Source organism: Lysobacter terrae, assembly GCF_054782215.1.
In genome coordinates this window covers 1-43,665 of sequence record NZ_BAAGSX010000013.1, presented here as the reverse complement: position 1 = coordinate 43,665, position 43,665 = coordinate 1, and the positions used below count along the sequence as shown (strand labels likewise).

Annotated in this window: 29 protein-coding genes and 1 pseudogene; 19 read left to right on the top strand and 11 right to left on the bottom strand. The window is 67.0% G+C overall.

Annotation, left to right across the window (positions count from 1 at the left end; translation table 11 throughout):
* Window positions 1-2,248: TonB-dependent receptor domain-containing protein (locus ACYVJ8_RS17685; RefSeq protein WP_460714899.1), on the top strand; the 2,248-nt coding region annotated here is incomplete at its 5' end.
* 287 nt (window positions 2,249-2,535) lie between these two features.
* Here ACYVJ8_RS17685 and ACYVJ8_RS17680 read toward each other — a convergent pair.
* Together ACYVJ8_RS17680 and ACYVJ8_RS17675 are read right to left on the bottom strand one after the other, a co-directional pair.
* Window positions 2,536-3,450, bottom strand: a complete 915-nt coding sequence (locus ACYVJ8_RS17680; RefSeq protein ID WP_460714897.1) for an SDR family NAD(P)-dependent oxidoreductase — start codon at window positions 3,448-3,450, stop codon at window positions 2,536-2,538.
* Between the two features lie 58 nt (window positions 3,451-3,508).
* Window positions 3,509-4,246, bottom strand: a complete 738-nt coding sequence (locus tag ACYVJ8_RS17675) for an SDR family oxidoreductase (RefSeq protein WP_460714895.1) — start codon at window positions 4,244-4,246, stop codon at window positions 3,509-3,511.
* Window positions 4,247-4,381: 135 nt separating this feature from the next.
* Between ACYVJ8_RS17675 and ACYVJ8_RS17670 the strand changes: the two genes are divergently transcribed.
* From ACYVJ8_RS17670 to ACYVJ8_RS17660, 3 genes are all read left to right on the top strand, one after another.
* Window positions 4,382-5,329: a LysR family transcriptional regulator gene (locus ACYVJ8_RS17670; protein WP_460714893.1), complete on the top strand. Its 948-nt coding sequence runs from the start codon at window positions 4,382-4,384 to the stop codon at window positions 5,327-5,329.
* A 94-nt stretch (window positions 5,330-5,423) separates the two neighbouring features.
* Window positions 5,424-5,939 (top strand): hypothetical protein, encoded by a 516-nt coding sequence (locus ACYVJ8_RS17665; protein WP_460714891.1) that lies wholly within the window; start codon window positions 5,424-5,426, stop codon window positions 5,937-5,939.
* 135 nt (window positions 5,940-6,074) lie between these two features.
* The gene (locus ACYVJ8_RS17660) at window positions 6,075-7,526 is read left to right on the top strand and encodes a hypothetical protein (protein WP_460714889.1); all 1,452 of its coding nucleotides are present in this window, start codon (window positions 6,075-6,077) and stop codon (window positions 7,524-7,526) included.
* 178 nt (window positions 7,527-7,704) lie between these two features.
* Here ACYVJ8_RS17660 and recQ read toward each other — a convergent pair whose 3' ends face one another.
* Together recQ and ACYVJ8_RS17650 are read right to left on the bottom strand one after the other, a co-directional pair.
* Complete coding sequence (gene recQ / locus ACYVJ8_RS17655; protein ID WP_460714887.1) at window positions 7,705-9,507, bottom strand: DNA helicase RecQ; 1,803 nt, start codon at window positions 9,505-9,507, stop codon at window positions 7,705-7,707.
* 328 nt (window positions 9,508-9,835) lie between these two features.
* On the bottom strand, window positions 9,836-10,369 hold the full coding sequence (locus ACYVJ8_RS17650) for a Dps family protein (protein ID WP_460714885.1): 534 nt from the start codon (window positions 10,367-10,369) through the stop codon (window positions 9,836-9,838).
* Between the two features lie 87 nt (window positions 10,370-10,456).
* Here ACYVJ8_RS17650 and hrpA point away from each other — a divergent pair, with 87 nt between their 5' ends.
* Entirely contained in the window at window positions 10,457-14,524 is a 4,068-nt protein-coding gene (gene hrpA / locus ACYVJ8_RS17645; RefSeq protein WP_460714883.1) for an ATP-dependent RNA helicase HrpA, read from the top strand.
* An 18-nt stretch (window positions 14,525-14,542) separates the two neighbouring features.
* Here the strand turns inward: hrpA and ACYVJ8_RS17640 are convergent, their stop codons facing one another.
* The 3 genes from ACYVJ8_RS17640 to ACYVJ8_RS17630 all read right to left on the bottom strand — a co-directional run bounded on the left by ACYVJ8_RS17640 (window position 14,543) and on the right by ACYVJ8_RS17630 (window position 16,034).
* Window positions 14,543-15,016 carry a hypothetical protein gene (locus ACYVJ8_RS17640; protein ID WP_460714881.1) on the bottom strand — a complete coding sequence of 158 codons (474 nt, stop codon included), beginning with the start codon at window positions 15,014-15,016 and terminating at the stop codon, window positions 14,543-14,545.
* 86 nt (window positions 15,017-15,102) lie between these two features.
* Window positions 15,103-15,543 carry a hypothetical protein gene (locus ACYVJ8_RS17635; protein WP_460714879.1) on the bottom strand — a complete coding sequence of 147 codons (441 nt, stop codon included), beginning with the start codon at window positions 15,541-15,543 and terminating at the stop codon, window positions 15,103-15,105.
* 26 nt (window positions 15,544-15,569) lie between these two features.
* Window positions 15,570-16,034 carry a hypothetical protein gene (locus ACYVJ8_RS17630; RefSeq protein ID WP_460714878.1) on the bottom strand — a complete coding sequence of 155 codons (465 nt, stop codon included), beginning with the start codon at window positions 16,032-16,034 and terminating at the stop codon, window positions 15,570-15,572.
* Window positions 16,035-16,132: 98 nt separating this feature from the next.
* Here ACYVJ8_RS17630 and ACYVJ8_RS17625 point away from each other — a divergent pair, with 98 nt between their 5' ends.
* From ACYVJ8_RS17625 to ACYVJ8_RS17610, 4 genes are all read left to right on the top strand, one after another.
* Window positions 16,133-18,283 carry a RelA/SpoT family protein gene (locus ACYVJ8_RS17625; RefSeq protein ID WP_460714876.1) on the top strand — a complete coding sequence of 717 codons (2,151 nt, stop codon included), beginning with the start codon at window positions 16,133-16,135 and terminating at the stop codon, window positions 18,281-18,283.
* 90 nt (window positions 18,284-18,373) lie between these two features.
* Entirely contained in the window at window positions 18,374-20,041 is a 1,668-nt protein-coding gene (locus tag ACYVJ8_RS17620; protein WP_460714874.1) for a hypothetical protein, read from the top strand.
* Window positions 20,042-20,302: 261 nt separating this feature from the next.
* Window positions 20,303-24,730 (top strand): RHS repeat-associated core domain-containing protein, encoded by a 4,428-nt coding sequence (locus ACYVJ8_RS17615; RefSeq protein WP_460714872.1) that lies wholly within the window; start codon window positions 20,303-20,305, stop codon window positions 24,728-24,730.
* Window positions 24,727-25,125 carry a hypothetical protein gene (locus tag ACYVJ8_RS17610; RefSeq protein WP_460714870.1) on the top strand — a complete coding sequence of 133 codons (399 nt, stop codon included), beginning with the start codon at window positions 24,727-24,729 and terminating at the stop codon, window positions 25,123-25,125. The genes ACYVJ8_RS17615 and ACYVJ8_RS17610 overlap by 4 nt, the downstream gene beginning before the upstream one ends.
* Window positions 25,126-25,565: 440 nt before the next feature.
* On the opposite strand, the gene ACYVJ8_RS17605 is transcribed toward ACYVJ8_RS17610, so the two are convergent.
* The gene (locus ACYVJ8_RS17605; RefSeq protein WP_460714868.1) at window positions 25,566-27,677 is read right to left on the bottom strand and encodes a glycosyltransferase; all 2,112 of its coding nucleotides are present in this window, start codon (window positions 27,675-27,677) and stop codon (window positions 25,566-25,568) included.
* Between the two features lie 170 nt (window positions 27,678-27,847).
* Here ACYVJ8_RS17605 and mrcB point away from each other — a divergent pair, with 170 nt between their 5' ends.
* Genes mrcB through ACYVJ8_RS17580 form a run of 5 tightly spaced genes read left to right on the top strand, consistent with a single transcriptional unit; the run spans window position 27,848 to window position 34,710 of the window.
* Window positions 27,848-30,235: a penicillin-binding protein 1B gene (gene mrcB / locus ACYVJ8_RS17600; protein ID WP_460714866.1), complete on the top strand. Its 2,388-nt coding sequence runs from the start codon at window positions 27,848-27,850 to the stop codon at window positions 30,233-30,235.
* Window positions 30,232-30,810: a hypothetical protein gene (locus tag ACYVJ8_RS17595; protein WP_460714864.1), complete on the top strand. Its 579-nt coding sequence runs from the start codon at window positions 30,232-30,234 to the stop codon at window positions 30,808-30,810. The genes mrcB and ACYVJ8_RS17595 overlap by 4 nt, the downstream gene beginning before the upstream one ends.
* A 13-nt stretch (window positions 30,811-30,823) precedes the next feature.
* On the top strand, window positions 30,824-32,839 hold the full coding sequence (locus ACYVJ8_RS17590; RefSeq protein WP_460714862.1) for an ATP-dependent DNA helicase: 2,016 nt from the start codon (window positions 30,824-30,826) through the stop codon (window positions 32,837-32,839).
* 46 nt (window positions 32,840-32,885) lie between these two features.
* Complete coding sequence (tsaB, locus tag ACYVJ8_RS17585) at window positions 32,886-33,581, top strand: tRNA (adenosine(37)-N6)-threonylcarbamoyltransferase complex dimerization subunit type 1 TsaB (protein ID WP_460714860.1); 696 nt, start codon at window positions 32,886-32,888, stop codon at window positions 33,579-33,581.
* 4 nt (window positions 33,582-33,585) lie between these two features.
* A complete protein-coding gene (locus tag ACYVJ8_RS17580) occupies window positions 33,586-34,710 on the top strand; it encodes a hypothetical protein (protein ID WP_460714858.1) in 1,125 nt (374 codons plus the stop codon).
* Window positions 34,711-34,734: 24 nt separating this feature from the next.
* Here the strand turns inward: ACYVJ8_RS17580 and ACYVJ8_RS17575 are convergent, their stop codons facing one another.
* The gene (locus ACYVJ8_RS17575) at window positions 34,735-35,628 is read right to left on the bottom strand and encodes an energy transducer TonB (RefSeq protein WP_460714856.1); all 894 of its coding nucleotides are present in this window, start codon (window positions 35,626-35,628) and stop codon (window positions 34,735-34,737) included.
* A gap of 10 nt (window positions 35,629-35,638) precedes the next feature.
* Window positions 35,639-36,601 (bottom strand): glutathione synthase, encoded by a 963-nt coding sequence (gshB, locus tag ACYVJ8_RS17570; protein ID WP_460714854.1) that lies wholly within the window; start codon window positions 36,599-36,601, stop codon window positions 35,639-35,641.
* A gap of 250 nt (window positions 36,602-36,851) precedes the next feature.
* Here gshB and pilG point away from each other — a divergent pair, with 250 nt between their 5' ends.
* The 5 genes and pseudogenes from pilG to ACYVJ8_RS17545 all read left to right on the top strand — a co-directional run.
* Window positions 36,852-37,247: a twitching motility response regulator PilG gene (gene pilG / locus ACYVJ8_RS17565; RefSeq protein WP_460714852.1), complete on the top strand. Its 396-nt coding sequence runs from the start codon at window positions 36,852-36,854 to the stop codon at window positions 37,245-37,247.
* Between the two features lie 18 nt (window positions 37,248-37,265).
* Window positions 37,266-37,631 (top strand): response regulator transcription factor, encoded by a 366-nt coding sequence (locus tag ACYVJ8_RS17560; protein ID WP_460714850.1) that lies wholly within the window; start codon window positions 37,266-37,268, stop codon window positions 37,629-37,631.
* Window positions 37,632-37,643: 12 nt separating this feature from the next.
* Window positions 37,644-38,207, top strand: a complete 564-nt coding sequence (locus ACYVJ8_RS17555; protein ID WP_460714848.1) for a chemotaxis protein CheW — start codon at window positions 37,644-37,646, stop codon at window positions 38,205-38,207.
* Between the two features lie 51 nt (window positions 38,208-38,258).
* Window positions 38,259-40,271: a methyl-accepting chemotaxis protein gene (locus tag ACYVJ8_RS17550; protein WP_460714846.1), complete on the top strand. Its 2,013-nt coding sequence runs from the start codon at window positions 38,259-38,261 to the stop codon at window positions 40,269-40,271.
* Window positions 40,272-40,383: 112 nt separating this feature from the next.
* Window positions 40,384-43,074: pseudogene (locus ACYVJ8_RS17545) on the top strand (Hpt domain-containing protein); the annotation flags it as partial.
* Between the two features lie 289 nt (window positions 43,075-43,363).
* On the opposite strand, the gene ACYVJ8_RS17540 reads toward ACYVJ8_RS17545, so the two are convergent.
* The coding region (locus tag ACYVJ8_RS17540) for a pentapeptide repeat-containing protein (RefSeq protein WP_460714901.1) at window positions 43,364-43,665 on the bottom strand (302 nt) is incomplete at its 5' end.

Sequence of the window (43,665 nt, the reverse complement as noted above, 5' to 3'; positions counted from 1 at the left end):
CCTCACCGTGTCCTTCGAATACGCGAAGGAAGAGCCGGTGTTCGCGAAGGATCGTCCGTTCTCCGCCTACGGCAACGTCGGCTCCGACAATGCGGCCGCTTATCCCTTCTCCGGCTGGAGTCCCATCAGTCTCAATGGCTCGGCCCAGCTGCCGTGCGGTCCCGGTGGCGCCAAGACCTGGTGCACTCTGACTCCAGGCGCGGATCCTCGCAAAATCGCGAGCTACACGCCGATCACGCCTGCGGGCTACGCCAACCCGAACCAAGAGATGTACGTGCAGACCGGCATCGAGCGCCAGTCGGTATTCGTGAACGGCTCGTTTGACATCACCGACGCCATCCGCTTCAAGGCCGACCTGCAGTACAACAAACGCACCACCGACCAGCAGATCGCCGGTTATCCGTACCAGTCGGCCTCGTTCGGCACGCCACTGTCGGGAAGCAGCTATTTCACTCCGACTCCGGGCAGCACGCTGTCGTTCCGTCGTCGTCTGTGGGAAATGCCGCGTCGTACCGAAAGCAAGCTGGAGACGTTCCGCGTCGCCGCCGGCTTCGAAGGCAGCTTCCAGATCGGCGATAACTACTGGGACTGGGATGTCGGTGCCAACATCAATCGCAACGAGAACATCAAGAACGGCCGCGGCGACGCCAGTCTGTTGGCCGCCCAGCAGGCGTTGGGTCCGTCGTGGTTCAACCCCACCACCAAGCGCGTGGAGTGCGGCAGTGCAGCCAAGCCGATCGTCTATGGCACTAATCTCGGTAGTGGCGAATGCGTGCCGTGGAATCCGCTGGCGCCATACGGCGACACGCAGGCCGGCTCGTTGTCGGGCAACCCGGATCTGATCGCGTACCTGTTCCCGCAGTACACCGACACCGGCACCACCCACTCGAAGACCTACAGCGCCAACCTGTCGGGCACGTTGTTCGCGCTGCCGGCCGGTGACCTCGGCCTGGCGGTCGGTTACGAGCACCGCTCGGAAGACGGCGTTTTTGTGCCGGATGCCTTCCGGCAGGCCGCTAAGAGCACCGGCCTGCCGGCGACCACCACGCAGGGTGCGTATTCGCTGGACGAGTTCTACGCGGAACTTGAGATCCCCGTCCTGGCCGATAAGCCCTTCGCCAAGGAGCTGAGCTTCAACATCGCTAGCCGTTACTCGGACTACTCGAACTTCGGCGACACCACCAACAGCAAGTTCTCGCTGCGCTGGCGTCCGATGGACGGCCTGCTGGTCCGCGGCACCTACGCCGAGGGCTTCCGCGCGCCGTCGATCAATGACCTGTACGGCGGCATCGGCGGCAGCTTCGAGTTCTACACCGACCCGTGCGGTACTGGCGCTCGTAACAGCGTCAACGGCAAAGCAGCGTGCAACGCGGCTGGCGTGCCGGTCGGTTACAAGCAGCTCGGCCAGGGCCTGGTGCCCTGCACCGGCTATCCGTGCCAGACACCGGACCAGTTCCTGAGCGGTTCGAACCCGAACCTAACTCCGGAAACGGCGAAGACCAAGACCGCCGGCATCGTATGGAGCCCGGAGTGGGTTGAAGGCCTGGATATCGAACTCGACTGGTACAACTACGAGCTCACCAACGCCATCGTTAAGGATTCGGTCGACAGCATCCTGGGCGACTGCTACGTACGTGGCGACGCCAGCCGCTGCGCCGGCATCACCCGCGCCGCCGACGGCCACATCACCAACATGTTCTTCGGCCTGGCCAACCTGGGCGCGCTGGAAACGGAAGGCTGGGACTTCAATGTCGACTACAAGCTGCCCGAGACCTCGTTCGGCAAGTTCGCCATCAGCTGGGACAACTCGTACACCAGCAAGTACGACACCCTGGCGCATGACGATGACGGCAACGCTCTCATGATCGGGCAGGTCGGCACCGGTGGCGTGTTCCGTCTGCGCTCGAACTTCGGCGTGAACTGGAGCCGTGACATCTGGAGCGCGAACTGGACTGCCCGCTACTACTCGGGCATCTACGAGAGCTGCGTGCCGAACCGTCCGTGCAGCGATCCGGACCGCATCGCCAACGACGTGCCGGACGCGATCAACCGCCTGGGCTCCAACACGTTCCACGACGTGCAGGTCGCCGCCAAGCTGCCGTGGGACGCTACGGTCGCCGTGGGTGCGAACAATGTGTTCGGCCACCTCGGCTCGACGATGTTCACCCAGCCGAGCAGCAACTTCCCGTACTACGGCGGTTTCGACATCGGCCGCACGATTTACCTGAAGTACCAGCAGCGCTTCTGATCCTCGCGGATCCGCTGAGCAACACCACTACGGCCCCGCAAGGGGCCGTAGTGCTTTGGGAATGCGGGTGCATGGCGCGGCTGCGGATGCCCACAAATAGAAAAGCCCGCGACCGACGCAGGCTTTTACTTCGATGTGATCGAGAGAGGTGATCAACCGAAGGTGAAATGATCTTCGCTTGGATGGCTCAGCTGATCTATTGGAACATTCCGAAATTTCGGGTACCAGCTTTCGTCGCAAATGCCTTGAAGTAGAGAGCGCGTCGCCGGCGTCCGGCTTCGCTGGCTTCATTCGCCCTGCTTTGCGACGAGCAGATCCGACAGCCCCACGCGTTGCAGCATCTCGGCGCGCAGGCGATCGGTAACGGCGAAGCCGACATCCGCGCCGTCCTGCGCGGGGTCGATGTGCACGCGGAACGGACGCTTGCCGGACGGTGCACCAACCACGTCGACGATCGCGTCGGCCACGAGGGCCGCATCGGCATCCGGCGGAACGATCTCGGCGAAGGCCTGCTGCACCTGCGCGCCGAAGTTCGCGTACGGCCCCGCGTCGTATTCCGCCGCGCGCGCCGCGTCGGCCGGCGTGCCGCTGTGGGCGAAGTGGTTGGTGCCGCTGGTGAACGCGCCCGGGACGATGATCGATGTCTCGATGCCCCAGCGCGACAGCTCACGCGCGTATTGCACCGCGATGGCATCCATCGCCGCCTTCGCACCGAAGTACGGCGCGAGGTAGGGCGGCGTGCCGCCGGCCACGCTGCTGCTGGACACCCACACGACCAGTCCGCGGCGCCGATCGCGCAGGTGCGGCAGCACGGCGCGGTTCACGCGTTGCGTGCTCAGCACGTTGACGTCGTAGAGCTGCGCGTATTGCTCGGGCGTGAAGGCTTCGGCGGGGCCGAACACCATGTGCCCGGCGTTATGGATGACGGTGTCGATGCGGCCGGCGTCGGCGATGACCTGCGCGACGGCACGGTCGACGGACTCCTGAGACTGCACGTCCATGTCGACCGTGCGCAGATCGACGCCGTGCTGCTGCGAGAAGGCCTGCATCTGTGCGACCACGGCAGCGTTGCGGCCGGTGGTGTTGCGCATCGAGGCGTAGACGGTGTGGCCGGCTTTCGCGAGGGCTTCGGCGGTTAGGCGGCCGAAGCCGCTGGAGGCGCCGGTGATGAGGATGACGTGGTTGTGGGTGGTGGTGTTCATGGCAATGTCCTGAGTCGATAGTCCTGCGCGCAACGTGCGCGCACGGTGGGTTCGTGGTTCAAATGATTCCGCCGTTGGCGCGCAGCACTTGGCCGTTGATCCAGGCCCCGTCGTTGCCGGCGAGGAAGCTCACGGTGGCGGCGATGTCTTCGGGCTGGCCGAGGCGTTCGAGCGGCGCCTGCTTGGCCAGGCGCTCGATCACGTCCTGCGGCTTGCCGTCGAGGAACAGGCGCGTCGCGGTCGGCCCCGGCGCCACGGCATTCACGGTGATGTTGCGACCGCGCAATTCCTTGGTGAGCACGTGGGTCATCGCTTCCACCGCGGCCTTCGTCGCTGCGTACACGCCGTAGGTGGCGGGCGTAAGGCCGACGACGCTCGACGACAGGTTGACGATGCGGCCGCCGTCGCGCAGGCGGCGCGACGCTTCGCGCAGCGTGTTGAAGCTGCCCTTGAGGTTGATCGCGACCTGGCTGTCGAACAGCGCGTCGTCGCTTTCGGCCAGCGTGGCCAGACGCATGATCCCGGCGTTGTTGACCAGCACGTCGACGCCGCCGAACGCGGCTTGCGCGCCGTCGAACAGCCGCGCCACGGCGGCGGGATCGGCGACATCGGCCTGGGCGGCGACGGCGCGGCCACCGGCCTGTTCGATTTCGCTCACCAGCGCTTCGGCTTCGGCCGAGGCGCCGGCGTAGTTGATGACGACGGTGAATCCATCGGTGGCCAGGCGGCGGGCGATGGCGGCGCCAATGCCGCGCGAGGCGCCGGTCACGAGGGCGACTTTGCTTTCAGTGTTCATGAGTTTGTCTCCAGAGTCGGCGCCGGGGATCGGCGGCGTGGAGACAGTCTGGCGAGGCGAAGTCCGTAGATAATCCAGCTAGGATTGGCTTTACTGTTTCCAATGGGCGAACAATCGCCCGCCCCAGGAGGCGCCATGGATCGGTTCGACGTGATGCGCCTGTTCATCCGGGTCGTGGAGCGCCGCAGCTTCACCCAGGCCGCCCACGACATGGAGGTGCCGCGCTCGACCTGCACCAAGGTCATCCGCGATCTGGAAACGCGGCTCGGCACGCGCCTGCTGCAGCGGACCACGCGCGTGGTGACGCCCACGCTCGACGGCGAGGCGTATTACCGGCGCTGCCTGGGCATCCTCGACGACATCGAAGATGCCGACGGCGCCTTCCGCGGCGCCGCGCCCAAGGGGCTGTTGCGGGTGGAAGTGCAGGGCACGCTGGCGCGGCACTTCCTGATGCCGTCGCTGCCGGAGTTCTTCGCGCGCTATCCCGACATCGAGCTGGCGATGAGCGAGAGCGATCGCTGGGTCGATCTGGTCGAGGAAGGCGTGGACTGCGCGCTGCGCTGGGGGCGCTTGCGCGACAGCGAACTGGTGGCGCGACAGGTGGCGGTGCTCGATCGCCTGACCGTGGCTACGCCCGAATACCTGGAGAAATTCGGCACGCCCGCGAGCATCGATGATCTGCCGGGACATCGCGCCGTCGGTTTGCGCTCGATCACTACGGGCCTGGTCACGCCGCTGGAATTCGGCGGCGGCGCGGACGCACGTACGGTGTCGCTTCCCTGCACCCTTTCGGTGACCGGCACGGAGAGCTATCTGGCCGGCATCCGCCTGGGACTGGGGCTCGCGCAGGTACCGCGCTTCCACGTCGAAACGGACCTGCGCCACGGCACGCTGGTGGAAGTGCTGTCGCGGACGCCGCCGCCTTCGGCGCCCGTGTCGCTGCTCTATTCGCGCACGCGCCAACTGTCTCCCCGCGTGCGGGTGTTCCTGGACTGGGCCGCGCGCGTGTTCGCCGCGCACACGGCTCAAGGGGCGAATGACGGCAAAGGCCATGCCAATTTCTCTGGCAGCGAGCGGCCGTAAACACCTCGCATGGCTTACGGGTAGCGCCCGCCGAACGGTGTGTACGCAACGTGAAACCGGCGCATGATCGGCACGGTAGAGATAGGACGCGGACGTGAACTGCATCGTCTACTGGGGAAGCGAAGGATTCGTGCTGGTGCCCGACTGCATGGTCGCTTCGCTCGAAGCGGAGCGACGCTACGGACCCTTGCTGCGTTGCGGGTCGCTCGAGACCGAAGGACTGGAACCCGACCTGGCGCAGCTCATCGACAAGGAAGTCGATTTGCATTCCTTCGCGCCGCTCAGTGCCGGACAGGCGATGCGCCTGGGCTACGCGCCCGGCCGCAGCTTGCCGCTGCCAGACGGATTCAGCTGGGAAAATCCCGACGAGTGGGATCACGGGGGCGCACTCACTCTGCTCTACGGCCAGGATCCGCCGGTGCCGGTGGCGATAGTCGAGCCGGCCTCGAAACGTGGCGGGTGGAAAGCGATCACCAATTGCCACAAAGGCTGGGAGTTTCGCGGCGCTCGGGTGGGCGCGTCGCGCGCGGCGGCGCTGCAGTTCGTGACCATCTGGGCGAACAGCCATGCGCAGTCCGTGCGTCGCGACATCGCCGCGACGCTGCATTGATCCGCTGCCTTCGATCCGCTCGTCTGTCGCGCGGGCGGACAAGTGTGATCGCGTCTTCATTGTCGGCAATCCCCGATTGACCGGGCGAAGGGCCGTCGGGACCATCGCGGCGACGCCAATTTTCCGGGGACGCTCATGGTCGGGGCCGCACGTTGGCTGTGGAGCGTCGCCTGTTGCCTGGCTTTCGCGCCGGTGGCGATGGCGCAATGCCCGGCATCGCTGCCGGCGCAGGGCGCACCCGTGGCCGCGCCGCTGTTCTCGTCGAGCAACTGGTGGAATACCGACATCAGCGCGGCGCCGGTAGACCCTGCATCGAACAACTACATCGCCTTCATCAACAACGGCGGTACGCGGCGGCTGCATCCCGACTTCGGCGGCGAGGAATCGCCGGGCAGCACCGCGGTCTACGGCTTCCCTTATGCGATCGTCGGCACGGCACAGGCCAAGCAAGCGGTCACGTTCGACTATTGGGACGAAAGCGACGGCGTCGACTACGCGACCGGCCAGGGCGTTGCGTTCTATCCGATCCCGTCGCAGACGATCACGCAGGCGCATTGGGTCGAAGGCGGCTCGCCGGGCAACATCGACCAACGTTCCGATTCGGACCGGCACCTGCTGATCATCGACTGCAACAACCGTTACCTGTACGAGCTCTACAACGTCTGGTACTCGTCGACGCAGGGGCGTTGGTACGCCGGATCGGGCGCGTTCTTCGACCTGGCGCGCAGCGATCGCCGGCCCGAAGGCTGGACCTCAGCCGACGCGGCGGGGCTGGCGATCTTCCCCGGCCTGGTGCGCTACGACGAAGCGGCCGATCCCAGCGTGACCGAGATCCGCCATGCCTTCCGCGTCACTGTGCGCAGCAGCAACGGTCACGTCTATCCGGCTTCGCACACCGCTGGCAGCACGTCCGGCGCATTGCCGATGGGCGCACGCCTGCGCCTGAAGACCAGCGTCAACGGCGCCGACCCGGCGCTGCGTACGAGCGATCCGGTCGCACGCAAGATTTTCCGCGCGATGCAGAAGTACGGCCTGATCGTCGCCGACAACGGCTCGGACATGTACATCTCCGGCACCTTCGACGTGCGCTGGGACAACGGCGTGCTCAATCCGGCCTTCAGCACCTTGTCGGCCGGCGACTTCGAAGTCGTCCAGTTGGGGTGGAAGCCGGCCGCGATGACTTTGAATGCGGTGAGTGCGAATCCGTCGTCGGTGAGCGGCGGGCGCACGTCCACCGGTACGGTCACGCTCAGCGCGGCGGCGCCCGCGGGTGGCGTGACGGTGGCACTGGCCAGTGCGAGCAGCGCGTTCTCCGTGCCCGCGAACGTGCTGGTGCCGCAGGGGGCGAGCACGACGAGTTTCACGATCACGACGGACAAGACGCTCGTCACCGCGTCGGGAACCTTGTCGGCCAGCTATGCGGGAGTGACGCGGACGACGGTATTCACCGTGAGCCCGCGCGTGATCAGCGCGGTGGTGTGCAGGACCGAGGAACCGTTCGGTGGAGCGGCTGCTGCGCAGGCGTCGCAGCCGTCGCGAACGACGCGTCAGATCGTGCGGCCGGTGCGGCGCAATCACGCGAAGTAGGGCGCTGTTCCTCTCCCCGCTTGCGGGGAGAGGGTGCCCGAAGGGCGGGTGAGGGGAGGCGAGCGCAGCGAGCTGCTCTTGCTATTGCTTGCCCGAAGGCAAAGGCAACTCGCTCCGCTCGCTCCCCCTCATCTGCCCTTCGGGCATCTTCTCCCCGCACGCGGGGAGAAGAAGGAGTTCAAGCCGCGTCGAACAGCTGCTGCAGCACATCCTCGCCATAGCGGTCGAGCTTGCTCGCGCCGATGCCGGGAATGCGGGCCAGTTCGTCCAGGTCTTCGGGCGCATGGGTCGCAATCGCGCGCAGCGTGCTGTCGTGGAAGATCACATAGGCCGGCACGTTCTGCTCGCGCGCGGTATTGGCGCGCCAGACGCGCAACGCGTTGAAACGGATCAGGGCGTCCGGCGAAAGATCGGAGTCCTGATCGGCGCTCGCGCGAACGCGATCGCGCCGCCGTGGCGCCTTCGGTTGCTCGACGCGGAAATGCAGGCTGCGTTCGCCGCGCAGCACCGGGCCCGCGGCATCGGTCAGGTGCAAGCCGCCGTGGGCATCGGCTTCGAGCAGGCTCTGCGCCACGAGCTGGCGGAACACGCTGCGCCATTGGCGCTCGTCCAGATCGCTGCCGATGGACCAGGTGCTGAGCTGGTCGTGGCCGAACTGCAGAATGCGTTCGGTGCTCACGCCGCGCAGCACGTCGATCACGTGCGCGGCGCCGAAGCGCTGCCCGCTGCGATACACGCACGACAACGCCTTGCGCGCGGCGATGGTGCCGTCCCAGCTTTGCGGCGGTTCCAGGCAGTTGTCGCAATTGCCACAGGCGCCTGGATGCGCCTCGCCGAACCAGCCCAGCAACGACTGCCGCCGGCAGGTGGTGGATTCGCAATACCCCAGCAGCGCATCGAGCTTGCGCAGTTCCAGGTGCTTGCGTTCCTCGCCGGCTTCCGACTGCAGGATCAACTGGCGCAGGTTGATGGTGTCGCCCAGGCCGTAGCAGAGCCAGGCTTCCGCCGCTTCGCCGTCGCGTCCGGCGCGGCCGGTTTCCTGGTAGTAGCCTTCCACCGACTTGGGCAGGTCGACGTGGGCGACGAAGCGCACATCCGGCTTGTCGATGCCCATGCCGAACGCGATCGTCGCCACCATCACGATGCCGTCTTCCTGCAGGAAGCGACGCTGGTGATGGGCACGGGTCTGCGCGTCCATGCCGGCGTGGTAGGGCAGCGCGGCGAAGCCGAGTTCGCTCAACTGCGCCGCGACGCTGTCCACGCGTTTGCGCGAGAAGGCGTAGACGATGCCGCTCTGGCCGCGATGCGCCTGGAGGAAGTCGCGTAGCTGCCGCACCGCATTGTCCTTCTGCACGACGCGGTAGCGGATGTTGGGCCGGTCGAAGGAACTGACGAAGCGGCGCGCGTCCTCCAGAGCCAGGCGTTCGGCGATTTCCAGCCGGGTCGGCTCGTCCGCGGTGGCGGTGAGGGCGATGCGCGGGATCTGCGGCCAGCGCTCGTGCAGCACGGTGAGCTGGCGGTATTCGGGGCGGAAGTCGTGGCCCCACTGCGACACGCAGTGCGCTTCGTCGATCGCGAACAGGGCGATGCGGGCACGGTCGAGCAGCGAGAGGAAACGCGGGGTCAGCAAGCGTTCGGGCGCGACGTAGAGCAGATCCAGATCGCCCGCGAGCAGCTGGCGTTCCACGTCGGCCGCTTCGACCGCACCGAGCGAAGAGTTCAGAAAGGCCGCGCGCACGCCGAGCTGGCGCAAAGCCTCGACCTGGTCCTGCATCAGCGCGATCAGCGGCGACACGACGATGCCGCAGCCTTCGCGCAACAGCGCCGGCAGCTGATAGCACAACGACTTGCCGCCGCCGGTGGGCATGAGCACCAGTGCGTCGCCGCCGCTCGCGACCTGCTGGATGATCTGCGCCTGTTCGCCGCGGAAACCGGTGTGGCCGAAGATCCGGCGGAGTAGGGCGAGGGCCTCGTCGTGCATGTGGCTATTCTAGAGGCGGGGCGGCGATCGCCCTAGCGGAGATTCCTGCTTCGCGGGGTAGGAATTCTTCTTGCTTTTAGCTTTTTTCCGACGAACCCGCGATGTGTGAGGGGCAGGCGGTGCCGGTGGGCAGGCGTGACTGTCAGCGGCATGGATGCCGCTGACAAGCCTCCATGGATGGATTCACGGCGTGTCACGCCTGCCCACCGGCGCCGACTGCCCGCCCGTGATCCGCCACCCGCGGGCAGCACGTCCCCTCACCCTGCGTCGCTATGCGACGCTTTCCCTCTCCCCGCAAGCGGGGCGAGGGAGGCCGGGAGCGCCTCGCTTATTGCAACAACGCCCGCAACATCCAAGCATTCTTCTCATGCACCTGCAGCCGCTGCGTCATCAGGTCCACGGTCGGGTCGTCGCCGCCCTCGTCGGCGGTCTTCAGGACCTTGCGCGCGGTACGCGCGACCGCTTCGTTGCCGACCACCAGCTGGCGCACCATTTCGTGCCAGTCGGCGGTATGAGTCAGGCCCGGCTCTTCCGGGATCGACGACAGCCGGATGAATTCGGCATAGGAGCCCGGCGCATTGAAGCCCAAGGCACGGATCCGCTCGGCCGTTTCGTCCAAGGCCGTCCACTGCTCGTTGTACTGAGCCTCGAACATCACATGCAGCGCGTTGAACATCGGCCCGGTGACATTCCAGTGGAAGTTGTGCGTCTTCAGGTACAACGTGAAACTGTCGGAAAGGAAGCGTGACAGCCCCTCGGCGATCTTCTTGCGATCGGAACCGGAGATCCCGATATCGATGGCAGGCGCATTGCCTGCCGGCGCGGCGGACTGCGGGTTGGACTTCGACTTGCTCTTGGCCATGCGACTCTCCCTATGCGTGGACGCCAGCGGCGACAATAGGCTCGCCCGCCGACCCTGTGAAGTAAATCGTTCTTACCTGTTGGATAGATGAACCCTATCGATGCAAATGCTAAGGCCGCGTCAGGACGCGGCGGCCGGGACCGCGCCCGTGACGGCGCGCGCGACGACGCACGCACGGACGCGACCGGAGCGCCGGACGCCGCGTTGCGGCAGGCGCGCCGCGCCATCGACGAGGCACTGAGCCGCGATCGCGGCCGCCTGCACGGCCTGTGGTCGCGCTGGAATGCGAAACCGAGCGACACGAAGGCCCAGGCCGCCTTCGCCGATGCGCTGTCCGTGTCCCTGGCCCAGCGCGAGGCCCGCATTGCCTCGCTGCCGCAGGCGCCGGTCGATCCCTCGCTGCCGATCGCGGCCGAGGCCGAACACATCGTCGAACTGATACGCCGGCACCCGGTCGTGGTCATCGCGGGCGAAACCGGCTCCGGCAAGACCACCCAGTTGCCCAAACTGTGCCTGGCCGCCGGCCGCGGCGCCGCCGGCATGATCGGCTGCACGCAGCCGCGCCGCATCGCCGCGCGCGCGGTCGCCCGGCGTGTCGCGGAGGAATTGAACACGCAACTGGGCGGCGCGGTCGGTTACCAGGTCCGCTTCACCGAAAACGTGGGCGATCAGACCGCGGTGAAGTTCATGACCGACGGCATCCTGCTGGCCGAGATCCAGTCCGACCGCTGGCTGTCGCAGTACGACACCATCCTCATCGACGAGGCGCACGAGCGCAGTCTCAACATCGACTTCCTGCTCGGCTACCTCAAGCAGCTGCTGCAGAAGCGCCGCGACCTCAAGGTCATCGTCACCTCCGCGACGATCGATACCGAGCGCTTCGCCAAACACTTCGGCGATGCGCCGGTGGTGAACGTCGAGGGCCGCAGTTATCCCGTTACCGTTCGATACCGACCCTTGGAGGGTGAAGGCGAGGACGACGGCGACCGCACCATCAACGACGGCATCCTCGGTGCTTGCGACGAAATCACCCGCGAGGATCAGCGCGGCGACGTGCTGATCTTCCTGCCCGGCGAGCGCGAGATCCGCGACGCGCACCAGGCGCTGGAACGCCGCAAGTACCGCGAGACCGAAGTGCTGCCGCTGTACGCACGCCTGTCGGTGCGCGACCAGGACCGCGTATTCAATCCCGGCCCGAAGCGCCGCATCGTGCTGGCGACCAATGTCGCCGAGACTTCGCTGACGGTGCCGCGCATCCGCTACGTGGTCGATCCCGGCCTCGCCCGCGTGAAGCGCTACAGCCCGCGCGGCAAGCTCGACCGACTGCACATCGAAGACATCTCGCAGGCCAGCGCCGACCAGCGCAAGGGCCGTTGCGGCCGCATCGCCGAGGGCACCTGCTACCGGCTGTATGCGGAAGCCGACTTCGAAGCGCGCCCGCGCTACACCGATCCGGAAATCCGCCGCGCCGCGCTGGCCGGCGTGATCCTGCGCATGCTGTCGCTGGGCCTGGGACGGATCGAGGACTTCCCGTTCCTGGAACCGCCCGATCCGCGCGCGATTGCGGATGGCTGGCAGCAACTGGCCGAACTCGGCGCCGTCGACATCGACGCCGCGGGCGGAGGACGCCGGATGACGCCCATCGGCAAGCTGATGGCGCGCCTGCCGGTGGACGTGAAGCTGGCGCGCATGCTCGTCGCCGCGAACACGCATGGCTGCCTGCGCGAGATGCTGGCGATCGCCTCATTCCTGGGCATCCAGGACCCGCGAGAACGTCCCGCCGACCAGCGTGCCGCGGCCGACAACGCGCATGCGCAGTTCGCCGATCCGCGATCGGAGTTCATCGGCATCCTCAAGCTGTGGGATGCGTACCAGGCGGCGCACGAGGAGCTCACCCAATCCAAGCTGCGCGCGTGGTGCGACAAGCACTTCCTCGGCTTCCTGCGCATGCGCGAATGGCGCGAGTTGCATCGGCAGTTGAAGGTGCTGTGCGACGAAATCGGTTGGAGTAGCGCCGATCCGGGGACGAAAGCTAAGCCGTCGACGGACTCCCGCTCGCGCGGAGGCGACGAACACCACGCCTACGCCACCTTGCATCGTGCATTGTTGGCGGGCCTGCCTACGCAGATCGGCCAGCGCGGCGACAAGGGCCTCTACGACGGTCCGCGCGGACGCAAATTCCAGTTGTTCCCAGGCTCGCCGTTGGCGAAGAAGCCACCGCCGTGGCTGCTCGCCGCGACCCTGCTCGACACCGAACGCGTGTGGTCGCTGACCAACGCCGCGATCGAACCGGACTGGGCGATCAGCGAACTGCCGCACCTGTTGTCGCGGCGCCACCACGATCCGCACTGGGCGCGTTCGCAGGGACGGGTGGTGGGCAGCGAACAGATCAGCCTGTTCGGCCTGGTGCTCGCGCCCAAGCGGCCGGTGCACTACGGCGCGCTGTTTCCCGAGGAAAGCCGCGTCATCTTCGCGCGCGATGCGCTGGTGACCGGCGAGATCAACACCCGCTGCGCATTCCTGCCGCGCAATCTGGCGACGCTGGCTAGGGCGAAAGAGGAAGAAGCCAAGCAACGCCGCGCCGGCCTGGTCGTGGATGAGGAGTGGATGGCGCAGTGGTATCTGGACCGATTGCCGCCGCACGTGCACAACGCGCAGGCGCTGGACGCCTGGTACAACAAGCTGCCGCCGGCGGAGAAGGCGAAACTCGAGTGGTCGTTCGACGATCTGATGATTGGCGGCGAGACCGAGGCCGCGCGCTTCCCGCCTTACCTCACGCTCGGCAACGCGAAGCTGGCGGTGAAGTACCGCTTCGAGCCGGGCGCGCCCGACGACGGCATGACCCTCGCGGTGCCGCTGCACCTGCTCAACGCACTCGATCCGGCGCGACTGTCGTGGCTCGCGCCGGGTTTCATCGCCGACAAGGCGGCGGCGCTGATCAAGTCGTTGCCGAAGACGTTGCGGCGCAATTTCGTGCCGGCGCCGGATTTCGCGCGTGCGTTCTATGAAGCGCATGCGCAGCCGTCGGCGGATTCGGTGACCGGCGAGCTCGCGCGCTTCCTGCGCAAGCTGGGCGGCGTGGAAGTGGCGGCGACCGACTTCGACGAATCAGCACTGGAACCGCATCTGCGCATGAACCTGCGGTTGCTCGACGTGGCGGGCAAGGGCAGTGATGCGCGCTCGGTCTTGGCGGAGTCGCGCGATCTGGACGACTTGCGCCGCCGCTTCGGCGAGCGCGCGGCGGCGGCATTCGCGGCCAAGGCCGCCGATGGCCTGGCGCAGACTGGACTGACCGCATTCCCGGAGAGCTCGATTCCGCTATCGGTGGCGGGCGCAGGCGGCGTCCCCGCGTATCCGGCCCTGCACGATATGGGCGACAGCGCCGCGTTGCGCGTCCACGCCGAGCGCGAGGTCGCCCAGCGCGAACATCCGCGTGGCGTGCGCCGGCTGCTCGCGATCGCGCTGGCGGACAAGCTCAAGCAGGCGCGCAAGCAACTGCCGGTGTCGCCGAAGATCGGCCTGCTCTATGCCGCGATCGAATCTGCCTCGCCGCGCGTGGACGGATTGAAGGACGGCGATCGCCTGCGCGCCGATCTGGTCGATGGTGCGTTCGATGCGCTCACGTGCGACGGCCTGGGCTCGATCCGTGATGCCACCGCCTTCGCCGAGCGTCGCGACAGCATCGCCAAGCAGCTGTTTGCCGAAGCGATGGAGCGTCTGCGCCAGGCCGAGGTCATTCTCGCCGCGGTGGCCGAAGTGCGTGCCAGGCTCGAATCGCCGTTGATGGGCTGGGCCAGCGGCAACCTCGACGACATGCGCGCGCATCTGGCTGCGTTGACGCCACCGGGGTTCCTCCGCGACGTGCCTGCGGATGCGCTGCGTGAGTATCCGCGTTACTTGAAGGCGCTATCGCTACGAGGGGAGCGCGCCTTGCGCGATCCCACCCGCGATCAGGCGCGCATGCTCGAACTCAAGCCGTTCACGGATGCGCTGGCCGATGCGGTCGCGCGCGGCGATGCCGACGCGCCGGGATGGCAGGCCTTGCGTTGGGATCTGGAAGAACTGCGGGTGTCGTTGTTCGCGCAGGAACTGGGTGCGCGCGGCGGTGTGTCGCCGAAGAAGCTGGCGCAACGGTTGGTGTCGTTGCGCCAGTGACGAATCAATCGATGCGCTTCAATCGATGCGGTAGACCCGCGCCTTCGGCATGTCCTCATCGACCTGCAGGAACCAGCGCCCGGCGAATCCCGGAATCACCACGATCTCGGGATTCTGCAGCGGTTTGCGCAGCTTCATCTCGCCCTTGAGCACCTTCCACTGCTGGCCGTTCTCCAGGTGGAACACGGTGCCGGGCTCCCACCCGGCGACCGGGCCTTTGACCTTGCTGCGGATGGGTTTGTCTTCCAGGCCGATGTAGGAACGCGGCGCGCCCGGAGTCGCTGCCGCCGGCGCGATCGCGGGCGTGGCGGCCGGTGCGACTTTTTCGCGCAGCAGCCGGTTAAGTGCGGCCAGTTGCGAGGGCGTCAGCGTATCCAGCCCGGCTTCGTGCATCTCTTCCGCGGTCAGGCGTTGCTCGATGCTGGTCGGAGATTGCGCATGCGCGACGCAGGCCATTGCCGCCAGCGCGATGCCAAGAAGTGTCCGACGCATGGGTGGGTCCTCGGTTGTCGGTATGTCGTAGGTTTGAGCGATGCTGCCGCGCCAGGGTTGCGAAGTGATGTCGGCGCTGGCCGCGCTCAGGGTTCCACGCGCTTGACCCTGGCGCCGACGCGCACGCCTTCCACCCATAGATACCACCCGCCTAGTTTGCCCGGCCGGACGGTGGCTTTGGGATTCTGCGTGCCCCTGCCATGGTAGTAATCGCCGTTCTCGACGCGCCAACGCTGGCCGTTCTCGAGGTCGAACACGGTGCCCGCTTGCCAGCCGCGGAACAGACCCTTGATCGAGCTGCTGATCGGCGCGTCCGGCAACGGCTTGTGCTCGCGCGCGGTTTCCTCGACGGCCTGCGTGATGGCGGCGGACCGCTCTTCGCTCAGCAGCTGGTTGAGCAGGGCGAGCTGGTCGGGGCTGAGCCCATCCAGTCCGGTGGCATGCATCTGTTCCGGCGAAAGCCGCTGCTCGACCGGAACGTAGACGCGGCCGGCGGTCGCCGCTCCCGCGACCAGAACCAGCGCCATGGCAGCCGCAACGATCGACCCTCGCATCACTTCACCCGCCGGACGCTGGCGTGCGTGTTGTAGCCTTCGATCTGCATGTACCAGGCGTTACCGAAGAGACTGGGAGCGATGCGAACCTGCGGATCGGTCTTGCGGGCGCCGACCAGGGTAGCGTTGTCGACCTGTTCCCATACCTGCCCGTTGTCCAGCGTCCAGCTGCGGCCGCGGCCGAAGCCGCGGAATTCGCCCTTGATCTTGGCGACGATGGGATCGCTCTTGCCGAAGCTCGCGAAGCCGCGATTTTCGGTTTCGACCTTGTCCTTGGCGAGGGTCGCCGCCTTGGTCGTTTCGACTTCGAGCGTGTGGTTCAGCCACGCATTCAGATTGCCCAGTTCCTGTGGCGACAGCTTATCCAGACCCGAGGCCTTGAACTGTTCCGGCGTCATCTGCTTCTCGATCGGCGGCTGCGCGTACGCGAGCGGCGCGAAGGCGGCCAGCATGAGCGCGCTCATAAGCGCATTCCAGATCGGACGCAGGCGGTTCCTCGGCATGGCTGTTCCTCCAGACGGTTGGCGGCTAGTGTAGACCGGCCGCTAATGGTTTATTGCCCATGCACGCCGCACCCCTCCGTTTCGACGATCTGCTGACGCTTCCCTCTGCCGTGCCGGCGGCCGGGAGCATCGCGGCGCCGCTGCGGCGGGCGCTGTCGTCGGCGCACGGCGATGCGACGCTGGTGCTGCGCGATTCGCCGGCGGTCGTTACCGCCACGCTGGACCTGCTCGCCAAGCTCGGCGCGGACGGCGAAACCGTCGCCGCCGCGCTGCTGCACGACGCGCCCCCGCCCGAGGGGCGCATGGGCGAAATCGAAAAGCAGTTCCCCGCCGTGGCCGCCTTGCTCGACGGCCAGAACGCCGCGGCGCAGGTCTGGTCGCTGCACGCCGAACACGCCGCGCATGCGAGTAACGAGGGCTTGCGCCGCTTGCTGCTCGCCATCGTCCGCGACCTGCGCGTCGTGCCCATCCTGCTGGCCCGCCAGCTGGCGCGGATGCGCAACGCCGCGGCACTGCCACAGGCCGAACAGCGCGCCCTGGCCGAGCTGACCCGCGACATCCACGCACCGCTGGCCAATCGCCTGGGCATCTGGCAGTTGAAGTGGGAGCTGGAAGATCTCGCTTTCCGCTATCTCGAACCGGAGACGTACAAGCAGATCGCGCGTCTGCTCGACGAGAAGCGCGGCGATCGCGAGCGTTACATCGAAGCGGTCAAGCAGACGCTGCAAGGCGCCCTGGATACGCAGGGCGTGCACGCCGAAGTCGCCGGGCGGCCCAAGCACATCTACAGCATCTGGAAGAAGATGCGCCGCAAGGACGTGCCGATCAGCGAACTCTACGATCTGCGCGCCGTGCGCGTGCTGGTGGACGACCTCGCCGGCTGCTACGCCGCGCTGGGGGTCGTGCATTCGACCTGGGTGCCGATTCCCAGCGAATTCGACGACTACATCGCGCGGCCCAAGCGCAACGACTACCGCTCGCTGCATACCGCGGTGATCGGCCCGGAAGGCAAGACGCTGGAAGTGCAGATCCGCACCTCCGACATGCATCGCCAGGCCGAACTGGGCGTCGCCGCGCACTGGAAGTACAAGGAGGTCGGCAGCCACAGCGCCGATGCCGCGTTCGACCGCAAGATCGCCTGGATGCGCAAGCTGCTCGATGCGCATGCCGAAGGCGAGGGCGCGCTCAGCGGCGAGTTCGACAGCGAGCTGGTCGAAGACCGCGTCTATGTGCTCACGCCCAAGGGTGAGGTGATGGACCTGCCCACAGGCGCGACGCCGCTGGATTTCGCCTACCACGTGCACACCCAGGTCGGGCATCGCTGCCGTGGCGCGAAGGTGGACGGGCGGATCGTTCCCCTGGACTACAAGCTGCGCACCGGCGACCGCGTCGAGATTCTCACCGGCAAGACCGAGTCGCCGCGCCGCGACTGGCTGCTGCCGCAGAACGGCTTTCTCGCCAGCAGCCGTTCGCGCGAGAAGGTCCGCGCCTGGTTCCACAAGCTCGACCGTGCGCGCAACGAGCACGAAGGCAAGGAGCTGCTCGACAAGGAGCTGCGCCGCCTGGGCCTGCTCGGCGCCGAGCTGGCGCCGGTGCACGCGCGCTTCAACGTCGACAGCGACGGCGACCTGCACGTGCTGGTGGCGCTCGGCGACGTGGGGCCGCATCAGGTCGCGCGCGCGCTGCTCGAACTCGAACGCGCCCCGGCCGACGAACCCGCAGCGGCGATTGCGGTCACGCGCGCGCCCCGGAAGGTCGCCAAGCACGCGACCGAATTCACCGTCGAAGGCGTCGGCAACTTGCTCGTGCAGCTCGCGCGCTGCTGCCAGCCGGTCGCGGGCGAACCCATCGTCGGCTACCTCACCCGCGGCCGCGGCGTGAGCGTGCACCGGCCCGATTGCACCTCCTACCTGCGGCTGGCCGCGGCGCAGCCGCAACGCGTGCTGCCGGTGGAGTGGGGCACAAAGGGCGGCGGGTACGAAGTCGATGTCGAGGTGCTGGCGCTGGACCGCAAGTGGCTGCTGAAGGAAGTCAGCAACGTCATCGCCCAGGCCAACGCCCACGTCACCAGCATCAGCAGCCAGCTCGAACGCAACGGCGCGCACGTGCGCCTGCGCGCGCGGCTGCGAGTGAACGATTACGGGCAGTTGTCGGCCCTGCTCGGCAAGCTCTCCGCGCTGCCCGGCGTGGAGCACGCTCATCGCAGTTGAACGGCGCTGTGCGCTGCCCCAGGCGCCTCGATTCCCACGCTTGGCGCTTCCGCACGGATCGCTCATTACCCAGGCGGTATGCTCCGCGCGATGACAGTGCGCGAACCCGGTTCGGAATCGACACACACGCCGCGGCGCGAGCCGGCGGCGGGCCCCGTCGACGAGTTGCGCTTCGATGAGGCGCAACTGGGCCGGCTGCGGTTCCGCTCGCGGGATCGCGCCCGTCGCGATCTTCTGGCAGAGGACAATCCGGGCTTGCTGCAGCGCGTGCGCTATTGGGACTGGCGCTGGATCCTCGCGCTGGTCGTCTTCGTCGTGGCGCTGTTGTTCGTGCTTCGGCAACCGCTGGCGAACTGGCTATGGCCGCAGACGCGCGCGGAACGTCTCCACGCCCAGGCCGAGCACGCGCTTGCCCAGGGGCATCTCACCGCCGCCGACGGCACTGGCGCACGCGAACTGTACGCGGCGGCGCTCGCGTTGGATCCCGATCGCAGTGATGCCCACGCCGGGCTGGATCGCGTCGGCCAGGCGGCGCTCGCGCAGGCGCGCACGGCGATCGCCCAGCGCCAGTTCGCGCAGGCGCGTCAGGCCTTGCAACTGGCCGACGAACTCTCGGTACCGCGGGCCCAGGCCGACGAGTTGCGCGATCGCCTGCGCCGCAACGAAGCCGCTTCAGTCGGCATCGACGCGCTGTTGCAGCAGGCCGCAACGGCACGCGCGGCGGGCAAGCTCGATGGCGAGGGCGGTGCGCTGCCGCTGTATCGGCGCGTGCTCGAACTGCAGCCGGAACGGACCGAAGCGCTCGAAGGCCGCGAAGACACGCTCTCTGACCTGCTGCAGCAGGCGCGCTCGCGGTTGAGTGCGGGCAATCTCGTCGCCGCCACTTTGATCGTGCGCAGCGTCCAGAGCGCGGATGCGGGCCATGTCGAATTGCCCGACATGCTCGCCGAGTTGGGCAAGGCCGCCGAGCAGCGGCGCCGCCAGGCCGACCGCGAATTGCGCGGCGGCCAACTCGACCAGGCGCTGCAGAACTACGGCACCGTACTGCTGGTGAATCCCGAAGATTCCGACGCCTTGCGCGGCGTGCAGGCCGTGGCGGCGGCGCATGCGCGCAGGAGCGAGCGCTTCGCGGCCGATTACCGATTCGACCAAGCCGAAGCGGAACTGCAGTCCGCGCGCAAGATCGCCGGCACCTCCGCGGCGCAGATCCCGGCGATCGCCGACGCGCAGCAACACCTGGCACGGGTGCGGCAGTCGCAACGGCACAATGCGTCGAAGTTGCCGCCTGCCGAAGAGCGCAGGCGGGTGACGCAACTGCTGAGCGACGCCGCGGCGGCGCAGGCGCGCGGCGATCTGCTGACCCCGCCGGGCGACAGCGCATTCGACAAATTGCGCGCGGCGCAGGCACTGGCACCGCAGGACGCGCGCGTCCGCGCCGCATCGGCGCGCATGTTGCCTGCGGCCGTGGCCTGCTTCGACGAAGCATTGCGCGGCAACCGCCTGGTCCGCGCGGGCGCCTGCCTGGATGCGCGACGCACCTTGGAGGGCGACAACGCCGCCGTGCGCGCCGGCCGCAGCGAACTCGCACAACGTTGGATCGCGCTCGGCGATCAGCGCCTGGGCGCGGGCGAGATCCGCGGCGCGCGCGATGCACTCGACGCCGCGCGTGCGCTCGATCCAAGCGCGGAAGGGCTGGTGGCGTTTTCCGAGCGTCTGCATACCGCGACCACGGCGGCGGACGAGGATTCGCGGCGATAGTCCTTTCGGCTCGACGCGCCGCGCCGCGCGGCGTTCTAGCGGCCTGCTTCGCAACATTGCATCCGCACTACAGCAACTGAGTCGCGCGCAGTGGCGGTGGCACGCCATGCATGGGCAAAGCCAGGCCTTGTACGGCCTTTGATCGATTCGCTCACCATGCGTTGCTGATTCTGCAACCACTTGTTCGTAAACAAGCGCGTTACGTGACATCGCACAAGTGTTAACACGCTCCGTAACGGATTAAATCAAGGAGCAGTCGGCATGAGCGCTTTCGTTGCAGCACGGGGTCGTGGCCACAGGAAAGGCGTTGGGAGTCGGCGGTTGTGCTCACTCGCTCTCGCGATAGCGGCGCTTTACCTGGCGCCTGATGCGCAGGCGGCGGATTTCACTTGTCCCGACGGGAGTACGGTCCAGATCATTCAAAATCTCGCTGGGCAAACCATTTCAGCCAGTAACACCGCCTGCTATTGGGCTTGGTTTAACAGCCGCAATCCAACGGATCTTGGCGCGGTGAACGTCAAAGGAACGCGGCCGCCTTCAACGCCAGTTACTAATCCATGGTTGTTCGTGAACAATCCGGGCGTGGGCACCACGTCGCCCACCACCAGCGGCGGCGGTGGTGGCACGAGCGCGCCGACCGGGCGCAATCCCAGCCCGCGCGGACCGTGCAAGGGCAATCCGATCTATCCGGCCACCGGCAACAAGATCGAAGCCGAAGTGGACTTCGTCTCCGCTGGCGAACGAGCGCTGTCGATCTCGCGCACGTACAACCACTACTGGGAAGGCGTGGGATTGTTCGGCGGTCGCTGGATCAGCAACCTCGACTACAAACTCAGTTTCGGCACGGCGGCGGTCAACGCCTGTTACCCGCGTCCGGGCGGCGGTACATGCGGGATTGGCACGAACACCATCATCTATGCGCATCGTCCGGACACGCGCACGGTGAAGTTCGTCAAGGCGGCCGATGGCAGCTTCTACGAAGACAAGCCCAGCCCAATCGCGAAGATCGTGAAGCAGGCCGATGGCCGGTTCATTCTGTACGGCGAAGAAAATGATACGGAGGTGTATTCGTCCGCCGGCTACGTGGCCTCGGTGACGAACGAACAAGGGATCGGGTGGACGTTCGGCTACAGCGCCAGCGCGCCCACCTATCCCATCCGGGTGACCCACACTTCGGGGCGTTACATCGAGTTCACCTGGAGCAACGGCCAACTGACCGCAGTGCGGGATCCGGCGGGCAATGCGTACGGCTATGCCTACACGGCCAACGCATTAGGCACTGGCATCCATCGTCTGGCGGCCAGTTCGCAGCCGGGTACGCCTGCCACCACGATCGCCTACCACTACGAGACGGCCGACCCCACCGCCTTGACCGGCAAGTCCTTCAATGGCGTGCGCTATTCCACCTTCACTTACGATGCCAACGGGTACGCCACGAGTAGCGCGCACAGTGGCCAGGAGAAGTACAGCTTCGTTTACACCGCGGGGACCGACGGCACGCTGACCGTCAAGGAGACCAATCCACTGAGCAAGGTGACCACCCGGGTGTTCAAGAACGGTCAGCCGACCTCGATTACCGGCGCGGCCAGCACCTACTGCCCGGCTAGCTATTCTTTGACCGAGTACGACACCAGCGGCAGTCCTGCCATGACGTCAGACTTCAACAACAACAAGACCGCTTACACCTACAACACCAAGGGGCAGCTCACCCAGACGATCGAGGCCTACGGCACCTCTCAGGCCCGCACCACGCAGAACGTATGGGACAGCACGCGCAACCGCCTGCTCAGCGTCACCGTGGTCGGCCAGCAACGCTCGGAGTACACGTACACGGCCGACAACCGCGTGGCGACCATCAAAGTGGTCAACCTCAGCGCCAATGGCGTGGCCAATCAGGCGCGGACCACGACGTACACCTACACCAAACATCCCAACGGCATGCTCGCCAGTACTACCGTGGATGGGCCGCTGCCCGGGTCGGGCGACGCGGTCGTGACGAACTACAGTGCCGTGGGCGAACTGCTGTCGGTCACCAATGGCCTGGGCCATGCGGTCATCTACAGCAGCCACAACGGCCTGGGCCAGGCCGGCCGGGTCACGGGTGTCAATGGAGAGATCGCTGACACGACCTACGATGCACGTGGTCGCGTGGTCAAAGTACGCACCTATCCCGATGGCGCCACCGCAGCCGACACCGCGATCGCCTATGCCATCAACGGCACGGTGGCGTCGGTCACCACGCCCGATGGCGTCACCACGAACTACCAATACGACGCCAGCCTGCGCCTGACCCAGCAGTCACGCAGCATCACCGGCGTGCTCTCCGGTGGTGGCAACCAAGAACAGCGGCGTTTCAGCTATAACGCAGCCAGCGATCCGCTCCAGGTGCAGGAATGGGCGGTGGAGGGGCATTGGGATTGGAAACCGGGTCCCTGCCTGCAGCCCGGACCTAACGGCGCGTGCTATGAGCCCGGCGATCCGGTCGAGGTTTGGGTGGAGTCTCCCGTCCTCAAGCACTCGACCTTTGTCGACTATGACGAGTTGATGCGATTGCGGGCGCGCCGCGGCAACGGCGGTCAGAACGTGCGTTACGGGTACGATGCCAACGGCAACGTCACGACCATCACCGACTCGTTGGGCCGGGTCACGACGCTCACCTATGACGCGCTCGATCGCGTGGTCGCCTCAACCGATCCGTTGAGTGGCGTCACCTGGTTCGAATACGACGCCGCCGATCGTCTCACCAAGGTCACGGATCCGCGCGGCAACATCACAGCGTATGCCTACGATGGCTTCGGCCAGCGCTGGGCGCAGACCAGTCCGGATACGGGAACAACAAGCTTCCAGTACGACGCCAGTGGACTGCTCGCAACGCTGACCCGCGCGGATGGCATACAGACCACCTACAGCTACGATGCAGCCGGCCGCGTGACCACAATCACCGCCGGGGGGCAGAGCGTGACCTACGGGTACGACACCTGCACTAACGGCAAGGGCCGACTGTGCAGCGCGGCCGCACCGGACAGCGTGATCCAATACCAGTATGAGACGGATGGGCGCTTGCGCACGCAGCGCGATCTGACCATCGCCAACGGCGTGCAGTCGGACTACTGGACTTGGTACTACTACGACGCCGTCGGTCGCCTCAGCGCCATGACCTACCCGAACGGCGTCGCCGTCGGCTACGGCTACGTCGCCAACCGACTCAAGACCATGACGGTCAATATCGGCGGCACGGTTACACAGGTGGTCAGTAATACGCTCTATCGGCCGTTCGGCCCCGCGACCGAAATGACCTACGGCAACGGCCTGCAACGCTGGATGCTGCGCGACCTCGACGATCGGCTGACGACCTTGGCCGTCAAGAACGGCACGGCCACGGTCCAGGGACTGGACTACACGTTCAATGCGAATGACGAGATCACCCAGATCGCCAACGCCAGCGACAGTACCTACAGCCGCAGTTTTACCTACGACGCCCTATCGAGGTTAGCCAGTAACACCACCCTGGGCGGCACCGTCCTCACCACCACGGATAGCTTCGACGGTACCGGCAACCGGACCGGACGGACCCAAACCGGCGCCAATGCGTTGCAGTACCTCTACAGCGGCAGCGGCGCGCAACTCACGGCGGTTAGCGGCGCCGAGACCCGCAGCTTCACCTACAACGCCACCGGCAACACGACCGGTGAAAGCGGCAGCAATGGGACGCGCGGCTACGGTTACGATCCATTCCAGCGGATGCAAAGCTCGACCGTGAATGGCGTAACCAGCCGCTACGGCTACAACGCGTATAACGAACGGGTATCGAAAGCCGCCAGTCACGGCCTGTACCGCTACATCAACGGGCCCGGCAGCCGTCTACTCAGCGAGCACCGCGACAACAATGACCTGTGGACGAACTACCTGTGGTTCAACGGCGAACTGGTCGGCCTGGTGCGCAGCAATCAGGTCACCTTCCTGCACAACGATCAGTTGGGACGCCCGGAAGTGGGCACCAACAGCGCTAAAGCGATCGTGTGGCGGGCGTCCCTCTATCCCTACAACCGTGGAGTGCTCGTCGACGCGATCGGCGGCCTGAATGTCGGCTTTCCCGGTCAGTACTACGATCAGGAGACCGGGCTTTGGTACAACGTGCAGCGCTACTACGACGCCAGCACGGGGCGTTATCTGCAGTCGGACCCGGTGGGGCTGGCTGGTGGACTGAACACCTATGCGTATGTCGGAGGGAGTCCAATCTCTAACGTGGATTCGCTTGGGCTGGAATCTTGGCAGTATTCAAACGGCATAACACCGAATGCGACCGGGTCGATGACGCCGTGCCAAGGGGCTGCAACAACCAGCTATGTGATGGGTTTTGTGCCAGGAGTAGGCTGGCTCATAGCGATGGCAAACGATGAGGTCACTGCAGGACAGTTTGCCGAGGCAACCGCATCAACGGGCGAATATGCAGCCGAAACGTGGGCTGCATCGGAGAATGCAAAAGATAGGAGTTCGCTGATTGAGGCAATTCGAAGAAACCCAAACTCGCGGCAGGTGACTCGGATACAAAGTGCGATGGCGAGCAGAACAGTGCCGATGCATTTTATGAGGGCCTTCGGGAAGGGATTGGGTGTGGCAGGGGCAATAGTGGGGACTGGCGACTACATACAGCAGATGAAGAAATGCGGCTGTGAGGAAAGAAAATGACTAACGGAGAAGTTCGGAGCTCCTGTTTTCTTGGATCGCTTGCTGTTGCGCTTGCGTCGGCTTCGGTATGGGCGCTAGTGATTTCATCGTTGGTAGCTACATGGCTAATATTTGCCGTGTCTCTCGTAGCTGCGCTTTTTGTTTGGCGTCAAAAAAATGTCGGGTTGATACCCGGCAATGAGATAAGTGCCGACAAAATTCGGACTTGGCAGATATTTGTCTGTGCTTGTATAGCTTTATATTTTTTTGCCATGGTCGCTGTTGGCGTGTTGCTTCTAAAAAATGGAGTGACGGTACCGATGAAAATTACGTCGACATCACTGCTACTTGGCCTGTATGTGCTTGTGGCAGCGGTTACGCTTGCGATTCGCTCTAGGACCGAAGGGTTAGGCTAATTTTTCACGCCCGAAACCACGACAAGCTGCAATAGCGCTATGAATAATCGAAGTAGTAGACGAAGGGATCAGAGGCTTGCGCAGGCCGAGATCATGCGGCGAGTGTCGTTCGAGCGACGATCTTTGCTCTTGGTAAGAAAACAGAAGTTGGCCGAAACGCGGCGTACAGCAATTTCCGTTGAGCGAAAGACAGGTTTTTGGTGTTGGCTGGAGCGACTAGCGGCGGCGTTATCCGGACCCTTAGGAAAATTGCTTTATGACAATCTGACGCTTCCGAAGAAGCCCCGTTAGGGACTGTCAATGGTCAGCGACACCCTGTGCCGCCCGTTCGGTTCCGAGATTTCCGCCCGGTTGGGCGCGTCAGGCCATAGCGGTCAAGGCCGCCACGCCTGCAATTCCGCGACTAAGTTGGCGGGTAATCGAGTCGGGCGCGGCTTGCCCTAGCCCAGCAACACGCGCCGCACCACGTCGCGGGCGGCATCCAGCGAGAAATGGCGTTCGACGTTGCGCAGGCCGTTGGCGGACAGCGTCTGCCACAGCGCCGCGTCCTCGTACGTGCGGACCACTGCGTCGGCGAAGCCGGCGGCGTCGTCCGCTACCAACACGTCTTCGCCGGTGCGCAGATGCATGCCTTCCACAGCGCAGGACGTGGCTACGACCGGCTGCCCGTGCGCCATGCTCAGGTTGACCTTGCCTTTCACCCCGGCGCCGTAGCGCAACGGCGCGACGGCGACGCGGGCGCCGTCCATGTACGGCGCGATCTCGGGCACATGCCCATGCACGACGACGCCCGGCTGTGCCGCCAGTGCGGCGATGTCGTCGGGTACGTCGCCGCCGATGCAATGGAAGCGCACGTCGGGCAGACGTTCGCGAACGAGGGGGAAAACGGCCGTGGCGAACCAGCGCACGGCATCGACGTTGGGCGGGTGGCGGAAGCCGCCGACGAAGACCAGGTCATGGCGCTGTTCGAACGCCAGCCCGGGACCCGCCACGCGGTGCAGATTGGAGAGCACCTCGACCTTCGCGCCCGGCGCGTCCTGCGCCAGCAGTTCGCGCTCGATTGCGCTCACCACCAAGGTAGCGTCGCTGCGTGCGATCACGTCCAGTTCGAGTTCGCGCGTGCGTTCGGCCGCACGCAGCTGCGCGGCGTCGCCCGCGACTTCGGCGCCTCGCCGTTCGCGCAGGTAATGCAGGTCGATGCTGTCGAAGACGATCCGCGCCCGCGGCGCGTGCTGGCGCAGCGCGGGCAGGAATTCGCGCGCCACGTAATGGCGACAGACCACTGCCGTGTCGAAGCGGTGGCCGTGCTTGCGCAACCACGCCGGTGCGTTGTCGACGTGCGGCGCATGCCAGACTTCGATGCCGAGTTGCTGCAGGGCTTCGGTGTAGTCCGGGTCGTAGGCGCGGTCGGCGGGAAGAAACACGACGTGCGCGCTTTCTTCCCGTAGCAGTCGGAACAGATTGACCAGGCGCAGCGAGCCCGAGTCGCGGTCGGGCCGCGGCGTGGCTTCGTCGATGACCAGGACGGTGCGGCGGCGGGCACGCATCGCCGCGACGTCGAGTGCGATGTCAGGCGTGGGATAAGCCGCGAGTACGTTCTGCCATTTCTCGCGGAAGACGCCGCGATTACGCACCTGGTAGGCCTTGGTGCCGCTGCCGGTGTCGGTGCCGGCGGTGACGCCTTCCATGTGCACCACGCGCGAGGCGGGCTGGTAAAGCGCGCCGTACCCGGCCGCGCGGACCGCGAACGCCAGATCCGTGTCTTCGTAATAGGCCGGTGCGTAGCGCGTATCGAAGCCGCCAAGGCGCTGGAACAGTTCGCGTGGCATCGCGATCGCCGCGCCCGAGCAGTAATCGGCTTCGCGCACGAAGGCATGGCGCGGATCGTCCGGTGACTCGAAGCGTCCGTAATTCGCCGCGCTGCCATCCGCGAACACCACGCCGCCAGCTTCCTGCAGACGGCCGTCCGGATAGATCAACTGCGCGCCCGCCAGCCCGCACTGCGGTTGCTCGTCGAACGTGCGCAGCAGGGCGTCGAGCCAGCCCGGCTGCGGCACGGTGTCGTTGTTGAGAAAGACCACATAGTCGCCCTGCGCGAGCGCGGCGCCGTCGTTGCAGGCGGCAATGAAGCCGCCGTTACTGGCGCGGCGGTGGTAGCGGAGGCCCTTGATCTGGCGCAGCGAGGCTTCGGTCGCGTCGGACGAGCCGTCGTCGACGACGATCACTTCGCACGCGGCCTGCGGCGGATGCGAGGCCAATCCGCGCAGGCACGCCAGCGTGTAGGCGAACTGGTTGTAGACGGGGATGACGATGCTGGCTCGCGGCGCGCTGGCCGGGTCGCCACGCAACGCGGCCAGCGAGAAAGGCGAGAACGGGGCAGCCTCGGGCAGGTAGAGCGCACGCACGCTGGCCATGGGCGCGCGGCGCAGGTGCTTCTGCACGCGCTGCCAGGACGCGCGCACGCCGCGGGTGCGCAGGCTGGCGATCCCGCGCCGCACCAGTCCCGCGCTTCGATTGAACAGGAACCGTAGCTCGGTCCAGCGTATGGCCATGGGGTCGTTCCACTCCTTCAGGGCAGCCTGTCCGGCGCGTGAACGGTTTTGGGCGTAGGACGCCCCAAGTGAACCCTGCACGAGAAACCGGGACTGCCGGCGCGCGGAGCCGCGAGCGGCCTGCGCTAGACTCGCCCAACTCGGGCTCGGCCCACCTATTCTGGCATCCAGTGGCGATCGATTACGACGAAGACGAAGGCAGCGGACAGGAGCGGGGCAGCGAAACCGGGCAGTGGAAGCGGCGGCTGGTCACCTGGACTCTGGCGGCGATCGGCCTCGGCCTGGGCTTTCTCATTCCTTACACGCTGTATCTCAATCACCAGGTCACCGAACGCTTCGGCCGCCTGAAGTGGCAGATCCCGACCCGCGTCTATGCGCGTCCGCTGGAGCTGCGGCCGGGCCTGGCGCTGGATACGCGCACGCTCAAGACCGAACTGGACGCGGCCGGCTATCACGAAGGCGACGGCAGCCGCGAAGGCAGCTACGCCCAGAGCGCCGGTCACTGGAAGATCTCCAGCCGCGGCTTCAACGATGTCGACGGCGCCGTGCCGGCGCGGCGGATCGACGTTGCGATTTCCGGCAGCCACGTCGCCAGCGTGCGCGATGTCGCCAGCAAGGGTTCGCTCAAGGTCGCGCGCCTGGATCCGGCGCGCATCGCCACGCTCTACGGCCAGGCGCAGGAGGAACGCCGCCTGGTGCGGATCGAGGAAGTGCCCGAACTCCTCGTCACCGGCCTGCAGGCGGTCGAGGACCGCGACTTCAACCATCACATCGGCATCGACTTCACCGGCATGCTGCGCGCGGCGTTCAAGACCGCGACGGGGCGCAAGCAGGGTGCGAGCACGCTGACCCAGCAGCTCGCGCGCAGCGGCCTGCTCGGCATCGGCAAGGAGCAGACCTGGACCCGCAAGGGCAAGGAAATCCTCTACGCCCTGATCATCGACGCGCGCTATGAAAAGCGCGACATCCTCGAGGCCTATCTCAACCAGGTCTACATGGGGCAGCGCGGTTCGCAGGCGATCCATGGCGTGGCCGCGGCGTCGGAATTCTGGTTCGGGCGCGACCTGCGCGACCTCAATACCGAACAGATCGCCTTGCTCGTGGGCATCGTGCGCGGTCCGTCGTGGTACGACCCGCGGCGCAATCCCGAGCGCGCGCTGGAACGCCGCAATTTCGCCCTCGGCGAATTCCGCGAAACCAACCTGATCGACGAGAAGGAATACCAGCGCGCGCTGAAGGCACCCCTGGGAGTGACGCCGGAAGCGGGCACGATGGCGCCGAACCGCTTCCCGGCCTATGTCGATCTCGTGCGCCGGCAGCTCGCGCGCGACTATCCGGCCGACCAGCTCGCCGGTGCGGGCTTGAGCGTGATGACCGGCATGTCGCCGTCGGCGCAGGCCTTCGCCGAGGGCGCGGTGACGCGCACGCTGAAGAGCCTGGACAGCAATCGCCGCCCGCCGCTGCAGGCGGGCCTGGTCGTCACTGACGTGCACAACGGCCTGGTAGTCGCCGTCGTCGGCAGCCGCGAACACACCGAGCATGGCTTCAACCGTGCGGTGGAAGCGCAGCGTCCGGTCGGTTCGCTGCTCAAGCCTTTCGTCTACCTGCTCGCGCTGGCGACGCCGGACCGCTACTCGCTGGCCAGTTGGGTCGACGACTCGCCGGTCACGGTGGACCTGGGCCGCGGCAAGCAGTGGAGCCCCGGCAATTCCGACGGCCGCAGCCACGGCAGCGTGCGCCTGATCGACGCGCTATCGATGTCGTACAACCAGGCCACGGTCCGCATCGGCATGAAGGTCGCGCCCGAACGCATCGCCGACCTGATCCACACGCTCGCCGGCATCCAGGCCGAACCGCGCCCGTCGCTGATCCTCGGCGCGGTCGACCAAAGCCCGTATGCGATGGCGCAGCTGTACCAGTTCCTCGCCAGCGGCGGGCAGATCCAGCCGCTGCATGCGGTGCGCGGCGTGCTTGGCGCCAACGGCCGCGCGCTCAAGCGCTACGACACCACGCCCGCACCCGCGCAGGAAGGCGACGCGATCGCCGCGCGCCTGATCACCATCGCCGGACAACACACGGTCACCAGCGGCACTGCGGCGCCCCTGGTCCGCGACGGCCTGGGCCGCCTCAACGCCGCCGGCAAGACCGGCACGAGCAACGACGGCCGCGACAGCTGGTTCGCCGGATGGACCGGCGATCACCTCGCGGTGATCTGGGTCGGCAACGATCAGAACAAGGAAACCGGCCTGTACGGCGCGACCGGCGCGATGCGCGTGTGGTCGGCGATGTTCTCGCGTCTGCCCAGCGCACCGTTGCAGGTGGGCGACAAGGGCATCGACTGGCAGTGGGTGATCGACAGCAATACGACCGATGCCGATTGCCCGGGCGCACGCCGAATGGCCTTCGTCGCCGGCTTCGCGCCGCAGTACGCACCGTGTCCGATGCAGCAGCCGGCCGCGGAAGAAGAAGGCGGCGGTTGGCGCGAATGGTTCGGCCTGGGCCGCGACAAGGACGAACCCGAACAGCGCGAGGCGCCGCCTCCGCCCGATCAGCAATGAGCCCGACGATCCGCAACAGCATCGCGATGGGCGTGAGCGCGCTGTGGCTCGGCGCCTGCGCGACGTCGGCGCCCGAACCCGCGGCGCCCGCTTACGACGCCGTGGCCATCGTGCAGGCCATCCGCGCCGCAGGTGCCGCAAACGCAACCGAGCTCGACGTGCAGCCGCTACGCGATCCGCAGGTGGAAGACCTGCGCCAGCAGGCCGAACAGCTCGAAGCCAAACGCATGTACCGCAGCGCAGCCGAACTGCTCGACCGCGCGCTGGCCCTCAACGCCAGCGATCCGGCGCTGCTGCAGGAGCGCGCCGAGCTCGCCTTCCTGCTGCACGAACCGGCGCAGGCGCAGCAACACGCGAAGCAGGCGGTCGAGCTGGGTTCGACCACCGGACCGCTCTGCCGCCGTCACTGGGAAACGCAATTGCAGGCAGCCCTGCTGCGCGCCAACGATCGCCTGATCCGTCGCGGCGAAAGCGAAGCCCAGGCCACCGCGCGCGTACAGGCGGCCGCGACGGAAGTGCGTGAGGCACGCGTCAAGCGCGAAGCCTGCACCGTCGCTGCACCCAATCGATTCTGATGGCGAGTTCCCGATGACGAGTCGCCTGGCCGAAGCCAGCCGCGCCGCGTTGAGCGAAGGCGGTGAACTCGCGTCGAAGATCGATGCGTTCGCGCCGCGCGCGGCGCAGCAGGATCTGTCCGCGGCGATCGCGGATGCGTTCGAAACGCGTGGCACGCTGATCGCCGAAGCCGGCACGGGCACCGGCAAGACCTTCGCTTATCTGGTTCCGGCCTTGCTGTCGGGGCTGAAGACGATCATCTCCACCGGCACGCGCGCGCTGCAGGACCAGCTCTACCACCGCGACCTGCCGCGCGTGCGCGATGCGCTGGGCCGCGGCCTGAAGACGGCGCTGCTCAAGGGCCGCGCGAACTATCTATGCCTGTACCGCCTGAATCAGGCCAAGGGCGAGCCGCGCTTCGCCAACCGCGAACAGATCGCGCAGTTCCAGCGCATCGTCGCGTGGAGCGGGCGCACGCGCATGGGCGATCTGTCCGAGGTCGAAGCGCTGCCCGAGGATTCGCCGCTGCTGCCGATGGTGACCTCGACCGCCGACAACTGCCTCGGCAGCGAGTGTCCGCTCTTCGCCGACTGCTTCGTCGTGCAGGCGCGCCAGCGCGCGCAGGCCGCGGACATCGTGGTCGTGAATCACCATCTGTTGCTGGCCGATCTTGCGCTCAAGCAGGAAGGCTTCGGCGAAATCCTGCCGGGCGCGCAGGCCTTCGTCGTCGACGAGGCGCATCAGTTGCCCGACCTGGCGGCGCAGTTCTTCGGCGAGTCGCTGAGCGCGCGGCCGCTGGTGGAACTCGCGCGCGATGCCATCGCCGAATGCAAGGACGTATCCGGTTCGCTCGCGGCCGTGCAGGGGCCGGCGCGCGAACTCGAACACACGGTGCGCGCGTTGCGCGCCGCGATGGACGAACTGCCGGTGCGTGGCACCCGTCGGCGCGTGGCGGAGTCGTTAGCGGCCGAGCAGGCGTTCGATGCGTTCGATGCGGCGCTGGATCACCTGCGCGCGACCCTGGAGCCGCTGCGCGAATCCGCGCCCGGTTTCGACAGCTGCGCGGCGCGCGCGCAGGAATTCCTGTCGCGGCTGCGCCGGTGGCGCGGCGAAGCGCCGGCACCTGGCGATAGCGATGACGAGGAAGTTCCGTTCGATGCGTTCGCGGATGCGGACGATGATGCCGCGCCCGCTAAAGCGGAAGAAGACAGCGGCGTGCACTGGTTCGAACTCACCGCGCGCGGCTTCCGCCTCAGCCGCACGCCGCTCGACGTGGCCGGGCCGCTGGCCCAGCACCGCGAGCGCTCGATGGCGGCCTGGGTGTTCACCTCGGCGACGCTGGCGGTCGGCGGCCGCTTCGATCACTACGCCGCCAAGCTCGGCCTGCACGAGCCGCGCACGCTGCTGGCGCCCAGCCCCTTCGACTGGCCGGAACAGGCGTTGTGCTACTTGCCGACCGGGCTGCCCGATCCGAGCGTGCGCCACTACAGCGATAGCCTGATCGACAAGCTGCGCCCCGTGCTCGAAGCGTCGAAGGGCCGCGCCTTTCTGCTCTTCGCCTCGCATCGCGCGCTGCGCGAAGCGGCGGAGCTGCTGCGCGGCGGGCCGTGGCCCCTGTTCGTGCAAGGCGAAGCGCCCCGCCCGGTGTTGCTGGAACGCTTCCGCGCCTCGGGCAACGGCGTGCTGCTGGGCGCGGCGAGTTTCCGCGAAGGCGTCGACGTCGCCGGCGAGGCGCTGAGCGTCGTGATCATCGACAAGCTGCCGTTCGCTGCGCCTGACGATCCGGTCTTCGAAGCGCGGCTGGAGGCGATCCGCCGCAATGGCGGCAATCCCTTTCGCGACGAACAGCTGCCGCAGGCAGTGATCGCGTTGAAGCAGGGCGCCGGCCGCCTGATCCGCACCGAGAGCGATCGCGGCGTGCTGGTGCTGTGCGACCCGCGGATCAGTTCGAAGACCTACGGCAAGGTGTTCCTGGATTCGCTGCCGCCGTTGCCGAGGACGCGCAGGATCGAGGATGTGGCGGCGTTTTTTGCGGTGGAACCGTCGTAGAGGCGTTAGGCTTTCCGCGCCCCCGCTTTCCCGTTCCCCATTGCCGATGAAACTCCTCGCCATCGAAACCGCCACCGAAGCCTGTTCCGTCGCCCTGTGGCTCGACGGCGAGGTGCGCGAACGCTTCGAGATCGCGCCGCGGCGCCATGCCGAGCTGACGCTGCCCTGGGCCGAGCAGTTGCTGGAACAGGCCGGGGTGAAAAAGTCGCAGCTCGATGCCATCGCGATCGGCCGCGGCCCTGGCGCGTTCACCGGCGTACGTCTGGCCGTGGCGATCGGGCAGGGCATGGCGCTCGCGCTCGATCGGCCGATGGTGCCGGTTTCGACCCTGGCCGCGCTGGCCTTGCAGGCGCCCGGTCCGCGCGTGCTCGCGGCGATCGATGCGCGCATGGGCGAGGTCTATGCGGCGGCATTCGAACTGCGCGATGGCGATGCGATCGCGCTCGATGCCGAGCGCGTGCTGCCGCCGAATGCGGTGGTTCTGCCCGAGGCGACAGGCTGGCACGGCGTCGGCACCGGCTTCGCCGCGCAGGACGGTGCGCTTGCTGCGCGCGCACGTGCGCATTTCGCCGCCATCGATGCCGCCGCGCTTCCGCATGCGGCCGACGTCGCCCGCCTGGCCGCGCTGGCCTACGCCCGCGGCGAAGCGGTGGCCCCGGAGTTCGCCGAACCGGCGTATTTGCGCGACAACGTCGCCCTCACCATTGCCGAGCAGCAGGCCCTGCGCGATGCCAACAAGTAAGCGCTTGCTTCGCTCCCTTTGGATTCTCGCCTGCCTGGCGGCGGGCGTTCCCATCGCCGCGACGCAGGCCGCCGAGCAGGTGTGGCGCGGCACGGTCGGAACCGCGGCGGTAGTGGTGGAACTCGATCCCCAGGCCGAGCCGGCGAGCGGTCGCTATTTCTATACGCGCTATCTGCGCGACATCCGGCTAGAGAACGCGGAGTCCGGCAAAGCGCTGCGCCTGCATGAGGCGACCGCGGGCGAGGCAAAGACCGCCGAATGGGCGCTCGACACTTCGACCGCCGGCGAACTGCGGGGCGAATGGATCGGTGCCGATGGCCATCGCCTGCCGATCCGGCTCACGCGTTTCGACGCGGCCAAGGAGCGCGATCCGGAACGGGAAAAGTTGCTGCACGACAGTCCCTACGAATACCTGCGCAGCGCGAAATTGCGGCTCGATCCCGGCGGGGTAGAGACGGTCGGCAATTACCGCCTGCAATGGTTCGAAGAACCGCACACTCAGGTTTCGCTGTTCAAGGTCGAGTCCGGCTACCCCGACGCGGTGCGCCAGCGCATCAACCGCGTGCTGCGCGAGCGGCACTGGCAGCAGATCAGCGATGCCATGGGCTGCGTGGCGGAGAGCAACGGCGACTACGAGGCGACGACCACGTTGCGTCGGATCGACGCCACGATCCTCAGTGTCAGTGTGTTCGCGAGCTACTACTGCGGCGGGGCGCATCCGGATTACGGCGACAGTCCGATCAATATTGACCCGCGCACCGGCCGCGAGCTCGTTCTGGAGGATGTGCTCTGGCTGGGCAAGGGCACGCCGCCGCGCTTCAACGGGCCCACCGAAGACGCCTTCTTCAAGTACCGCAGCGAGACGCTGGCGCCGTGGCTCGCAAGCATGATGGCCAAGCGCCATCCGAATGAGGTCGAAGAAGCGGATTGCGACTACACCGATCCGGAGGTCTGGAAGTACGTGTCCTGGTACGTCCGCGACGATGGGCTCTATCTCGGTCCCAGCTTCGCGCGCGCCGCGCGAAACTGCGAATACCCGGAGTGGTCGGTGTTGCCCTGGAAGGACATCGCGCGGCATCCGGGGCGGGTGCGAGTCGGCCCCGCTGCGCCCAAACCCTCCGGCAAATAATCGCGCCGACTTTGCGGGCGCGCCTCAATCGTCGATCAGTTCCCCGCCCGGCATGAACAGCCAGGTCCGGGTGACGTGCAGGATGTCCGGGTTTTCCTCGGTCTTGGGCAGCGGCGCATAAGGCTCGGCCAGCTTGGCGATGCGCAGAGCCGAGGAGTCCAGGAGGGGAATGCCGCTGGACTGGATCACCTGCGCGCGTTCCACCGTGCCGTTGCGGCGGATCGCGATGGTGATGACGACCTTGCCGGCCAGGTGGCGGCGGCGCGCTTCGTCCGGGTAGTTGAGATTGCCCACGCGCTCCACGCGCTTGACCCATTCGCTCAGGTAGGTCGCCCAGGCGTATTCGGTGGTGCTGGCGGACACGAACTTGCGCTTGGGCCGCTTGGCGTATTGCTCAGAGCGCAGGTGGATCTCCGCCGCCAGTCGGGCCATGGCGATGTCGCGGGCGATCTTCTCGCGGCCGCGCGGCAGCAGCTGCTCGTCGGGCGGCGGGGTGGCCTGGGCCTTGGCGATTTCGGTTTCGCTGTGCAGGGTGCTGATCACGCGATCCTGCGGCGCCGGCTGCGGCGCGGGCGACTGAGCGCGCAGCGGGCGCGGGGCGATCCCCGGTTCCGGCTGCGGGGCCAGGCCGGATTGGGTTTCGCGTGGGCGGGTGGTCTTCTCGTGCTCGCCGCCGCCCTGGTTGGTCGCCTGGGCGAGGAAGTCGGCCTGCTTCCGGGTGAGCGGCGAGGTCGTCTCGGTCAGGATCACGTCCAGGGTCGGCATGACCGGCGCCGCGCTTTCCACCGCCCAGCCCACGCCGAGCAGGAGCATGGCGTGGACCAGCACCGACAGCACCATGGTGGCGCTGATGCGGCGGTTTTCACCCAGCGCGTATTCGCCGGGGTGGGGCGGGACGCGGGCGGCGACGGTGCTCATGCGGACAGGTTCACGCGGACAGTTTCTGTTCGATGCAGTCGAACAGCAGGCCGGCGATGTTCAAGCCGAACTGGGCGTCGATCTCCCGGATGCAGGTGGGGCTGGTGACGTTGACCTCGGTGAGATAGTCGCCGATGACGTCCAGACCGACGAAGATCATGCCGCGGCGGCGAAGTTCCGGACCGACCTGGGCGGCGATCCAGCGGTCGCGCTCGCTCAGCGGCTGGCCGAGGCCCTTGCCGCCGGCGGCGAGGTTGCCGCGGAATTCGTCGCCCTGGGGGATCCGGGCCAGGCAGTAGTCCACCGGCTCGCCGTCGATCAGCAGGATCCGCTTGTCGCCCTCCGTGATCTCCGGCAGGTAGCGCTGTGCCATCGCCAGCTCGCGGCCACCGGCGGTGAGGGTTTCCAGGATCACGTTGGTGTTCGGATCGCCGGCGCGGACCCGGAAGATCGAGCGCCCACCCATGCCGTCCAAGGGCTTGAGCACCACGTCGCCGTGTTCGGCCACGAAGGCCTTGAGTACGGCGGCCTCGCGGCTCACCACCGTCGCCGGGACGCATTGCGGGAATTCCAGCGCGGCCAGCTTCTCGTTCATATCGCGCAGGCCCTGGGGGTCGTTGACCACCAGGGCCCCGGCGCGCTGCGCCAGGCCCAGGATATGGGTGTCGTTGAGATAGGCGGTGTCGACCGGCGGGTCCTTGCGCATCAGCACGACCTGGCCGGGCCCGAAGGTCCAGCGGGTCCAGTCGCCCAGCGTGTACCAGCCGGCCGGGTCGTCCTTCACGGACAGCGGCGCGACCGTTGCCTGCGCCTGCCCGCCGGCCACCGCCAGCCCGCCCGGACGGACGTACCAGAGCTGGTGCCCGCGGCGCTGCCCTTCCAGCAGCATGGCGAAGGTGGAGTCCTTGGCGATCTTGATGGACCCGATCGGATCCATCACCACTACGATGTCGATACCCGGATGCGAGGGCATGGTGCCTTTGCTGAGGTGGCTGGCGTGAAAAAAGCTGCGCGCGATGGTAGCAGGCGGGGTCGGAGCCACGCCGGCCCATGCCGCAAAACGTCACGTTCCTGCCGTGCAAGTGCAAACCGGGTCGCGATTGTGCAAGCCCGCACATTCAGAAAGGGGGGGATGTGCAGCGTCGCTTGACAGTCCGCGCTATGCTTGAAATAAAGGCACTTCGCGACGTGCGGGGCTCGCCGTGGCACAGGGGATTGAAAGCATGCAAGAGGGTCGCAACGGCAACCTCGAAGGTCTGAAGGTCATGGTGATCGACGACTCCAAGACCATTCGAAGGACCGCCGAGACGCTGCTCAAGCGCGAAGGCTGCGATGTGGTGACCGCGACCGACGGCTTCGAGGCCCTGGCCAAGATCGCCGACCAGCAGCCGCAAATCATCTTCGTGGACATCATGATGCCGCGTCTGGATGGCTACCAGACCTGCGCGTTGATCAAGAACAACCAATTGTTCAAGAACACGCCGGTGATCATGTTGTCTTCCAAGGACGGCCTGTTCGACAAGGCCCGCGGCCGCATCGTGGGCTCCGAGCAGTATCTGACCAAGCCGTTCACGCGCGAGGAACTCCTCGACGCGATCCGTAATCATGTACACGCCTGACCGGGGGGTAGGGCATCAATGGCACGTATTCTGCTGATCGAGGATTCGCCGACCGACACCGCGGTCCTCACCCAGCTGCTGGAGCGTAACGGACATCAAGTCCTCACCTCCGTCAGCGCCGAAGACGGCATCGCCGCCGCGAAGCGCGAACTGCCCGACCTCGTCATCATGGACGTGGTCCTGCCGGGCATGAACGGCTTCCAGGCGACTCGCGCCCTGTCGCGCGACGCCGCGACCAGCGCCATCCCGGTGCTGATCGTGAGCACCAAGGACATGGACACCGACAAGGCCTGGGGCATGCGCCAGGGCGCGCGCGACTACATCGTCAAGCCGCCGCGCGAGGCCGAGCTCATCGCCCGGATCAACGCGGTCCTGGGCCACTAAGCAGGTCGCACAGTGAGCAGCACACCTTCCGCGCTCAGCCCGTTCGAGCTGCTGGCCGATTACGAGCGCCGCAGTCTCGAACACGTTGCCGGTTTGCCCGAGCAGCTGGATGCACCGGGCCTCTGGCGCGGCGTCGGCTATCGCGTCGGCTCCGTCCGACTCGCCTCGGGCTTCGACGAAGTCCGCGAAATCCTGCCGTTGCCGCCGATCACCCAGGTTCCCGGCGCGCAGCCGTGGATGCTGGGCGTGGCCAACGTGCGCGGCAATCTGCTGCCCATCGTCGACCTCAAGCAGTTCCTGGCCGGGGAGCGCACCGTGCTGCACGAAAGCCAGCGCGTGCTGCTGGTCCGCCAGCCCGGCGGCGACGTCGCCGTGCTGATCGACGAACTGTTCGGCCAGCGTAGCTTCAACGAATCGCAGAAGCTCGCCGAGCCGCAGGCCGACGAAGATCCGCGGTACCCGGGACGCTACATGCACTTCGTCGACCGCGCCTACCGCGTCGGCGAGCAGGACTGGGGCATCTTCAGCCTGGATCGGCTGGCTCGCACTCCCGAATTCCGTCAAGCCGCCGGCTGACGCCATCAAACAAGCAGCAACGCAAGCAGCAATCGCCAACGAGGTTGAACCATGAGCACTGTGATGAATCCCAAGGGCCGCGGCCTCGGCGTCAATACCTGGTTGACGATCCTCGGCGTTTCGGTGGTCATTTTCGGCCTCAACGCCGGTTACGCGACGTACAAGGGCTCGCGCCTGGCAGGTGCCAGCTCCTCGGCGGCGGCGCTGCAGGTGAACTCGCAGCGCCTCGCGGTGCAGGGCGCCGAGGCGGTGGGCGGCGACAAGGACGCGTTCTCCGCGTTCAAGGCGACCAAGGCGCAGATGGACGCCGACATGAAGCAGCTCAACGACCGCTTCGGCGGCGAGCTGGGCGTCTCCGGCGACATCGAAAAGGTGAGCAACACCTGGGACCTGGTGGGTAAGAACGCCGACCAGGTCATCGCCTCCGAAGCCTCGGTGACCGGCCTGGCGACCAAGGCCGACAGCTTCGCGGCCAAGGTGCCGCAGCTGCAGGCGCGCCTGGACGAACTGGTGCGCGCGATGTCCTCGAGCGGTTCGCCGGCCTCGCAGGTCTATCTCGCCCTGCGCCAGAACGTGCTGGCCGGCCAGATCGACAAGAACATCACCGCGATGCGCGCCGGCGGTACCGGCGCCTCGATCGCCGGCGACCAGCTGACCCGCACCGCCGCCGTGTTCGGCAACGTGCTGTCCGGCCTGCGCAAGGGCGACGCCGCGCTCGGCGTGACCCCGCTGACCAACGGCGGCGCGCTCGCCGCGCTGGGCCAGGCCGAAGCGCTGTGGACCGACATGAAGAAGGACCTGGACGCGATCGGCGCCGGTTCCAAGAGCCTGTTCACCGCGCAGGCCGCCGCCGGCACGATCACCAGCGAATCGGGCACGCTGCTGGGCCAGTCCGAGTCGCTGTTCCGCTCGCTCACCGCATTCGGTTCGGTGCGCAGCAAGAACCCGCTCGGCCACATCCTGATTTCGGTGCTGTCCGGTATCGCGGCGATCCTGGCGATCGTCGGCTTGCTGGTGTCGTTGAACCGCGCCCAGCAGAAGCGCTACCAGACCACCAAGGAACTCAACGACCGTAACCAGGAGGCGATCATGCGCCTGCTGGACGAAATGGGTTCGCTCGCGGAAGGCGACCTGACCGTGAAGGCGACCGTGACCGAGGACATGACCGGCGCGATCGCGGACTCGATCAACTTCGCCGTCGAACAGCTGCGCAGCCTGGTGCAGACGATTACCGACACCTCGGTGCAGGTGGCCTCCAGCGCGCAGGAAACGCAGGCGACCGCCATGCACCTGGCCGAAGCCGCCGAACACCAGGCGCAGGAAATCAGCTCCGCCTCCGACCGTATCAGCGAAATCGCGGCGAGCATCGACCAGGTCTCGAAGAACTCCGCCGAATCCGCGGACGTGGCGCAGCGCTCCGTGCAGATCGCGACCAAGGGCGCCGGCGTCGTGCGCCAGACGATCGCGGGCATGGACTCGATTCGCGACCAGATCCAGGAAACCTCGAAGCGAATCAAGCGACTGGGTGAGTCGTCGCAGGAAATCGGCTCGATCGTGGAACTGATCAACGACATCTCGGAACAGACCAACATCCTGGCGCTGAACGCGGCGATTCAGGCGGCCTCGGCCGGTGAAGCGGGCCGCGGCTTCGCGGTGGTGGCGGACGAAGTGCAGCGACTCGCCGAACGCGCCTCGAACGCGACCAAGCGAATCGAAACCCTGGTCCAGACCATTCAGTCCGACACCAACGAAGCGGTGTCGTCGATGGAACAGACGACCTCGGAAGTGGTCGCCGGTGCGCGCCTCGCCGAAGACGCGGGTACCGCGCTGGGCGAGATCGAAAAGGTGTCGTCCGACTTGTCCGGCCTCATTCAGGGCATCTCGACCGCGGCGAAGCAGCAGTCCAACGCCGCGTCGAACATCACCCAGACGATGAATACCATCCAGTCGATTACCGCGCAGACTTCGCAGGGTGCGAGCCAGACGGCGCAGTCGATTGGAAACCTGGCGCAGCTCGCGGCGGACCTGCGCCGCTCGGTCGCCGACTTCAAGCTGCCCGCCTGACCGACGCCGGACGGAAACGAAACGAGATGGACGGCCTGAAGGCAAACCGCTCCGCGCCTGCGTCCGCCCCTGAGGCGGGCGCTGCGGCCGCGCGTGCACACGGAGGCAACCGATGACCGTGTTGCGCGACGCGATCGATACCACCACGCTGGGTTGGGTCAAGCCCGAACTCGATGCCACGTTGCGCCTGGCGCGCGACGAAATCGAGGCATTTGCCGAGCACCCGGCGCAGGTCGCGCACATGAAGACCTGCGCGGCGCACATGCACCAGGTGCATGGCACTTTGCGCATGATCGAGCTGTACGCCCCGGCGATGGTCGCCGAGGAGATGGAACGGCTGGCGCTGTCGCTGCTGCGCGGCGAAGTCGCCGAACGCGACGACGCCTGCGCGGCGCTGATGCGCGGCGTGGTGCAGTTGCCTGACTATCTGGAGCGACTGCAGGGCGGCCATCGCGACATTCCCATCGTGCTGCTGCCGCTGCTCAACGAGCTGCGCGCGACGCGCGGTGAGACCGGGCTGAGCGAGAGCGTGCTGTTCTCGCCGGACCTCGATCGTCCGCTGCCGGAAAACCTGCCCGCCCCGGCGCCGTCCGCGCCGAAGCCGGCCCGCGATGAACTCATGACTCACCTGGGCGCGCTGCGCGATGCCCTGGCGACGTGGCCCGAAGACGGCGCGCCGGCGGATGCCGCCAAGCTCGCCCGGATCGTCGACGCGCTGCTCGCGCAGGTCGAGACCGAACCGCTGCGCCGCATGTTGTGGGTCGCCTCGTCGGTGGCCGGCGCCCTGCGCGACGGCGCGCTGTCGGCCAACCGCGGCGTGCGCCAGGCCTTTGCCGGCGTCGAACGCGAATCGCGGCAGTTGCTGGTCGAAGACACCTTCGCGTTCAGCGCGCCGCGTCCCGACGCCGCCGCCGAACCGACCCGCCAGCTGCTGTACCACGTGGCGCACAGCGAGAGCCAACACCCGGCCCTCAACAGCCTGCGCCAGACCTTCGACCTCGCCGGCCAAATGCCCAGCGAGGACGAACTCGAACACGCCCGCGGCAGCCTCAGCGGCCGCAACCGCGCGCTGCTCGACACCGTTTCGGCCGCGATCAAGGAAGACCTGCTGCGAGTCAAGGACGCGCTCGATCTGCACCTGCGCACGCGCCAGACCGACGTCAACGAACTGCAGCCGCAGGTCGATGCGCTGACCCGCGTCAGCGACACGCTCGGCATGATGGGCCTGGGCGTCGCGCGCAACGTGGTGATGCAGCAGCGCGACGCCATGCGCGAGATAGTCGCCGGTCGCCGCGCCGCCGACGAAGGCGCGCTGCTCGACGTCGCCGGCGCCCTGCTGTACGTGGATGCCTCGCTCGACGATCAGGTCGCGCGGCTGGGCCGTCCGGATTCGGCCGGTGAAGAAGATCTCCTCGCCGGCGAGCGCAACAAGGTCCTCGACGTCGTCGTGCGCGAAGCCATCGCCAACTTCGGCGATGCGCGCCAGTCGTTCGTGGCCTTCGTCGAAACCGGCTGGGAGCACGCCGAACTGGGCGAAGTCCCGCGCCTGCTCGACGAAGTCGGCGGTGCCCTGCGCATGCTCGAACAGCCGCAGCCCGCGGACTACCTGGTCGCGGTCAAGCGCTACGTCGAAGTCGAACTGCTGCATCGCAAGCGCGTACCGAACAGCCAGCAGCTGGACACCATGGCCGATGCCCTGGCCAGCCTGGAGTACTACCTGGAAGCCCTGCGCGACCAGCGTCCGGCGCGCGATGAAATCCTCGAGATCGCCCGCCACGCCCTGGAGCGCCTGCGTTACTGGCCGCTGCCGGCGATGGAAGAGACCGGTGCTGCCGAACCGACGGTCGCCGAAGCGCTGCAGCTGTCGCCCGAACTGGCCGACGCGCTGGACTTCGGCAAGATCGAGCCGTTCCGCGGCGTCACCCATGCTCCGGCGGCTCCGCCGGCCATGCCGACGCACACCATCGTCGATACGCCCGCCGCGCCGGTTGCCGAGCACGCGCACGCACCGGTGGCCGAGACCGCCGCCGCCGTCGCGGCCGGTGGTTTCGAGCGCAGCGACGATATCGACGACGAGATCCGCGAAGTCTTCCTGGAAGAATTGCAGGAAGAGATCGCCAACCTCGGCGAGCTGTTGCCGCCGTGGCGCGAGCATCCGGACGATGCCGAGCGCCTGCGTCCGATCCGCCGCGTCTTCCACACGCTCAAGGGCAGCGGCCGTCTGGTCGGCGCCAAGACCCTCGGCGAGTTCAGCTGGAAGGTCGAGAACATGCTCAACCGCGTGCTCGACGGCACGCGTCCGGCAAGTCCCGCCGTGGTCGCGCTGGTAGGCCAGGCCTACGACGCGCTGCCGCAGCTGCATGCCGCCCTGCGCGGCGAAGGCACCATCACCGCCGACCTGGCCGGCCTGGAAGCCGTGGCCGATCGTCTGGCCGCCGGCGAAGAAGCCTTCTTCACTCCGGTCGCCGCTCCCGCCCCCGTGGCGGAGCCGGTTGCCGAACCCGTTGTGGAGCTCGTCCCCGAACTCGCCGACGCCGCCGTCGTCTCCATCGACATGGGCGGTCTGCACGCCGAACCCGCGGAGCCGGCCGCCGAGCCCGCCGCCGCGACGGCGGAACCTGTCGTCATTGCCGGCGTGCCCGCGTCGGTCGATGCGGTGTTGCTGGAAATCCTGGCCGGCGAAGTCGGCGGCCATCTGGCCACGATCGAGAACTGGCTGGATGCAGCACGCGAAGCGCCGCTGCCGGCGACCGAAGCCCTGCAGCGCGCCGTGCACACGCTCAACGGTGCCTTCGCGATGACCGAAGTGCCCGTGATCACCGAGATCACCGGGCCGACCGAAACCTATATCAAGCGTCTGCTCGCTGTCGGTGGGCTGCCCACGGGCGAGGGCGTCGCCGCGATGGGCGACGTCGCCGCCGCCATCCAGGGCACCATGCAGGGCCTGCAATCGCCCGTGCCGCACGTGCCGCATTTCGAGGGCCTGGCCGCACGCATGCAGGCACTGCGCGACAGCCTGCCCGAGGCGCGCGCGTATCAGCTCGTCGAAGAAGAGAGCGCTGGCGCGCTGCCGGACTTCGACTTCAGCGAGTTCACCGATCTGGCGGCCGAAGTGGGCGCCGACGCCATGGCGGCTGCGCCTGCTGCTGCGGCTGCACCGGTCGTTTCGACCGCCTTCGCCTCGCTGGCTCTGGAGCCGCTTGAAGCCACAGCGCTCGATAGCGGAGCCGAGACGCAAGATCTCGAAGCCGAGCGTGCCGAAGCCGAACGCGTCGAAACCGAACGCCTCGAAGCCGAACGCCTCGAAGCCGAACGTCTCGAAGCCGAGCGCCTCGAAGCCGAACGCCTCGAAGCCGAACGCCTCGAAGCCGAACGTCTCGAAGCCGAGCGTCTC

Excerpts from the sequence above, each read along its gene's own strand:
- ACYVJ8_RS17680 (WP_460714897.1), bottom strand. The coding sequence starts at position 3,450 with ATGAACACCACCACCCACAACCACGTCATCCTCATCACCGGCGCCTCC.
- ACYVJ8_RS17675 (WP_460714895.1), bottom strand. The coding sequence starts at position 4,246 with ATGAACACTGAAAGCAAAGTCGCCCTCGTGACCGGCGCCTCGCGCGGC.
- ACYVJ8_RS17670 (WP_460714893.1), top strand. The coding sequence starts at position 4,382 with ATGGATCGGTTCGACGTGATGCGCCTGTTCATCCGGGTCGTGGAGCGC.
- ACYVJ8_RS17660 (WP_460714889.1), top strand. The coding sequence starts at position 6,075 with ATGGTCGGGGCCGCACGTTGGCTGTGGAGCGTCGCCTGTTGCCTGGCT.
- recQ (WP_460714887.1), bottom strand. The coding sequence starts at position 9,507 with ATGCACGACGAGGCCCTCGCCCTACTCCGCCGGATCTTCGGCCACACC.
- ACYVJ8_RS17650 (WP_460714885.1), bottom strand. The coding sequence starts at position 10,369 with ATGGCCAAGAGCAAGTCGAAGTCCAACCCGCAGTCCGCCGCGCCGGCA.
- hrpA (WP_460714883.1), top strand. The coding sequence starts at position 10,457 with ATGAACCCTATCGATGCAAATGCTAAGGCCGCGTCAGGACGCGGCGGC.
- ACYVJ8_RS17640 (WP_460714881.1), bottom strand. The coding sequence starts at position 15,016 with ATGCGTCGGACACTTCTTGGCATCGCGCTGGCGGCAATGGCCTGCGTC.
- ACYVJ8_RS17635 (WP_460714879.1), bottom strand. The coding sequence starts at position 15,543 with ATGGCGCTGGTTCTGGTCGCGGGAGCGGCGACCGCCGGCCGCGTCTAC.
- ACYVJ8_RS17630 (WP_460714878.1), bottom strand. The coding sequence starts at position 16,034 with ATGAGCGCGCTCATGCTGGCCGCCTTCGCGCCGCTCGCGTACGCGCAG.
- ACYVJ8_RS17625 (WP_460714876.1), top strand. The coding sequence starts at position 16,133 with ATGCACGCCGCACCCCTCCGTTTCGACGATCTGCTGACGCTTCCCTCT.
- ACYVJ8_RS17620 (WP_460714874.1), top strand. The coding sequence starts at position 18,374 with ATGACAGTGCGCGAACCCGGTTCGGAATCGACACACACGCCGCGGCGC.
- ACYVJ8_RS17615 (WP_460714872.1), top strand. The coding sequence starts at position 20,303 with ATGAGCGCTTTCGTTGCAGCACGGGGTCGTGGCCACAGGAAAGGCGTT.
- ACYVJ8_RS17610 (WP_460714870.1), top strand. The coding sequence starts at position 24,727 with ATGACTAACGGAGAAGTTCGGAGCTCCTGTTTTCTTGGATCGCTTGCT.
- ACYVJ8_RS17605 (WP_460714868.1), bottom strand. The coding sequence starts at position 27,677 with ATGGCCATACGCTGGACCGAGCTACGGTTCCTGTTCAATCGAAGCGCG.
- ACYVJ8_RS17595 (WP_460714864.1), top strand. The coding sequence starts at position 30,232 with ATGAGCCCGACGATCCGCAACAGCATCGCGATGGGCGTGAGCGCGCTG.
- ACYVJ8_RS17590 (WP_460714862.1), top strand. The coding sequence starts at position 30,824 with ATGACGAGTCGCCTGGCCGAAGCCAGCCGCGCCGCGTTGAGCGAAGGC.
- tsaB (WP_460714860.1), top strand. The coding sequence starts at position 32,886 with ATGAAACTCCTCGCCATCGAAACCGCCACCGAAGCCTGTTCCGTCGCC.
- ACYVJ8_RS17575 (WP_460714856.1), bottom strand. The coding sequence starts at position 35,628 with ATGAGCACCGTCGCCGCCCGCGTCCCGCCCCACCCCGGCGAATACGCG.
- gshB (WP_460714854.1), bottom strand. The coding sequence starts at position 36,601 with ATGCCCTCGCATCCGGGTATCGACATCGTAGTGGTGATGGATCCGATC.
- pilG (WP_460714852.1), top strand. The coding sequence starts at position 36,852 with ATGCAAGAGGGTCGCAACGGCAACCTCGAAGGTCTGAAGGTCATGGTG.
- ACYVJ8_RS17560 (WP_460714850.1), top strand. The coding sequence starts at position 37,266 with ATGGCACGTATTCTGCTGATCGAGGATTCGCCGACCGACACCGCGGTC.
- ACYVJ8_RS17550 (WP_460714846.1), top strand. The coding sequence starts at position 38,259 with ATGAGCACTGTGATGAATCCCAAGGGCCGCGGCCTCGGCGTCAATACC.